General features: G+C 47.3%; 53 protein-coding genes and 1 riboswitch (2 of these 54 cut by a window edge). Of the genes, 42 read left to right on the top strand and 11 right to left on the bottom strand.

The features are described 5' to 3' along the window. The 10 genes from D0C16_RS05330 to D0C16_RS05285 form a co-directional block, all read left to right on the top strand. Positions 1-786: the final stretch of a TonB-dependent receptor gene (locus tag D0C16_RS05330; RefSeq protein ID WP_225318914.1), read on the top strand. Its footprint begins 1599 nt before the window's first position; only the last 786 of its 2385 coding nucleotides appear in the window; the start codon falls outside the window, past its left edge; the stop codon is at positions 784-786. Between the two features lie 332 nt (positions 787-1118). Continuing rightward, complete coding sequence (gene sbnB / locus D0C16_RS05325; RefSeq protein WP_151031351.1) at positions 1119-2171, top strand: 2,3-diaminopropionate biosynthesis protein SbnB; 1053 nt, start codon at positions 1119-1121, stop codon at positions 2169-2171. Positions 2172-2183: 12 nt separating this feature from the next. Then, complete coding sequence (locus D0C16_RS05320; protein ID WP_151031350.1) at positions 2184-3437, top strand: MFS transporter; 1254 nt, start codon at positions 2184-2186, stop codon at positions 3435-3437. 171 nt (positions 3438-3608) lie between these two features. Continuing rightward, positions 3609-4643, top strand: coding sequence for a 2,3-diaminopropionate biosynthesis protein SbnA (gene sbnA, locus D0C16_RS05315; RefSeq protein ID WP_225318913.1), 1035 nt, complete (start codon positions 3609-3611; stop codon positions 4641-4643). Positions 4644-4674: 31 nt separating this feature from the next. Continuing rightward, positions 4675-6543: an IucA/IucC family protein gene (locus D0C16_RS05310; RefSeq protein ID WP_191968650.1), complete on the top strand. Its 1869-nt coding sequence runs from the start codon at positions 4675-4677 to the stop codon at positions 6541-6543. Continuing rightward, a complete protein-coding gene (locus D0C16_RS05305; protein ID WP_151031348.1) occupies positions 6544-8418 on the top strand; it encodes an IucA/IucC family siderophore biosynthesis protein in 1875 nt (624 codons plus the stop codon). It begins immediately after the preceding gene. Next, positions 8415-10214: an IucA/IucC family siderophore biosynthesis protein gene (locus tag D0C16_RS05300; protein ID WP_151031347.1), complete on the top strand. Its 1800-nt coding sequence runs from the start codon at positions 8415-8417 to the stop codon at positions 10212-10214. Before D0C16_RS05305 ends, D0C16_RS05300 begins: the two co-directional genes overlap by 4 nt. Continuing rightward, on the top strand, positions 10207-10992 hold the full coding sequence (locus D0C16_RS05295) for an HpcH/HpaI aldolase/citrate lyase family protein (protein WP_151031346.1): 786 nt from the start codon (positions 10207-10209) through the stop codon (positions 10990-10992). The genes D0C16_RS05300 and D0C16_RS05295 overlap by 8 nt, the downstream gene beginning before the upstream one ends. A 98-nt stretch (positions 10993-11090) precedes the next feature. Then, positions 11091-11990, top strand: coding sequence for an AEC family transporter (locus D0C16_RS05290; protein ID WP_151031345.1), 900 nt, complete (start codon positions 11091-11093; stop codon positions 11988-11990). 92 nt (positions 11991-12082) lie between these two features. Beyond that, the gene (locus tag D0C16_RS05285) at positions 12083-13453 is read left to right on the top strand and encodes an HD-GYP domain-containing protein (RefSeq protein WP_151031344.1); all 1371 of its coding nucleotides are present in this window, start codon (positions 12083-12085) and stop codon (positions 13451-13453) included. 22 nt (positions 13454-13475) lie between these two features. Here D0C16_RS05285 and D0C16_RS05280 read toward each other — a convergent pair whose 3' ends face one another. The 4 genes from D0C16_RS05280 to xseA all read right to left on the bottom strand — a co-directional run bounded on the left by D0C16_RS05280 (position 13476) and on the right by xseA (position 17276). Further along, positions 13476-14282 (bottom strand): thiazole synthase, encoded by an 807-nt coding sequence (locus tag D0C16_RS05280; RefSeq protein WP_151031343.1) that lies wholly within the window; start codon positions 14280-14282, stop codon positions 13476-13478. A 4-nt stretch (positions 14283-14286) separates the two neighbouring features. Beyond that, positions 14287-14490, bottom strand: a complete 204-nt coding sequence (gene thiS, locus D0C16_RS05275; protein WP_151031342.1) for a sulfur carrier protein ThiS — start codon at positions 14488-14490, stop codon at positions 14287-14289. 24 nt (positions 14491-14514) lie between these two features. Continuing rightward, positions 14515-15681 (bottom strand): FAD-dependent oxidoreductase, encoded by a 1167-nt coding sequence (locus tag D0C16_RS05270; RefSeq protein ID WP_225318912.1) that lies wholly within the window; start codon positions 15679-15681, stop codon positions 14515-14517. Positions 15682-15722: 41 nt separating this feature from the next. Next, positions 15723-15853: riboswitch (TPP riboswitch) on the bottom strand. Positions 15854-15911: 58 nt separating this feature from the next. Beyond that, positions 15912-17276 carry an exodeoxyribonuclease VII large subunit gene (xseA, locus tag D0C16_RS05265; protein WP_151034816.1) on the bottom strand — a complete coding sequence of 455 codons (1365 nt, stop codon included), beginning with the start codon at positions 17274-17276 and terminating at the stop codon, positions 15912-15914. 205 nt (positions 17277-17481) lie between these two features. On the opposite strand from xseA, the gene guaB reads away from it, so the two are divergent. The 3 genes from guaB to D0C16_RS05250 all read left to right on the top strand — a co-directional run bounded on the left by guaB (position 17482) and on the right by D0C16_RS05250 (position 22388). Next, positions 17482-18957, top strand: a complete 1476-nt coding sequence (gene guaB / locus D0C16_RS05260) for an IMP dehydrogenase (protein ID WP_151031340.1) — start codon at positions 17482-17484, stop codon at positions 18955-18957. A gap of 125 nt (positions 18958-19082) precedes the next feature. Continuing rightward, the gene (gene guaA / locus D0C16_RS05255; RefSeq protein WP_151031339.1) at positions 19083-20660 is read left to right on the top strand and encodes a glutamine-hydrolyzing GMP synthase; all 1578 of its coding nucleotides are present in this window, start codon (positions 19083-19085) and stop codon (positions 20658-20660) included. Positions 20661-20744: 84 nt separating this feature from the next. Then, positions 20745-22388: a succinylglutamate desuccinylase/aspartoacylase family protein gene (locus D0C16_RS05250; protein WP_151031338.1), complete on the top strand. Its 1644-nt coding sequence runs from the start codon at positions 20745-20747 to the stop codon at positions 22386-22388. A 235-nt stretch (positions 22389-22623) separates the two neighbouring features. On the opposite strand, the gene D0C16_RS05245 is transcribed toward D0C16_RS05250, so the two are convergent. Both D0C16_RS05245 and D0C16_RS05240 read right to left on the bottom strand, forming a co-directional pair. After that, entirely contained in the window at positions 22624-23094 is a 471-nt protein-coding gene (locus D0C16_RS05245; RefSeq protein WP_151031337.1) for an EVE domain-containing protein, read from the bottom strand. Between the two features lie 39 nt (positions 23095-23133). Next, the gene (locus D0C16_RS05240; protein ID WP_151031336.1) at positions 23134-25128 is read right to left on the bottom strand and encodes a VacB/RNase II family 3'-5' exoribonuclease; all 1995 of its coding nucleotides are present in this window, start codon (positions 25126-25128) and stop codon (positions 23134-23136) included. A 209-nt stretch (positions 25129-25337) separates the two neighbouring features. Between D0C16_RS05240 and D0C16_RS05235 the strand changes: the two genes are divergently transcribed. From D0C16_RS05235 to D0C16_RS05225, 3 genes are all read left to right on the top strand, one after another. Then, positions 25338-27065, top strand: coding sequence for a potassium/proton antiporter (locus D0C16_RS05235; RefSeq protein WP_151031335.1), 1728 nt, complete (start codon positions 25338-25340; stop codon positions 27063-27065). A gap of 23 nt (positions 27066-27088) precedes the next feature. Then, the gene (locus tag D0C16_RS05230; RefSeq protein WP_151031334.1) at positions 27089-28573 is read left to right on the top strand and encodes an NAD-dependent succinate-semialdehyde dehydrogenase; all 1485 of its coding nucleotides are present in this window, start codon (positions 27089-27091) and stop codon (positions 28571-28573) included. A 148-nt stretch (positions 28574-28721) separates the two neighbouring features. Further along, positions 28722-30362, top strand: a complete 1641-nt coding sequence (locus D0C16_RS05225) for a methyl-accepting chemotaxis protein (protein WP_151031333.1) — start codon at positions 28722-28724, stop codon at positions 30360-30362. A 77-nt stretch (positions 30363-30439) separates the two neighbouring features. Here D0C16_RS05225 and D0C16_RS05220 read toward each other — a convergent pair whose 3' ends face one another. Continuing rightward, positions 30440-31243 (bottom strand): inositol monophosphatase family protein, encoded by an 804-nt coding sequence (locus D0C16_RS05220; RefSeq protein WP_151031332.1) that lies wholly within the window; start codon positions 31241-31243, stop codon positions 30440-30442. Between the two features lie 267 nt (positions 31244-31510). Here D0C16_RS05220 and trmJ point away from each other — a divergent pair, with 267 nt between their 5' ends. The 22 genes from trmJ (at position 31511) to D0C16_RS05115 (ending at position 51942) form a co-directional block, all read left to right on the top strand. After that, positions 31511-32338 carry a tRNA (cytosine(32)/uridine(32)-2'-O)-methyltransferase TrmJ gene (gene trmJ / locus D0C16_RS05215; protein ID WP_151031331.1) on the top strand — a complete coding sequence of 276 codons (828 nt, stop codon included), beginning with the start codon at positions 31511-31513 and terminating at the stop codon, positions 32336-32338. Positions 32339-32503: 165 nt separating this feature from the next. Continuing rightward, positions 32504-32995, top strand: coding sequence for a Fe-S cluster assembly transcriptional regulator IscR (gene iscR, locus D0C16_RS05210; protein ID WP_151031330.1), 492 nt, complete (start codon positions 32504-32506; stop codon positions 32993-32995). Between the two features lie 27 nt (positions 32996-33022). Then, the gene (locus tag D0C16_RS05205) at positions 33023-34183 is read left to right on the top strand and encodes an IscS subfamily cysteine desulfurase (protein WP_151031329.1); all 1161 of its coding nucleotides are present in this window, start codon (positions 33023-33025) and stop codon (positions 34181-34183) included. Between the two features lie 33 nt (positions 34184-34216). Then, positions 34217-35653, top strand: a complete 1437-nt coding sequence (gene sufB / locus D0C16_RS05200; protein WP_151031328.1) for a Fe-S cluster assembly protein SufB — start codon at positions 34217-34219, stop codon at positions 35651-35653. A 65-nt stretch (positions 35654-35718) separates the two neighbouring features. After that, positions 35719-36468, top strand: coding sequence for a Fe-S cluster assembly ATPase SufC (gene sufC / locus D0C16_RS05195; protein ID WP_151031327.1), 750 nt, complete (start codon positions 35719-35721; stop codon positions 36466-36468). A 2-nt stretch (positions 36469-36470) separates the two neighbouring features. Continuing rightward, complete coding sequence (locus tag D0C16_RS24380; protein ID WP_225318910.1) at positions 36471-36701, top strand: hypothetical protein; 231 nt, start codon at positions 36471-36473, stop codon at positions 36699-36701. Beyond that, entirely contained in the window at positions 36674-37792 is a 1119-nt protein-coding gene (gene sufD, locus D0C16_RS05190; protein ID WP_370458215.1) for a Fe-S cluster assembly protein SufD, read from the top strand. The genes D0C16_RS24380 and sufD overlap by 28 nt, the downstream gene beginning before the upstream one ends. Continuing rightward, entirely contained in the window at positions 37785-39014 is a 1230-nt protein-coding gene (locus tag D0C16_RS05185; protein WP_151031326.1) for a cysteine desulfurase, read from the top strand. The genes sufD and D0C16_RS05185 overlap by 8 nt, the downstream gene beginning before the upstream one ends. 29 nt (positions 39015-39043) lie before the next feature. After that, positions 39044-39400, top strand: a complete 357-nt coding sequence (locus tag D0C16_RS05180; RefSeq protein ID WP_151031325.1) for an iron-sulfur cluster assembly accessory protein — start codon at positions 39044-39046, stop codon at positions 39398-39400. A gap of 127 nt (positions 39401-39527) precedes the next feature. Then, complete coding sequence (gene sufT / locus D0C16_RS05175) at positions 39528-40064, top strand: putative Fe-S cluster assembly protein SufT (RefSeq protein WP_191968649.1); 537 nt, start codon at positions 39528-39530, stop codon at positions 40062-40064. A gap of 18 nt (positions 40065-40082) precedes the next feature. Continuing rightward, positions 40083-40505 carry a SufE family protein gene (locus tag D0C16_RS05170; protein ID WP_151031324.1) on the top strand — a complete coding sequence of 141 codons (423 nt, stop codon included), beginning with the start codon at positions 40083-40085 and terminating at the stop codon, positions 40503-40505. Between the two features lie 171 nt (positions 40506-40676). After that, the gene (gene ndk, locus D0C16_RS05165) at positions 40677-41102 is read left to right on the top strand and encodes a nucleoside-diphosphate kinase (RefSeq protein ID WP_151031323.1); all 426 of its coding nucleotides are present in this window, start codon (positions 40677-40679) and stop codon (positions 41100-41102) included. 36 nt (positions 41103-41138) lie between these two features. Next, complete coding sequence (gene rlmN, locus D0C16_RS05160) at positions 41139-42317, top strand: 23S rRNA (adenine(2503)-C(2))-methyltransferase RlmN (protein WP_151031322.1); 1179 nt, start codon at positions 41139-41141, stop codon at positions 42315-42317. A gap of 23 nt (positions 42318-42340) precedes the next feature. Beyond that, entirely contained in the window at positions 42341-43120 is a 780-nt protein-coding gene (gene pilW / locus D0C16_RS05155) for a type IV pilus biogenesis/stability protein PilW (RefSeq protein ID WP_191968648.1), read from the top strand. A gap of 29 nt (positions 43121-43149) precedes the next feature. Then, positions 43150-44106, top strand: a complete 957-nt coding sequence (locus tag D0C16_RS05150; RefSeq protein ID WP_151031320.1) for a RodZ domain-containing protein — start codon at positions 43150-43152, stop codon at positions 44104-44106. Positions 44107-44131: 25 nt separating this feature from the next. After that, a complete protein-coding gene (ispG, locus tag D0C16_RS05145; RefSeq protein ID WP_151031319.1) occupies positions 44132-45256 on the top strand; it encodes a flavodoxin-dependent (E)-4-hydroxy-3-methylbut-2-enyl-diphosphate synthase in 1125 nt (374 codons plus the stop codon). A gap of 28 nt (positions 45257-45284) precedes the next feature. Further along, on the top strand, positions 45285-46556 hold the full coding sequence (gene hisS, locus D0C16_RS05140; RefSeq protein ID WP_151031318.1) for a histidine--tRNA ligase: 1272 nt from the start codon (positions 45285-45287) through the stop codon (positions 46554-46556). Between the two features lie 91 nt (positions 46557-46647). Beyond that, on the top strand, positions 46648-47349 hold the full coding sequence (locus D0C16_RS05135) for a tetratricopeptide repeat protein (protein WP_151031317.1): 702 nt from the start codon (positions 46648-46650) through the stop codon (positions 47347-47349). Beyond that, positions 47346-48572 carry an outer membrane protein assembly factor BamB gene (bamB, locus tag D0C16_RS05130; RefSeq protein ID WP_370458205.1) on the top strand — a complete coding sequence of 409 codons (1227 nt, stop codon included), beginning with the start codon at positions 47346-47348 and terminating at the stop codon, positions 48570-48572. The genes D0C16_RS05135 and bamB overlap by 4 nt, the downstream gene beginning before the upstream one ends. A 150-nt stretch (positions 48573-48722) precedes the next feature. Further along, positions 48723-50126, top strand: a complete 1404-nt coding sequence (der, locus tag D0C16_RS05125; protein WP_151034813.1) for a ribosome biogenesis GTPase Der — start codon at positions 48723-48725, stop codon at positions 50124-50126. An 80-nt stretch (positions 50127-50206) separates the two neighbouring features. Further along, the gene (locus tag D0C16_RS05120) at positions 50207-51460 is read left to right on the top strand and encodes a fused response regulator/phosphatase (protein ID WP_225318909.1); all 1254 of its coding nucleotides are present in this window, start codon (positions 50207-50209) and stop codon (positions 51458-51460) included. Next, positions 51460-51942 (top strand): STAS domain-containing protein, encoded by a 483-nt coding sequence (locus tag D0C16_RS05115; RefSeq protein WP_151031316.1) that lies wholly within the window; start codon positions 51460-51462, stop codon positions 51940-51942. Before D0C16_RS05120 ends, D0C16_RS05115 begins: the two co-directional genes overlap by 1 nt. 29 nt (positions 51943-51971) lie before the next feature. Here D0C16_RS05115 and D0C16_RS05110 read toward each other — a convergent pair whose 3' ends face one another. The 3 genes from D0C16_RS05110 to dusA form a co-directional block, all read right to left on the bottom strand. Next, a complete protein-coding gene (locus D0C16_RS05110; RefSeq protein WP_151031315.1) occupies positions 51972-52439 on the bottom strand; it encodes a TerB family tellurite resistance protein in 468 nt (155 codons plus the stop codon). An 8-nt stretch (positions 52440-52447) separates the two neighbouring features. Next, entirely contained in the window at positions 52448-53401 is a 954-nt protein-coding gene (tal, locus tag D0C16_RS05105) for a transaldolase (RefSeq protein WP_151031314.1), read from the bottom strand. A gap of 136 nt (positions 53402-53537) precedes the next feature. Beyond that, a complete protein-coding gene (gene dusA / locus D0C16_RS05100) occupies positions 53538-54548 on the bottom strand; it encodes a tRNA dihydrouridine(20/20a) synthase DusA (protein WP_151031313.1) in 1011 nt (336 codons plus the stop codon). A 122-nt stretch (positions 54549-54670) separates the two neighbouring features. On the opposite strand from dusA, the gene moaC reads away from it, so the two are divergent. From moaC to moaE, 3 genes are read left to right on the top strand one after another with little or no spacing between them, the layout of a single operon-like run. After that, entirely contained in the window at positions 54671-55150 is a 480-nt protein-coding gene (gene moaC, locus D0C16_RS05095; RefSeq protein WP_151031312.1) for a cyclic pyranopterin monophosphate synthase MoaC, read from the top strand. A 2-nt stretch (positions 55151-55152) separates the two neighbouring features. Further along, a complete protein-coding gene (locus tag D0C16_RS05090; protein WP_151031311.1) occupies positions 55153-55401 on the top strand; it encodes a MoaD/ThiS family protein in 249 nt (82 codons plus the stop codon). Between the two features lies 1 nt (position 55402). Next, entirely contained in the window at positions 55403-55885 is a 483-nt protein-coding gene (gene moaE, locus D0C16_RS05085) for a molybdopterin synthase catalytic subunit MoaE (protein ID WP_151031310.1), read from the top strand. Positions 55886-55919: 34 nt separating this feature from the next. Here the strand turns inward: moaE and D0C16_RS05080 are convergent, their stop codons facing one another. Further along, positions 55920-57266 (bottom strand): MFS transporter, encoded by a 1347-nt coding sequence (locus tag D0C16_RS05080; RefSeq protein WP_151031309.1) that lies wholly within the window; start codon positions 57264-57266, stop codon positions 55920-55922. 257 nt (positions 57267-57523) lie between these two features. Here D0C16_RS05080 and D0C16_RS05075 point away from each other — a divergent pair, with 257 nt between their 5' ends. Next, positions 57524-57671: the beginning of a LacI family DNA-binding transcriptional regulator gene (locus D0C16_RS05075; protein ID WP_151031308.1), read on the top strand. 884 nt of this gene lie beyond the right edge of the window; 148 of the gene's 1032 nt are visible here — the first part of the coding sequence; its start codon is at positions 57524-57526; its stop codon lies off the right edge, out of view.

The raw sequence follows: 57671 nt of genomic DNA, 5'->3' as shown, positions 1-57671 counted from the left end.
ACAGGTGGCACGGTTGATTACGACGAGTGGACCTACAATGCCGGCAGCGTTTTTGCGCTGACAAAAAAACACGAAATTTATGCTTCCTACAGCCAGGGTTTTCAATTGCCCGATATAGGTTTGCAAGTTCGCAATGCGACTCCTGCCTTTAACATCAATAACTCAAATCTCCAGGCCCTGAAAATAGATACTGTCGAGCTTGGCTGGCGTGGTCGCTGGGAAAATGCGCTCGCCAATTTTAGCCTGTATGAATCCAAATCAGATTTGGGTGCTGTACAAAGTTTTAATAACGGGCTTCGTCTTGCGCGCACCAAAGAACGAATCTACGGTGCGGAAGGCGGAGTCGATTATTTTACCGATGATGATCACTGGAGTCTCGGCGCTACCATTACCTGGATGAAAGGCGAAGAGCTTCCGCAAAATTCCACTCAATATCAACATATGCCGGGCAATCGTATTCCGCCGCTAAAATTTACTGCCTATGTAGAATATCGCCCCTCTGAAAGCTGGAGTCACAGGTTACAAACCACGGCATTTAAAGGTAAGGATTACCGCCTGAATGGTGTGGCAAGTTTTAGTCGCAGGGATACCGAAGGCTATGCAACGGTTGATTTAATCTCGCAATGGAAAATTAGCGAGGAAAGTAGTGCGAGTATTGGTGTGGAAAACCTTTTTAATAAATATTACTACCCACTCTACAGTCAATTGTTGCGCAGCGATACCAATACCAGCCATTTACCGGCCAGCGGCACCCTACTCAAAATAGGGTTTACGCATAACTGGTAATTATTTTTAACAGTAATCTTGGAAAAAATAACACTGCTTTAGTTGGTGGTGTTATTTTCTTACTTTACTTTTTGGTGGTTATGTAAGATTTTTCTAGTGGTTTTTAAATGCGGACTTAGTTATTAGCTGGTTAACTGTTTGAGTTAACGTTTTAAAAAATAATTATTTTTCTCTGCAAATAAAATTTAAAAATAATCCCGCGTGTCATTGAGTGACATTTTTGCTGTAAATCTAAAAATTCAATTGATATAAATTCTCATTGGCGATAGATTCGCAAATGAAATGGTTTTTTCAAATTTTAATCAATTGATTAATTAAAGGATCACAGCACTATGTCTGCGCAAAACGCCTTGTTACGTTTTCTCAACCCCTCCACGTTGTCAGTTCCGCTTTTATATTTGAGCCAATCCGATTTGGTGCAGCTTGGTGCAGCTTCAAGCCAGCATTACATCACCGCAGTAACTCAGGGATTGGCGCAGCACGCAGCGGGAAGTGTAGTGCAGCCGATAAAACCGTATTTACGTTGGCCTGAAGCAAATCATATTGCAGACAGAATTATTGCTATGCCTTGCTATTTGGGTGGTGAAACACCAGCGGCAGGCATTAAATGGGTAGGAAGTCGTGAAGCCAACGGCCGTAAGTTTGGTTTACCTCGCGCGAGCGCAGTCATTATTCTCAATGATGTTGATACCAATTTTCCTATCGCCGTTTTGGAGGGTAGTTTGATCAGTGGTATGCGCACGGCGGCTGTAACTGCCATCGCGGCAAAATATTTAGCTAATCCCGGTTTTACATCAGTTGCCTGTATCGGTTGCGGGCCGATTGCCAAAATGCAGATAGTCACTCTTATCGAACAATTTCCTGCCATCGAAAATATCTATTTATTTGATCTTAATCCTCATGCATCCGAGCAATTTTCTCGTCACTTTAGCGAGAGTTACCCGCAGATAAACTTTCTCCCCGCAGCTAGTGCAAGGCAGGCAGTCGCGCAAGGTGATTTGGTGGTGACCTGTACGGTGACCGATTCACCCTATATTGAATTTGATTGGATTAAACCGGGTGCCTTTGTGAGCAACGTTTCTATCATGGACCTTCACAAGGAAGTATTTGAGCAAGCCAATAAAATCGTTGTTGATGATTGGGATCAGTGCAATCGCGAAAAGAAAATTATTAATCAGTTGGTATTGGAAGGGCGTTTTTCCCGGGATCAGTTGCACGCAGAGTTGGGTGAATTGGTTGTCGGCAAAAAAACAGGCAGAGAAAATCAGGACGAAATTATTGTGTTAAATGCAATGGGTATGGCGGTTGACGATATTGCTTGTGCACGCCATTTCTATGATTTGGCAAAGAGTGAATCAGTTGGCACTTCGCTGTCCTTATTTTAAGGGAATTAAATCATGCGTTTTTTGTCGGCCTATCATCGCAATTTTCTTTTCATTTGCTCTTGCCAATGCATTGCAACACTGGGGCTTATGGCCATGGTGCCGATTATGCCCTTGTATCTGGAAACAATTGGCAAGGGCTATGCGCCCTATTGGGCCAGTGTTGCGCTCGCGGCTCCGGCAGTATCAGGAATTATTTTCGCAAAAAGAATGGGAGCTGCCTGCGATAGATACGGGTATCGATTTATGGTGATGATTACTCTGGCCGTTTTTTCAGTCAGTATGTGTTTGATGGCGCTGAGTGATTCTATGGCAGGTTTTTTGGTAGGGCGATTATTGTTGGGCGCCGCGAGTTTGAATCTTACCTTAACCGCATTTTCGGTTGCAGCGAGTTTGGATGCGCAACGAGGGCAATCACTCGGGATCTTGCAAAGTGCTGCTGCATTCGGTTCGCTAACTGGCCCAGCTCTGGGGGGCGTTATGATGGATTTTTGGTCGCTGCCCGTATTGCTAATGGCAACAGCAATTTTTGCTTGCATGGCCGCAATAGCTGCGCATTGGTTGCTGGAAGAGCCTGCTAAATTAAATTTAACACATGACGTTGCTACGTCGAATCAAACGGAAACAATTGATAACGCGTGCGGATCACATGCACAAATGGAAAATCCGGCAATGAAATATTGGGCAATCTCTGCCTGTTTATCACAGGCTGCCGCATTTGCCCTGGTGAATGTGTTTGTGCTGTTTCTTGATGGAAGAGTACAAGGGCTGCCGTTGGCCACTACTGCCGGTGTGATTCATGCGGGCGCCTGGGCTGCGACCTTGCTGTTTAGTCCCTGGTGGGGAAGGGCAAACGATCGCTATTCACCAAAGCGCAATTTCTTTCTGGCTGCGTGCGGTTGCGCAATTTCAACGGGATCGCTGACACTTGTTGATAGTCTTTGGTTAATTATTTTGTTGCGCTTTTTGCAGGGCGCTTGTTTTTCAGCGTTGGCGCAAACCATCTTCTACGCCTCGACTCAAGAGAAAAGCGCTGAGCTATCGGGCGCAGCTGTTGGGCTTGCAAAACAATATCTGTTAGCCGGGCAAATTCTGGGGCCGCTATTGGTCGCTGCGTTAATTATCTGGGTACCTGCGGTAGATATTTTATATTGGATTGCCGGCCTGTTTTTACTCTCTGCGCTAGTAGTGCTCTGTATTAACGAAAAGCGCGGGCAGAATCTGCGAGATATTGAGGAGCCTGTATTGGCTCTGCAAGAAAAAACCTGATCAGTTAACACTACTTTCTTAATTATATAAAAAGAAATCCATCAGGGTTTCCAGGGATGCTTTTTTCAAAATTCGGCATTTGCGCAAAAAAAAGCCGCAAATGATCGCGGTGGGACCCAGCGTTTGCTCTTCATAGCAAATAACCATTAACCCCTTCACCAGGGAGATTAGATGATGAATGCATTCTCTATTGCCAGTTGTATCGGAAATACCCCCATTGTCCGCTTGAATCGCATTTTCCGTGGGCAGGATATTCGTGTTTACGCAAAGCTTGAGTTATTGAATCCAGGTGGCAGCGTAAAAGACAGACCTGCGAAATATATTATTGAGCAAGGTTTGCGTGATGGCACTATTCCGAAAAACGCACATATGATTGAAAGTACATCGGGCAACCTGGGTGTTGCCTTGGCCATGATGTCGCGTGTGCACAATTTGCAGCTGACGTGCGTTGTCGATCCCAATATCTCAAAAACCAATTTGGAAATTATGAAGCTCTATGGTGCGCATATTGAAATGGTTTTAGAGAAAGATAAAAACGGTGGTTACTTGGAAACTCGCATCGCACGGGTTAAGTCCCTGTTGCAGGAAAAAGAAAACAGTGTGTGGATTAATCAATATGCGAATGTGCGTAACTGGCAAAGTCATTATCACGGTGAAGGTGAGGAACTGATAAAGCAATTACCTGAGCGCCCGGATTATTTAGTAATGGGTGTGAGTACCTCCGGCACCATCTTGGGAATTGCGCGGCGGTTGCGCGAAGCCTATCCAGATCTCAAAGTTATCGGCGTGGATGCATTGGGTTCTATGTTGTTTGGTAATAAGCCCGGGAAACGCTTTTTGCCGGGCATAGGTGCCAGTCGTGTACCGGAGTTACTCGCGCGCGAGGAAATTGATGATGTGATTTATGCGAGTGATTTGGAATCCTGTGAAAGTTGTCTTGATCTTGTAAAAGACGAAGGGATTTTTGCTGGTGGATCCTCTGGTTCAGTAGTTGCAGCGATCAAGAAATTAATTCCCCATATTCCCAAGGGCAGTTGTATTGCTACGTTGTTTCCAGATCGGGGAGATCGCTATATGGATCTGGTATACAACTCTGCATGGCGGGCCAGCTTGCAACCTGCGGATGCGCAATTTATACCGAGGTTTTCTCGCAATAATCCCATCGTAGTTTGCACTCCTGAATACGATATTTCCTTGGTTGGCTAAATGAAGAGGGATCAATTAAATGGGAATACTAATGAATAATCACGAGGAAAGCCCGCTTGCCAGCCAGAAGCATTTCGTTGCAGAAAGGCAGCTTAAGGAGCTCTTTGATGGATTACTAATGGAGAATCTTTTTGAGTTGCAGCAACGCGCCCAGTTAAGTCGGACGCTTAATATTCCAATTGTTGTTGATAATTTTTTGCTAGATAACAATGAGCATTATTATTTTTATCCGCTACAGAAGAGTTCATTCATTGTTGGGCGAGTCACCACTGAGATAGATGTTCAATCTTGCCGATTGAAGCGCGGCCCGCTCCTGCTATGCCAGCCAGAACATAACTCGGTATTAGCGATTGATGATGCACTGAGCATGATGAATTGCCTGGTGCAATATGCAGAGAAAGATACCTTGCCCGATCTTGGTGGGTTGGATGATTTTATGCAGAACCTGGCATTGGCCCAAGCGCAATCGACCTGGGCCGCTGAATACACCGCTACTATTGTTGCCAGCTGTGAATCGGGGGATGTTGGGTTACGTCAATGGGAACAATTATCCGCATTGCGCGATCGTCCATTTCATCCCTTGGCAAAATCCAAAAAAGGTTGGAGTGCAGGAAATTTCAGGCGCTATTCTGCGGAGACCAGTGAAGGCTTTGGATTGACCTGGCTTGCAGTGAACAATAATTTTTTGGTGGGCAATCAGCAGTTAAAAGGATGGCAAATTGCCGACCGATTATTGACTGACGCGGAACAAAAAATTCTCCGCGACGTCGCTAAAACCTGCGGTGTGGATAGTGACCAATACACATTCATGCCTGTACATCCCTGGCATTTTGCAAACTGTTTGCAGGAGAAGTTTCAGCAGCAACTTGCCCAGCGAGAGATAGTGTTTGTTGTGGGATCGCTTGGGCGCTGTTATCCAACTGCGTCCGGGCGTTCGCTGATTCCGGTGCATCAATCATCCGTGCATGCCAAGGTGCCATTGGCATTAATGTGTCTGGGAGCATTGCGCATTTTGCCTTCCCGTTATTTGTTTAATGGTTATCAGGCCCAACAGATGTTGGCTGCAGTTATCGCGCGAATGGCAGAGCCTGAAAGAATCAATCTATGCGATGAAAGTCTGTGGCTGGCTTTTTTACCTGAGACTGAATCGTCACTGTCCAATCGCTCTGGCTATTTATCCTGCTTATTACGGACATATCCTGAAGTAGCAAATGCAACGCTAATTCCTATCGCCGGGCTTTCTGTGGTCATAGATGGCAAATTGCCTGCTGTTGAGTGGCTATACCGGCAGCACGGAGGAGGGCAATCGGTCGCGGAATTCGCGCAGCAAGTATTTAATACTATCACCAGTTCACTGTGTGAGTTTGCGTTTCATTGTTTTGCTCACGGGTTAATGCCTGAGGTTCATGGGCAAAACCTTCTGGTGAATTTCAAATCCGCTTCCATGGTGCAATTGACGCTGCGGGATCATGACACGCTGCGTATTTTTCCTCCGTGGCTCCAGCAGCAACAAGTTCCGCTGTGTGATTATCAAATGGATTGGGCTACTCCTAACTCGCTAATTTGTTTATCGCCGCAACAACTGTTGGGTTATTTTTTAACACTAGGTGTTCAAGTTAATTTGCGGTCTATTGCTGATGCCTTGTCGCAAGCTTATGCCATTCCTATGGCCCATTGCTGGGGGGCTATAAAGTTCACAATTGAGCGTCTCCTGAATCAAATGAATATACCGGTGGTCGCTAAAGCCATTTTGCGTAAAGAAATTATCGAGAATCCGATCTGGCCGGCACGTTATATTTTGGAGCCTTGTCTGATCAAGCGCACCAGGATGATGGGGATGCCGAGTGGAGTGGGAAGTGTGGTTAATCCCTTTCACTCTCTTGATGCGAGGAATAAATAAATGAACACTTTATTGCAAAAAACCAGCATTGTGCTCGATACCGAATTTTTATATTCAGAAGATTATGTTCGCGCTCGACGTCGCGTGTTCAAGCAGTTGATTCAGGCGCTGTTGTACGAAAACACCATTAATTTTCGCGAACATGCTTTGGCGGTAAAGCGCACGGAATTCACCATTCGGGGGCAATCGATCTCGGGTGGGCCGGTAACTTATCGTTGTACCGGGTACCGCAGGGCGAGTTTCGGACGTGTGGAACTTAGTGTTGATCCGGTAATGCGCATATGTAACGACGACATTACTGAGGCGCTGTCAATTCGTGAGTTTTTAACGGAAATTAGTTCGAGTTTTACTATAGTTGTGGAGTTTTTGGAGCGTTTTATTCAGGAGCTGGAGCATACCCTGGTTAATGATGCGCTAGCCTCTTTTTACGCGAGCCAGCAATATTTGCAGTCTACCGCTCATGGTTTTTCAAAATTAATGCGGCATATGGCCTATGACGATATTGAAAGCAATTTAATCAAGGCACACCCTTATCACCCTTGTTATAAATCTCGTATGGGTTTTGATGTAATTGATAATATTCACTTTGGTCCTGAGTTTTTACCTGAGTTCAAGTTAATTTGGTTGGCTGTCAGAAAATCAAATTGCCTGTCAGTCGCTTCGCCGTCGTTAATTGACGGCGAATTTTATCAGCAGCAGTTGGGTGCGCAATTAGCCCAATTTGTGGCGGTACTCACAACGCATCATGCTAATCCCGATGATTACCTGTTGATGCCAATTCATCCCTGGCAATGGTTGAATCAATTGCTGCCGCTCTATAGTGCGGATATCCATGCAAAAAATATCATTTTGCTCGGCGAGGGAAACAACGCCTATCGTCCACAGCAATCCATTCGTACGCTCACCAATCTCACTCAGCCAAAAAATCATTACGTAAAATTGGCTTTGAATATTGTAAATACCTCGACTGCCCGAGGTTTGGCAGAACATACAATTGCCAATGCGCCTGTTATCAGTGACTGGTTATATCAATTGGTGGCAGAGGATGCCTATTTGGTGGAAAACCTTAAAACTATTGTTTTGCGAGAAGTTAAGGCGATTAGTTTTTCCTCGGACGCAGAAGCAATTGCTTCGGGGAAAATTGCCTGTTTATGGCGTGAGAGCATTCATCCCTATTTGCGTGATGGTGAGCAGGCTATACCTTTCAGTGGTTTAACCGAAATCGATTGCGATAGACGCCCCATTATTGAAGATTGGGTTGTGCGCTATGGGGTTCGTGAATGGTTGGAGCAACTCCTGAAAGTTTGCACATTACCTCTAATTCGATTGCTTTATGCTCATGGCGTTGCGATGGAATCCCATGCCCAAAATATGATTTTGATTCATAAAGAGGGGTGGCCGATACGAGTCGCGTTGAAAGATTTTCATGACGGTGTGCGTTTTATCCCGGAGCAAGTAACTCATCGCGAGCGCTTGTCGGCCATTTGGACAACGCCTGAGCAACATCTTGCAACTAATAGCAGTTCCTATATTTGTGCGAGTGAACCGGAAGATGTAAAAAACTATTTATACAGTGCATTTTTCTCCATGAACCTGTCGGAGGTGGCGCTCTTTTTTGATTTGAATTTCAAGCTTCCAGAAGCTGTGTTCTGGGAGTTGCTGGTTAATTGCATCATAAGTTACCAGCGTGAGTTTCCTGAGCAGCAGCGGCAATTTGAATTATTTAATCTTCAATCCGAGCACGTAATTGTGGAGGCGCACACCAAACGACGGCTACAAAATGAATCCTCAGTACGCATTAATCGGCTAAAAAATCCGTTGTTTATCCGGTCGGTATCCCAATCTCCATCAGCCGTTAAGGAGGCTACATCATGAATAAACTTGTTGTTGAATCTATTGATGCGATGGCCTATCGCTATTCAGCGTTGGCGATACTGAACTGTTATGTCCGGGAAATTGCTATCCCTCATAAGTTACTGGATTTTCTGGCCGATAATTCCAGCGGGAGTGCAGCAGGTATTTTATTTATAGGGTTTCCATCGGTAGGAAGAAAGTTATCTGTCAGTGTGGCGAATCAGTCATTGGTCGGTAATTATATTTATACATCGGATGTATTGGCGAGTGGTTTGGGTGATGGGGCGGTATTTGAGCAGCTTGCCTGGACGTGTTTGCCCGCGCTTATTGTTGAAGAGCTTTGTCTGCGTTACCAAAATGATAACGTAAAAGCAGAAATGCTAATGCAAATTGAAAATAGCACTAACTTGATAAAACAAAGCGTTGCTTATGGTCGACGTCATGGACAAGAACAAGGGCAGTGCGGTAGCTATATTGAATCTGAGTCAGCATTGATTTACGGCCACAGCTTTCACCCTGCACCTAAATGCAGGCAGGGTTTCAATGATGCAGAAAGTTTGCTGTATGGGCCGGAGTTTGGCAGCTCGTTTCAATTGCATTATTTTGCGCTATCGCCGGTAGTGCTATGGATGGCAACTAGTAATGAATTCCCTATGCGGTCATTGATTCAAGAAATGGGTCAGGTTGCATGCAGCGATATTCCTTCGGGCTGGAGCCTTTTGCCTTGCCATCCCTGGCAAGCAAAATATTTATTGCAACAGACGATGGTGCAAAAATCTATTGAAAATCAATCATTGAGGTATCTGGGGGAATCTGGAATATTTTTTCGTCCCACTGCATCGGTACGCACGTTGTACAATCCTGACTTTCCGTATTTTTTAAAGTGTTCGCTAAGTATGCGAATTACCAATAGTGTCAGAAAGAATGCTTACTATGAGCTGGATGCTTCAGTTAGGCTTACAAAGATTCTTTTGCCTGTTGTCGCGAAGCTGGAGCAACAGTTTCCGGGATTTGAGTTTGTGCTGGAACCTTGCGCATTGTCGGCCAATATTCCTGATGCGGATGAAGAGCAGCAAAGCGATTTGCGTAGCCATTTCGGCGTTATCTTTCGTGATGCGACGCCATTTCAGCGCTCCGGTACAACTCAACAGGTGCTGAGTGCAACCTTGTTTGGAGATAGCCATCAAGGCGAGCCTTGGTTGGTGCAATGTATTAGCGTCCTGTCAGCGAGAACCAATAAATCGCAACGTCATGGTGTTGCGCTGGATTGGTTCGCGTTATATATAAAACACTTGGTTCCCCCGTTATTGGCTGCCTATTTTGATCAGGGTGTTGCCTGTGAGCCACATTTACAGAATGTGGTGGTGAAGCTTGAGAATGGGTGGCCCTGCGGTGTTATTTTGCGGGATCTGGAAGGAACAAAATTAATTAGAGGTATGTGGCAAGTGCCGATGCTTGAAGGATTGGCCGGAAAGGCATTGGCGAGTGTGCTTCACGACGAAAGCAAAACCTGGCAGCGCGTTAGTTATTGTCTTTTTGTGAATCATATTGCCCAAGCTATTTATCAGCTGTGTCGAATTGGAGAGCGCGAGCAACAATTGTGGGGCATGGTGCGGGAATCGCTAACTGGATTTGTCGCGAAACACAATTCGGAACTGGTGAGGCAGCGCATCGGTGGGTTGTTGGAGGGGGACCCGTTAATAGCGAAAGCCAATTTAATTACCCGTTTCTTCCAACACGCTGACAGCAATGCCAGTTATGTCTTGTTACCTAACCCATTAGCGGTTCCAGTGTGGGAGTATGTAGAACATGCATAGTGGCTTACGGGCGCGCGTTCATAACCGTGAACAGTTGCTGGGTATTTTTTGTTTTACCCCGTCGCCACTGCTGGTGGAATTTATTGCAGTGTCCAATTATGACTTTGTCATTATCGACCTCGAACATAGTTTGACAGATATGCAGACGCTGGATCATATGATCTTGGCCGCTCGTAGCCAGGGCCTGGCGGCATTGGTGAGAGTTCCATTGGAACGTTCACACCTGGTGTTGCCTATATTGGACGCAGGTGCAAGCGGGATTGTTTTTCCTCGCGTCCAATCAGTGGAGCAAGCAAGGAGGGCAGTGCAGTTGTGTCGCTATAATCCGGAGGGGGATCGTGGGCTTAGTGTGCACCGGCATTTGAATTTTAAATCCGATGAGTTGGCGCAGCGAAATCAGCATATTAACGACAGCGTTTGTGTTGTGTTGATGATTGAGGATAGTGAGGGGGCAGAGAACGCCAGGAAGCTGGCCGGCGTGGAGGGGGTAGATGTAATACTCGAAGGGGCAGCTGATTTATCGGCATCTCTTGGCGTGCCCTGGCAAACACAGCATCCAAGGGTTAAGGCGGAGTTAAAAAGCATCGCGTTCAATGTTGCATCCAGCCAGGCACAATTTTGCGCGATACCGCGAACTGTGGAGGACTATCAAGTCTGGCAGCGGCAAGGTATTTCCATGTTTGTGTTGGGGACCGATCGCGGGGTAATCAGGCAGGCGCTGCAAGCGAATGTTCTCAAGTTCGTTAAGTCCAAGGACGTTATTGGCGAAGTGGGATAGGTGATAATGTAAGTTGGCTTTTTGGCATTACGAGATGCCTGCTCTATAATCAGAGGGCTTATTTGACCCCCGTCTTACTTGATTGTTGATTCCCCTCCATGTCCAATATTGCCGTTGTAATTATTTGTTTGCTGGTAGGTTTGTTATTCCAGCGTAGTAAACATTTGCCGGAAAATGCGGCAGCTTCGCTGAACGGTTATGTTATTTACGTCGCTTTACCCGCGTTGATTTTGGCTGAAATTCCCAAGCTCACCCTAAACCATGAAGCGCTGATTCCGGTGGTGGTTGCGTGGGCGGTAATGTTTTTTAGTGCGGCGATTACTTTTTTTACCGCGCGCTGGTTGCGTTGGTCGCGCGAAATTACCGGTGCTTTAATGTTGTTAGTGCCGCTTGGCAATACAGGTTTTGTGGGTATTCCGTTAATTGAGGCGCATCTTGGGGCTCAAGGGATTCCTTACGCAATTTTGTACGATCAGCTGGGGACATTTATCGCGCTTAATACCTTTGGTATTGCGCTTGCTGCTTACTATGCTCGTGGGGCTACATCGGCCACGAAAATCCTGCGCAATATCCTGGTGTTTCCCTCATTCATTGCTTTGATTCTTGCCTTCCCGCTGCGTTTTTTCAGCTATCCAGATTGGCTGGCCGAGGCGCTTGCGCGAATTTCATCTACACTTGTGCCAGTAGTGATGGTCGCAGTGGGGTTGCAGTGGCGTTTCAGGCTGGAATCGTCCCATCTGCCCCCATTGCTCTTTGGCTGTTTTTATATTTTGGTTGTGTCTCCTGCGTTTGCCTGGCTGGGTTTGTGGTTATTTGATATCCGGGGGCTTGCGGCTCAGGTGGTGGTATTGGAAGCGGCAATGCCGGCTATGATTTCTGCCGGGGTGTTGGCGGTGAGCCATAATTTGGCTCCGCGTTTTGCGGCATCCATGGTTGGTTATAGCTTGTTGGTGGGTTTGGTAAGCGTCTGGTTGTGGCGAATTCTATTGGTGCATTAATCACCGCCCGCTAACGGAACAGTTAACTAACAATAATGTAAATCCAAGGCTTAACGTTTAAGTTATCGCATGGGTTCTGCACGGATGGTTTTATGTCGTACGATCAACCGTCAATGATTAAAAATACTTCGTCCGCGTGGGACCCCTTGCGGTTGGATGCTTATGATTTTTATCTGGCACACTTATGTTCCACCAATCCCGTCATCGCTATAAAAGACATTTACTCAGGTGCAGGTGAGTTGCTTCTCGCCAGTGGCGAGTTGATAACCTACAAAACACTTCTTCCCTTCGAGTCAACATCTCTGGCTCTGCCCTTAACCCACTGTATTCAGATCCAACGGTTGATGAGCAATGCGGATTTTCTGCAGCACATGATAAATACCATTCGCGAGACGGAATTTTTCCAGTCGCTGGAAGAGCGCAAGTATCCGCTGGATTCTTTGCGTCCGGTGAGTGAAATGCTGGAGCAATTTCCACTGGTACAGCAGCGTCTCACGGTCATGGAGGCGCAAATGAATAGTTTGTTTCAGCGCACCCTGAGCGTAGGTTTGTGGTCGATTTTTATCGCACAGGAAATGCGTTTACCGCTTGAAGAAACCCAGTTGGTATTTTGGGCGGCCATTACCCATGACTTCGGTATGATGCATATTCCTCCTTATATTCTTGCCAAAGAAGAGGAGTTAACCGGTGAAGAATGGCAAACATTGCAGGGGCATGTGGCTATTTCCTGCCAGGTATTGCGCGAAATTCCTGATGTTCCGTTGGAGTTAATTACAGCTGTTGGTGAGCATCACGAACGCTGTGATGGTACGGGTTATCCATTGGGAAAAGTGGAAAGTGAAATATCCTTGCATGGGCAAATTCTTGGGTTGTCCGATAGTATTGTGGGGATTTATTACAATCGTTTTAAGCCCTATGGCCGCCGTTGGCGCGAAGTGATTGCGGTATTGGAATTGAATCGTGCCGCCTATTTGTATCGCGGCTGTGAAATTGTCAGCACCATGATTTTTCGCAGCGAAATTCCGCTGGATGATGTGGTGGAGGGGAGTGAAGTTCCGGAATTTGCTGAGCGTATGTTGCAACAGAATGCCCATTTGCAACAATGGTTCGCCGAGTTGAGTTCCGTGTTAACGGGATTGGGCTACACCCATGGTGATCGTAAGTTGCATAGCTTGCAAAACGTAGTGTTGCATATTGCATCTACGTTTAAAGGTAGTTTGTTATTTAAAGAAGATTTGCGAGAATCGTTGCAGTCGATAGCAAAGCAGCAGGGCATCAGCATTAACAAGGTAGTTGAGGACGCGCTGTTGCGTCAGCAGGAAATGAATTTCCATTTACATCGCTTAACCCACATGTTGCAGGTTTATGTGAATTCGGGCGATTGCAAACAATCAAAAATCACCGAGAAGTTGGCTTTCGGGCTAAAAAAAATTGGCGGGTTTATAGCACCGCCAATCTCGTAGGTTTTGATGTTTCCGTCAATGCTTACTGCTGGTGCCAGAAGGGTTGGCCAACGGTGGGCGTGCTTGGGCTAGCGGTTTGGCGTTTTTGCATGAGCCCTGCTTTAAAAGCTTTGCGACCTGCATCGATTGCATCGGCAAAGGCTTCTGCCATCAACGGTGGGTTGTGTGCTTTTGCTACAGCGGTGTTCAGTAAGATCCCATCGAATCCCATCTCCATTGCTTCTGCGGCTTGTGAGGGCGCGCCGAGACCGGCATCAATAATCATGGGTACATCTTTTATGCGTTCGCGCAGACTGCGTAAGTTATAACGATTTAATAGCCCCTGGCCGGTGCCAATGGGGGCGCCCCAAGGCATTAATACTTCGCAGCCCACATCCAACAAACGCTTGCACAAAATTAAATCGTCAGTGCAATAGGGTAAAACTTTAAAACCTTTTTTAATTAAAATTTCTGACGCTTCTACCAGACCAAATGGGTCTGGTTGTAGATTGTAGTCATCGCCAACCACTTCCAGTTTGATCCAGTCAGTATTAAAAATTTCGCGCGACATTTCGGCAAGGGTTACCGCCTCCTTCGCGGATTTACAGCCAGCCGTATTCGGCAATAAACGGCAACCGCTTTCCTGAATATATTGCCAAATTGCATCGCCATCGCGATTTGCCGGGTTTTGGCGGCGCAAACCGAGCGTCACAATTTCACAGCGCGATTGGGTAATGGAGTCGCGCATTAATTGAGGAGATGCATAGAGCGCAGTACCTAATAAGAAGCGACTGGAAAATGTTTCACCGTAAAGCGTGAAATCGCGTGCAGGTGATGTTGCGTTGCTCATTGCATTAACCTCCGCCCACCGGGCGAACTATGTCGATTTGATCATTGTTGCTCAAAGAGCGCTCTGCGTAGGTAGAGCGCGGTACGAATTCCTGGTTGATGGCTACCGCAATTTTACTGTCAGCGTAGCCCCAATCCTGCAGTGCATCGCTCAACAAGGTTGCAACTGCTACGGATTTAATTTCATTGTTAACACTCACTTGAATCATCGTTTATTAACCTGAAACAGAAATCTAAAGTAAAGAAGTTTGAAGTAAGTCGGGAAATAAAATGGTTTGGTCTTGCTTCACCTGGGTAAGTACTTGTTCAACGACAGCCGGCGCCAGTAAATACCCATGGCGGAATAAACCGTTGGCCACGATAAGCCCAGGGTTGCAGAAAATCTTGGGCAGGTTATCCATAAATGCCGGGCGTAAATTGGTATCCATTTCGATAATACGTGCTTCAGCAAACGCGGGCGATAAAGTATAAAGTGCGCTACCTAACTCAAGCGATGACTGTAAGGTGACGGCTGAGCGGTCTTCGCTTTCAATTTGTGTTGCACCAATAATAAAGCGATTGTTCGGCTTGGGTACAACGTAGAGCTGGTAGCGCGGGTGCATTAAGCGCACTGGTCGCTGCAAATGAATCTCGTTGGTTTCTACATGCAGTGTTTCACCGCGCACGCCGCGCAATTCTTTCAGCTGTGTTTTCGCGCCCAGTCCGCGACAATCAATTACCAGATCGAATTTTTCGCTGCCGCTATGAGTGCGAATAGTGTGTGGTTCTGTTTCTACCGATGTGTTTTCGCGAATGCTAATATTCAAGCGAATTAATTCATCGCCGAGTTGCTGTAAAAATTCGCGGTTGTGCAGGTGGCCTTCTTCTTGTAGCAGCAATCCGCGCATAAAGTGCGAGTGCAAATCCGGTTCCAGTGTCTGGATTTCATGGCCGGATAACCATTGGTAGTTGCGGCATTCAGGCACTACAAAATTCAATTCATTTTCAAATTGTTGCAATTCACTTTCATCTTGCGGATGTGCAACCAGCAGGCTGCCTTTGGCAAAAAACAATTCTGTATTGTTGTTGGGTAAATTGCTTTTAGGTGAAATGTTTTGCCGTAAGTTGTTTTTTGGTAGGTCGCGCTGTGGTAAATCCTTCAGCCATTGTGGCCAGCGTTGTAAAGCAAATTGGCCCATACGATAGACATTTGCATCAGATACGACAGCTTCGCTTAACGGCGCAATCATGCCTGCTGCGGTAAACGCCGCGGCGCGTACAGAGTTTGACTCTGGTTGTAATTTTCCGGATTCAAATAAGGTGATCTCGTGACCTAATAAACGCAAACGCCAAGCGAGCAAGCGACCTAACAGGCCGGCACCGGCAATAGCGATGTGTTGTTGGCTGGTTTGAGTTTTCACAGTGCCTCGGGGAAATGAGGCGGAGGGCAGGGGAAATAGCGTGCGCTATATGCCTTGTTCCCTCCGCAGGTTCTAGCCTGTTCAGGTTCTACGGGTTGGGCCGAGCCCATCTCAGCCTCCGTACCAAATGTGCAGTGTATGCAATTCAGCCAAGGCGCCCCGACAAGAAGTCCGGCCAATATACTAATGGCTGCTGTCCTTCGCAATCAAAACCTTTAGGCGGCTTTCGGTTAAGGGGATGTGTTGGTGTCCAGCGTTTCGACAGTACTATGAAATCCACCCTGGGCGACCCTGGTGTGAATGCGCTGGCCGGGCTTCAATTGTTGCTGGTTGCTGATCAGGTGGCCGGATTCAGCATCCGTTACCAGTGCAAACCCGCGCTCCAGTGTGTTGAGCGGGCTCAAGGTATTGAGCATTCGGGCCGCAGTGGCGAGGCGTAATTTCTGGCGATCAAGGTAGATAAATTGCGCTTTGTGCAATTGTGTTTCGGCGCTATTTAGACGCTCACGCAACTGTGCTAATCGCACCTGTGGATGATGGGCTTGCATGCGCAAGCGCAACTGTGAAATTTGGTGCTGGTGGTGACTTAATAGATTTTTGATCTGGTTTTTCAGACGTATTTCGAGGTTATCCAACCGCTGTGATTGCTGCTCCAAACGCTCGCGTGGATGACGCAAACGCTGACGCAGATGTTGTAAATGTTTTTGCAGTTGCGCAAGTTTGCGCAGCATGGCTTCTTCAAGTAACACTTCAAAGCCGATAAATTTATCCAGCCATTCTTCGCTATCTGGGACCAGTATTTCAGCGGCGGCAGAAGGGGTTGGTGCGCGTAGGTCGGCAACAAAATCGGCAATCGTGAAATCCACCTCATGACCCACAGCGCTCACAATTGGCAATTGGCTGTTAAACATTGCACGTGCGACTATTTCCTCGTTAAATGACCAGAGATCCTCCATGGAGCCGCCGCCGCGGGTCAGCAATATCGCATCAAACAATCCGGCGCGGTTGGCCAGATCAATCGCTTTCACAATTTGCGGCGCGGACTCTTTGCCTTGTACCGCGACTGGAATCACGGTAACTGGAATGCCGGCAAAGCGGCGTTCGAGCACGCTGAGTACATCGCGAATAGCAGCACCGGTGGGTGAGGTAATCACAGCGATATGTTTTGGGATTTTTGGTAGAGGCTTTTTGTGGGCTTCGTTGAACAGGCCTTCTGTGGACAGGCGATGCTTTAGTTCGTCAAAGGCACGTTGCAGGGCGCCGCTGCCAGCTTCTTCCATGTGCTCAGCGATGATCTGGTAGTCGCCCCGGCCTTCATACAGGCTAACGCGTGCGCGGATCAGCACATGCTGCCCTTGTTGGGGTTTGAATCTGACGGTCATGTTTCGGTTGCGGAACATGCAGCAGCGCACCTGAGCTTGCTCATCCTTCAGTGTGAAGTACCAGTGCCCGGAGGAGGGGATCGAGACATTGGATAGTTCTCCCTCCACCCATAGCAGAGGTAAATGGGTCTCCAACAACTGGCGTGCCTGGCGGTTAAGCTGGCTGACACTGAGGATTTCCCGCTCCGGAGTTTTACTAAACAAATCATTCATGGCTGGTAGATTCAAAGGCAGTTGGCTGGGCATTCTAGGCCAAGCCTCGGTATGCGGGTAGCCTTAAAGCAGGTAGAAATCGGGCAGCAGCCACAAGATATTGTGGTTTTAGTTGGCTGGTGTTCGTTGTTTTGGTTTACCGGGGGAGATCGAGCCGCTATAATTCCGCGTTTATTTTTCCCGCTTTATTTTGAGGTTGGTAGCTATGTTGCGAATTGCTGAAGAAGCCCTCACGTTTGATGATGTGCTCCTTGTGCCAGGTTTTTCGGATGTCACGCCGAAAGATGTATCCCTGAAAACTCAGTTGACTCGCAAGATCCAGCTAAATATTCCTCTGATTTCTGCAGCGATGGATACTGTTACCGAATCCCGCCTGGCGATTGCGATTGCACAGGACGGCGGCATCGGCATTATTCACAAGAGCATGAGTATCGAGCAACAAGCCGCCGAAGTGCGCGCTGTTAAGAAGTTCGAAGCCGGCGTAGTAAAAGACCCCATTACCATCGAATCCAGTGCAACTATTCGTGAGCTGATTGCGCTTACCCGCAAGAACAGTATTTCCGGCGTACCTGTGATGGACAACGGCAATCTGGTTGGAATTGTGACTGGTCGTGACGTGCGCTTCGAGACCAATCTGGATGCAAGGGTTTCCAGTATTATGACTCCCAAGGCGCAGTTGGTTACGGTTAAAGAAGGCGTATCGGCCGAAGAAGTACGCAACCTGTTACACAAACACCGCATCGAAAAAGTGTTGGTTGTTAACGACAACTTTGAGTTGCGCGGCCTGATCACCGTAAAAGATATCAACAAAGCCGAAAAATACCCCAACGCTTGTAAAGACCCTGAAGGTCGCCTGCGTGTAGGTGCCAGTGTGGGCACCAGTCGCGATACTGATGCCCGCGTAGATGCACTGGTTGAAGCCGGTGTTGATGTGTTGGTGGTGGATACCGCTCACGGTCACAGTAAAAACGTGCTGGATCGCGTGCGTGCGATCAAGGCCAAATACCCTGAGGTACAGGTAATCGGCGGCAATATTGCTACCGGTGCTGCGGCTCTGGCATTGGTAGAGGCCGGTGCAGATGCTGTTAAGGTGGGTATTGGCCCTGGTTCTATTTGTACAACCCGTATCGTAAGTGGTGTGGGTGTTCCACAAATTTCTGCTATTGCCAACGTGGTGGCTGCACTGAAAGGTACTGGCGTCCCCGCGATTGCTGACGGTGGTATCCGTTACTCTGGTGATATTGCCAAAGCGATTGTTGCTGGCGCTCATGCGGTAATGATGGGCTCCATGTTTGCCGGTACTGAAGAAGCGCCTGGCGAAGTGGAGTTGTATCAAGGTCGTACCTACAAGGCTTACCGTGGTATGGGTTCTTTGGGGGCCATGGCGCAAACCCAGGGTTCATCAGATCGTTATTTCCAGGATGCCAGTGCGGGTGCCGAGAAGCTGGTGCCAGAGGGCATTGAAGGTCGCGTTCCTTATAAAGGTGCATTGACTGCCATCATCCATCAAATGATGGGTGGTGTTCGTTCAGCGATGGGATACACCGGTTGTGCGGATTTGGAGGCTATGCGTACCAAGCCTGAGTTTGTGCGCGTGACCACTGCCGGCATGGGCGAGAGCCACGTTCATGATGTGCAGATTACTAAGGAAGCGCCTAATTATCCAATTGGTGGCCGTTAATCAGTGTTCGCAAAAAGTGCGGTCACGATAAGAAAAACTCGGGTTAAGCCCGAGTTTTTCGTTTCAGCAGAATTCATTTTTTAAGTTTTATTTTTTTGATTTTTCCATTTCGAGCAGGGCACAACATGTCTCACGATATTCATGCACAGCGAATTCTTATTCTGGATTTCGGTTCCCAATACACTCAATTGATTGCGCGTCGAGTACGCGAGATTGGCGTTTTCTCCGAGATTCGGGCCTGGGATATGAGCGATGAAGAAATTCGCGCATACAATCCAAAAGGAATTATTTTGGCGGGCAGTCCCGAGTCCACAACCGAAGCGGGCTCACCACGCGCGCCGGAGGCTGTATTCAACCTGGGTGTTCCGGTATTTGGTATTTGTTACGGTATGCAAACCATGGCCATGCAAATGGGTGGCTTGGTAGAAGGATCAAATGTTCGCGAGTTTGGCTACGCACAAATTAAAGCGCACGGCGACTCATCCCTGTTTAAAGACATCAAAGATCACGTAGATGCCGATGGTAGCGCGTTGCTGGATGTGTGGATGAGCCACGGCGACAAAGTGACTAAAATGCCGGAAGGCTTCAGCTTGATGGCCTCAACACCATCTTGCCCGATTGCCGGTATGTACGACGAAGCTAAAAAATTCTACGGCGTGCAATTCCATCCTGAAGTTACCCATACACTGCAAGGCAAGCGCATGTTTGAACACTTTGTGTTGCAAACCTGCGGTTGTGAACCATTGTGGACGCCCGCTAATATTGTTGAAGATGCAATCAAAAAAGTGAAAGAGCAAGTCGGCGGCGATAAGGTGTTGCTTGGTCTTTCCGGTGGCGTTGACTCATCGGTAGTGGCGGCGCTGTTACACAAAGCGATTGGTGATCAACTCACCTGTGTTTTTGTCGATAACGGGTTGTTGCGTAAAAACGAAGGCGACCAGGTAATGGATATGTTCGCCAAAAATATGGGCGTGCGTGTTATCCGCGCCGATGCGGAAGAGCAATTCCTTGGCAAGCTTACTGGCGTAAATGACCCCGAGAAAAAGCGCAAAATTATTGGCGGTACTTTTATTGATGTGTTTGATGCTGAAGCCACAAAGTTGAAAGATGTTAAATGGCTGGCGCAAGGGACTATTTACCCGGATGTAATTGAATCTGCTGCAGCAAAGACCGGTAAGGCACACGTTATTAAATCGCACCACAATGTAGGTGGTTTGCCAGAAGATATGGCCTTCAAACTGGTTGAACCACTGCGTGAATTATTTAAAGACGAAGTGCGTGCAATTGGTTTGGAATTAGGTTTGCCCTACGACATGGTTTACCGTCATCCATTTCCTGGTCCAGGCTTGGGTGTGCGTATCCTCGGCGAAGTTAAAAAGGAGTACGCAGATATTCTGCGTGAAGCTGATGCCATCTTTTTGGAAGAGTTGCACGCATCTGGCTGGTATCACAAAACCTCGCAAGCCTTTGCGGTTTTCCTGCCTGTGAGGTCTGTTGGCGTTGTAGGTGATGGCCGCCGATACGAGTGGGTAATTTCATTGCGTGCAGTAGAAACCGTAGATTTTATGACGGCACGTTGGGCACATTTGCCTTATGAGTTGCTGGAAAAAGTATCTGGTCGCATTATCAATGAAATCTCTGGTGTGTCTCGCGTTTGCTACGATGTATCGAGCAAGCCGCCCGCAACGATTGAGTGGGAATAATTCCCTGATAAATTGCTGTTAAGGATTAATCACATGGATGTGTGCTGTACAGTAATATTCCTATATTAATGAGATACTGAACTTATGCAGCGACAGTTCCACATATCAACCGCCGTGAAATTATTTTTTTGCTCTTTTCTCGCTATTGGTTTTTTTTCTTCCAGTGTTGTTATTGCACAAACCAATTTTTCATCGTCCAGTCAAACTGCACCATCACTGTTAACGGCAAATTTTGCTGCTAGTAGTCAGGCTAGATTAATAACTAAATCCGGTACATCCGTTTCCGGCCAAGAAGCTAATGTCAGTGCAGAACCAAGTGTCTCTGAAGCGATAAGCTCCAGTGTAGTCTCTTCGATCATGACTGATTCTATTGAATCTGTTTCGGTTTGGTCGGCTGTATCTTCATCGAGTGCTGCGTCATCGAGTGCGGAGTCATCGGTTGCTGCGTTATCGGTTGTAAGTACGGTGGTTGATGTTCGCAGCTCTGCATCAAATGGTGATTTAACTGGTGCTGTATCCAGTGGTTCAGAAGCTAGTGCCGGTGCACAAGCATCCAGTCAAGGTGCGCAAATTTCCAGCGAAAGTGCTCAAGCGACCAGTAATGTTGCGCCTGCAGATTCGCTGACATTGTCCAAATTTATTCTGGATACGGAAGTAAAGCCCAATTCATCGGTGCGTCTTACCTGGAATTCAGATGCGGCGGTCGGCGCCTTTAGCGAAGCGACACCCGTGTTAGTGGTGAATGGTGCGAACCCAGGAAAAACACTCTGTTTGACTGCCGCCGTGCACGGTGACGAATTAAATGGAATTGAAATGATTCGCCGGGTGATATTTGAAATCGATCCTGCCAAATTGAACGGTACGATTATTGGTGTGCCGGTGGCAAATATTATGGGGTTTCGTCGGAACTCACGGTACTTGCCAGATCGCCGCGATTGGAACCGTTATTTCCCTGGCAATACACACGGCAGTTCTGCTTCGCGCTTGGCCCATTCATTTTTTTCTAAAATTATTATGCAGTGTGACGCATTGGTAGATTTGCACACAGGTTCATTTCATCGTACCAATTTGCCGCAATTACGTGCCGACCTTGGCGATGAAAATGTAGCGCGCCTCGCACAAAGTTTTGGTGTGATTGCCGTGTTAAATTCGCGCGGCAACCCTAACTCCCTACGTGCTGCTGCTGTGCGCGCTGGAATACCCGCTGTGACACTGGAAGCGGGTGAACCAATGGCCATGCAAAGTGAAGTGGTGGAGGAGGGCGTTACTGCCATTAATACATTGCTCGCAAAGACGGGTATGTACGGCAAACAAAAACGCTGGAATCGAATTGCACCTGTGTATTACCGCTCCACTTGGGTGCGCGCAAACCAAAGCGGAATTTTATTTAGTAAAGCAACGCTGGGTCAGCGTGTTAAAGAGGGTGATTTATTGGGCACGGTCACAGACCCAATCACCAACGCCCGTACTACCATCAAATCCCCTTATCAAGGCCGCGTTATCGGCATGGCGCTGGATCAAGTGGTGCTCCCGGGCTTCGCTGCCTACCACATTGGGATTCAAACTCCGGAAGCTATCTTAATTGAGCAAAGCCAAATGAATGGCGAAACCCTGGAGCCTGAAGAAGATGAAGAAGATGGCGATGACTCAGGTGTTGACCCTGCGGACGAAATGGATGAGCCAGAAACTGGTATGAGTAAGGCGCAGGATCGGATGGCGGATGAGTGATCTACATAGATCTTGGTTTGAAAATAAAAAACCAATAGTGGCTGTTTTTTTATTTGGGATAGAAATTTAGGGTTCACTAAATTAACTTCTGCGATTGGTGATGGATCATGCAGATTTAGTTCGTATACCACGGTTTTGTATTCTGTAGGGGAGCAATTTATTGCGCCCTTTGCATTTTCCGCCATTTGTTTTTCTTTATTTTGCGGCTTTTTATTTGCTGCGTTTTGTTGGGGGATTATTTCTTCGCAGTTAGCAAATTAATAAACTCCCACTCATCCCTCGTCACCGGTTGCGTAGACAATCGGCTCTGTTTCACTAACACCATATTTTCCAATTCGGGTTGCGCTTTGATTTCTGTGAGGGGAATTAAGCGCGGAAACACTTTGGTGAGTTGAATGTCCACCGACACCCAGCGCGGATTTTCTGGCGTTGATTTCGGATCGTAGTAATCGCTTTCTGGATTAAATTGGGTGGGGTCGGGGTAGGCGGTTTTTACGACTTTGGCGGTGCCGACTATGCCGACATTTTTGCAGCTGCTGTGGTAGATAAAAACTTCATCGCCGAGTTTTACCTGATCGCGCAAAAAGTTTCTTGCCTGATAATTGCGAATGCCATCCCAGCGGCCGGTTTTGTTGGGCGCAGCAGCAAGATGATCTATGCCATAAATATGGGGTTCAGCTTTGAACAACCAATATTGTTTTGCCATAGATCATCTCCTTTACTGATAGTGAAAGACGTTAGTGGATTAAAGCCATGCACTTAAACGCTGGGCGGTTTCCTCGCTTACAATTTCCAAACCGATTTTGCGTTTTTCAATATCAACATCCTTTACTAATACATAAACCTTATCATCCAGGGACCAGGTTTTTCCTTCGATGGTAAGGCTTAAACGGCGTGAATCAAATTGCGCTTTTACTTCGCTCTCTTTAGGTGCGAGTAATGCGTAACCATCCAGACCCCAATCATCCAGTTTGATACCCAAGCCAAACGAGTTAACCAATGCAACGCTGCCCTGATGCAAACTGCCAAGGTGTTGTGCGGCGTATTGGCAACCCAGCCAGCTTTCTGTAAAGCGGCATGCCTGACGGCCGGTGTTTAATTGGTTTTGCAAGGCATCCGAAAATTGCTTTTTATCGTCGATGTCAATCGGCGGCTCGCCGCGCAAGATACGTTTAATAGCGAGATGATTAAATAAATCGTTGTAGCGACGAATTGGCGAGGTCACCATCGCATAGGCTTTAAATCCCAAACCGAAATGCGGGATAGGGTCGAAGGTTAATGAGCCTGCTTGTAGCATACGTTGCAATAACGAATGCAATGGGCCACTGTTTGAATTGTTGGTTGGATTAGTGCGCAGTTCGCGGAAGAGGGCAGTGAAATTTTCAAGTTGCGTTATATCGCCGGGGGCTAAATCCGGGCGATCTTCTTGTATCAGGGCTTGCGCATCGGCCACTCGCTCGGCACGAAACCCGATATGGCTGGAGAAAATACCGTAGCCAGGATGTTGTAAAAATAATTCCCCCGCACAAATATTGGTAACCAGCATTGCCTCTTCGATCATGCGGTGGGCGATATTGCGCTCGCGCTTTTCAATGTGGTCAATTTTTTTCTGGTCGTTTAATACAAATGCGTAATCAGCGCGCTCTTCCATAACTAACGCATTGGCTTGGCGATAAGCGGCGCGCACTTGTGCGAAGGTTTGCAGTTCTACCAGCATATCGTGTACATGGCTTGGCGCGGCGAGGGTGGAGATCTCACTGATTAGCGCATCGTAAACGCCTTGATAACTGAGTTTGCATTGCGAGCGAATGAGCGCTTCAGCAAATTCATAATGAGTAATGGTGCCATCGCGCGCGATTTGCATGCGGCAAATCACCGCGGGGCGTTTTTGTTCGGGTACCAACGAATAAGTATCGTGCGATAAATCGACCGGCAACATGGTGACGGTTTGGCCGAGGATGTAATGTGTGCTGGCGCGTTCGCGCGCAGCAAGTTCGAGTGGGCTGCCGAAATCAATATGTTTACTGGGGTCGGCAATGGCGGTAATTAATTCCCAGCCTTGCTCGTTAGTGGCGATGTAAATCGCGTCATCCATATCGCGGGTGTTTTCGGAGTCGATAGTTACGAACGGCAGGTGAGTTAAATCCTGTTCGCCGTTATCAAAGGTAAGTGGCGACCAATTAATGCTGCTCGCCTGGTTTTGCGCTGGTGCTTGCCATTCAAATGGCATTTGAAATTTAGCAATGCTATAGCGGCTTTCTACCCCGGTGTCATCCGGCTTGCCCAGTTTGTTGATGATATGAACCTGGGTTTTGCCTTCACTGGTAAATGGGTGACGAGCAATTTCACAGTGGATTAAATCGCCCACTTCAAAACCTTTGCGTTCCTGCTGGGGAATAAATAACCAGCGATTAAAATTGGCGACATCCGGCTCGACGAAATCGGTGGTGCCTTTATTCACGTAGCGCCCAACAAATTCTTTCAGGCCAGGTTTAATCAATGTGATTAATTTGGCTTCATATTGACCTTTGCTGTTGGTATTGATTTCCGCTTCTACCCGGTCATCTGGCAGCACACGCATCATCTGGTCAGGGTCGATAAATGCCTCGCGACCATCGTCCAAAATCAGGAAGCCAAAACGCTTGGTGGTGGTACGTACTGTGCCTTGGGCTATGTCTTTGGCAGCAGCAATGGAAGTTTTGAGTTGGGATAGTTGTTGCAGAGCATCTTTATTGAGCATGGAGTACGACTTTTAAAAGGAGAATGGGGCGAATTATAGCCGGAAAACAACAATGATTTGCGCTAAATAAGGGCAACTATTTTTTTCTCGATAATGAGCTTTACTGATGGTTATGAGGATTGGTTTTTTTGACAGCAACGGGTTGCTACGGGCACAATTCCATCTCATTAGTATTTGTTTTTATTGATATTTTATAAAAGGACGGCCGTTTGGACGCTACTACGATCAACAATATCTTACTGGTTGGGGCAATTTTGGTTGCCGCCAGTATCTTGCTAAGTTCGATTTCAACTCGCGTCGGTATTCCCATTCTGGTTATTTTTCTCGCGGTAGGCATGATCGCTGGTGTTGACGGCCCCGGCGGAATTGTGTTTAACGATTACTCCACGGCCTATCTGGTCAGTAACCTGGCGCTGGCAATTATCTTATTGGATGGCGGGATGCGCACTCGCACCGCGACCTTCCGGGTGGCGCTCTGGCCCGCATTATCCTTGGCGACAGTAGGTGTGGTGATTACATCGGGGTTGACCGGTATTGCTGCTGCCTGGTTGTTTGATTTGTCCTTAATCGAAGGGTTGTTGATTGGTGCCATCGTAGGCTCAACCGATGCGGCTGTGGTGTTTAATTTGTTGAATGGAAAAGGGCTGAACGAGCGGGTCGGTTCAACTCTGGAAATTGAATCAGGTAGTAACGACCCTATGGCGGTCTTCCTTACAGTTACGCTGATTGCCATGATTGCCGCGGGGCAAACCGGGTTCACTTGGGGTGTGCTGGGTAGTTTCGTTCAACAGTTTGGAATTGGTATTGCGCTGGGGTTAGGGGGCGGTTGGTTGTTATTGCAACTGATTAATCGCCTTACGATTGCGGATGGTTTGTATCCATTACTGGCGGTCAGTGGGGGCATTATGCTCTTCGCTCTTTCGGGCTTTCTCGGAGGGAGTGGTATTTTGACCGTGTATGTTTGCGGACTATTGTTGGGCAATCGCCCGATTCGTAATCGCCACGGTATTTTGCACATGTTTGATGGCTTGGCCTGGTTGAGTCAGATAGGGATGTTCCTGGTGTTGGGGTTGTTGTTAACACCCAGCCAATTATTACCGATTGCGATACCGGCGTTGTTGTTGTCGCTGTGGATGATTTTGTTTGCGCGCCCCCTCTCCATTTTTATTGGTCTTTTGCCGTTCCGCAGTTTTAATTTTAAAGAGCGCACTTTTATTTCCTGGGTGGGGTTGCGTGGCGCGGTACCAGTTATTTTGGCGGTTTTTCCGCTGATGGCAGGCCTGGAAAATGCCCAGCTGTTTTTTAACGTAGCCTTTTTTATTGTGTTGGTATCGCTGGTGGTGCAGGGGACTACCCTCGGTTGGACTGCCAAGAAAGCAGGTGTCGTTGTTCCTGAAACACCTTCACCCATATCGCGCGCTGGTTTGGAGATTCATGTCACCAGTCAATGGGAGATGTTTATCTACAAACTGGGTGCAGAAAAGTGGTGTATTGGTGCTGCATTGCGCGAGTTAAAAATGCCGGGTAATACCCGTATTGCCGCCTTATTTCGGGATAAAGAACTTCTCCATCCGTCAGGCAGCACCACCTTGATGGCGGGCGATATTTTGTGCGTCATAGGTCACGATTATGACCTTCCTTCGCTGGGTAAATTGTTCAGCGAGGCGCCCAAGCGCACCTTGGATGTCAGTTTCTTTGGTGACTTTATTATTCAGGGCGATGCCGAGCTGCGTGATCTCGCCATGCTCTATCGTCTCGATATGAAGGGCTACGAGTCCCATGTCACATTGGGTGAGCTAATTACCGAGATGGTGGGGGGCAAGCCGGTCGTGGGCGATAAATCTGAATGGAGCGGTATGTTGTGGACTATCGCGGAAGTTGACGGCAATAGTGTGCGCAAAGTGGGTGTTAAACCCATTGCGAAAAAACCTGCCTAAATTTTTTTGGAAATTTATTTGCGATGATTGTTGCTTACTCATCATTCATTAAAAATCAGCTGTTAATTGATGGCGAATGGTGTTTGTCTGCCGATGAAAAAACCTTCGCTGTGGTTAATCCGGCGACGGGTGAACCAATCGCGCAGGTTGCCAATGCAACACCCGCAGATGCGACGCGCGCGATTGATGCAGCAGTGCGCGCACAAATTACTTGGGCAGAAAAAGCGGCAAATGAGCGCAGCCGCCTATTGCGTTGTTGGTTTGATCTAGTCATGCAGAATCAAGAGGCTCTGGCGCAGTTGCTCACGCTGGAGCAAGGCAAGCCGCTTGCGGAAGCGCGAGCCGAAATTGCCTATGGGGCAAGTTACATCGAGTGGTTTGCGGAGGAGGCCAAACGTATTTATGGCGATGTAATTCCGCCGTTAGCGAATAACCAGCGCATTCACGTTATCAAACAGCCGGTGGGTGTGGTTGCTGCGATTACGCCCTGGAATTTTCCCTGCGCGATGCTCGCGCGCAAGCTTGCGCCGGCGTTAGCGGCGGGTTGTGCGGTAGTTGCCAAGCCAGCGGCAGAAACTCCCTTGTCGGCGTTAGCATTAGCCCAGCTTGCACTCGAGGCTGGTATTCCTGCTGGTGTAATCAACATATTACCTTCAGCTCACGCGCAGGCAATTGGAGTGGAATTCACAACCAACACCCACGTGCGTAAATTGTCTTTTACCGGATCAACCGCGGTAGGTAAAACGCTAATTGCCCAATGTGCGCCGGGTGTAAAACGCATAACGCTAGAGCTTGGAGGAAATGCGCCTTTTATTGTTTTTGATGATGCGGATCTGGATGCGGCCGTGGCCGGAGCAATTGCTGCAAAATTTCGTAATGCCGGGCAGACTTGTGTCTGCGCTAATCGTTTTTATATTCATCAATCTGTCTATGATCTATTCTGCCAAAAACTCACGGCGGGTATGCAGGCACTCAAGCTGGGCAATGGTTTTGACGATGAGGTAACTGTCGGGCCATTAATTTCTTTGCGCGCAAAAGAAAAGGTGCAGGGGTTTGTGGATGATGCAGTTCGGCGTGGAGCGCGGATAGCTTTTCAAACGCCTATTCAAAACTCTTTCCAAGCCCATCCAGCAGGGCATGGTGCTCAAGATAATTTCTTTGCACCAACGGTATTGGTTGATGTTACACAAGATGCGCGCCTCGCGTGCGAAGAAATTTTTGGGCCAGTGATAGGTTTGATTCCTTTTGCCACCGAAGTGCAGGCAATTCAATTGGCCAACGCCTCGGATTATGGCTTGGCCGCGTATTTTTATACGCGCGATACGAATCGTATCAAGCGACTTTGTGACCAATTACAAACCGGAATGGTGGGTGTGAATACCGGTTTGATTTCCAATGCGGCGGCCCCCTTTGGTGGTATTAAACAATCTGGTTGGGGGCGTGAAGGTTCTCGCTATGGATTGGATGATTACCTTGATATTAAATATCTATGTGAAACTTTTTCTTAATGGTTGTTCGGCTCAATTCCGGTATTTACCTGAGTATAAATACCTGAGCTGTGCCTTATTTAAGGGCAATTTCCTGGTTTACGACTAGACTTTTAATGCCAGCACAGTTTGCTGGAACTAAATTCGTTGAAAGTAAATGAGGTATGCCATGTTGTCCTGGTACGAGGGATTAAGTTTGCGCTGGAAGCTAAGACTTCCGTTGTTGTTGTTAGTAACACTGGTTTTGTACATGGGTGTCCATGCGATAGGTACCAGCCGCCTTCTGGGGGGAAATGCGGAGGCAATTGCCAAAGTAAACCTACCCGAAATTCAATTATTAATTCAAGCCGACCGCGATTTGTATCAAGCATTAACTGCTGAGCGCGCCTTGCTACAAGTTGATGCCAGTCAATACAGTTCGCTCATCACTGAGCAAGCAGATAACGCCAAACAAGCACAGGATCGGGTTTATCAATCGCTTGAGCTTTCCAATACTTCTACGTCTGCGGAACGTGAAGAGTTCACGCGGCGCTATACCGCCTGGAAAACGCTGGCCGATGATGTAATCAATAACGCTCGCCTGAGCAACGAAACGAGTAAGGCCGCTGCGTTACAAAAATCCTATGGCGCTGCGGCAGATGCCTTCCAGAATTTGCGAGACTATATTGACGAATTGCAGGAAGGGCGCTTGGTATATGTAGATGAATACACGCAAGAGATTGATCACAACCTGAAGAATAGTTCGAGCCAACTACTAATAATTGTTGTTGTCGCAACAGCAGTGAGTTTGTTGGCGGCCTTCTTCCTACCCTTAATAGTTGCCAATCAAGTGCGTGGAATCAGCGATCGTATTCAGAATATTGCTGAAGGTGATGGCGACCTTACGATTCGTGTGCCGGTAACGACGAACGATGAGCTGGGTGAATTGTCCAAGCATGTGAATGTGTTTATGGAAAAGCTCCAGCGCATTATTGCCAGCGTACTGCAAAACACCAATGAAGTTTCCAAAGCGGCAGAATCTTTGCTGAGTGTATCCAGTAGTAGCCAAAAAGCTGCCGATGAACAATGCCACGCAATTACCATGGTAGTGACGGCAGTAAACGAATTGACAATGGCGATTCAAGAGGTCGCTCGTAACACCAGCAGTACCGCGCAAAACACCAAGGATGCCACCGAAATTACCGAGGCAGGGCAAGAGCGAATTCGCGTTGCGGTTGAGCACGTGCAGGGTCTTGCCACTCGCATTCATGAAACTGCTGAATTTATGGCGAAGCTGGAGGGTGAGGCGAAAAACGTGACATCGGTGATTGATGTAATTCGGGGGGTTGCCGAGCAAACCAACTTGCTGGCTCTGAACGCGGCAATTGAAGCGGCACGCGCTGGTGAGCAGGGCAGGGGATTTGCGGTGGTGGCAGATGAAGTCCGGACTCTCGCAAGCAGAACCCAGCAGTCCACGGGCGATATTCAGGGTATGTTGGGTAAATTACAGGCGGGCGTTCAGCATGCCGTTGGTGCAATGGGTAATAGCGAAGTACATATGCAAGATGCAATGGCCTCCGCGAATGATGCGGGAAATTCGTTATCCAGTATTAGTTCAGCGGTAAGAGAAATTGCTGATATGGCGACGCAAATCGCAACCGCGGCGGAAGAGCAAAGTTCCGTTACGTCTGAAATTGATCGAAATCTTGTTCAGATCAATACATTAGCAATGAATGCTGCTGAAGGTGCATCCAAAACTGCTATGGAAAGTCAGCGCCTGAATCAATTGTCGACTCAATTGCGACAGCTCGTAGGGCAATTCAAAGTTTAATTATTTTGTTTGATGCCAAAATAAAAAACCGGAGATTTGAGCTCCGGTTTTATTTATTTCAGTGATTTGCGCAAAAATTATTTCAAATGGCCGAGATTTTTTTGCACGATTTGGAGAATCGGTTTGAACACTTTGGGTGAGCCGCACACAATGTGGCCGGTTTCCAGGTAATCAGCGCCACCGTTGAAATCGCTGACCAGGCCACCCGCTTCTTTCACCAACAGAATCCCGCCAGCAATATCCCACTCATTCAAATTCATTTCCCAGAAAGCATCAAAGCGACCAGCAGCTACATATGCGAGATCCAGAGCGGCAGAACCACAGCGGCGAATACCGGACGTTTGGCCGGCAATTTCTTGTACGCAGGCGAGGTAGGGGCCAATATGCTCAAGTGCATAACCGCTGAAAGGAATGCCGGTGCCGATCAGGGCGCCTTCAAGTCCACGGCGACTGGAAACGCGTAAGCGACGGCCATTTAAGGTCGCACCGCGGCCACGGCTCGCGGTAAATTCTTCGCGCTTGATTGGGTCGATAATAACCGCATGCTCGAGCTGGCCCTTGTATTTGCAGGCAATGGAGATAGAAAAGTGCGGAACACCGTGAATAAAATTCGTGGTGCCATCGAGTGGATCGATGATCCATTCATAATCGGAGTTTTTGCCGGGTTGGGAGCCGCCTTCTTCGCCACGGAAGCTGTGGTCAGGGTAGGCTTTACGGAGGTTGTAGATAATTTCTTTTTCGGCCGCTTTATCAACTTCGGTGACGAAGTCGTTGCGACTTTTGGTCTCGATGGTGAGCAGGTCAACGCGCTCAAATGCACGTTCAATCAATTCTGCAGCTTTGCGGCCAGCACGCAGAGCGATGTTAATCATGGGTTCCATAAAGCACCGGAAATAAGGGTTTACTGAATAACCAGAATGCGATGAGTTGACCTTGCGGTACTCATTCGAGATCGGGGGTTGTAAAAGAGCGGGGGTCGCAGGCGGCTTAAGCGCCTCACACCAAGGGGGCGCATTATAGCGGCAAGCGAGCGTGTCTGCTAGCGATAACTGGAGGCAAATCTCAGGTGTCTGTATACTGCGCGCCGCTTCGCGTGACCTCAATTCATGCGACTTCTATATACATTCGGCATTCTGCGAGAGAAACCTATGTCTGCTCAGCCATTTTCTAACATTCGTATTGTACTGGTTAATACCAGTCATCCCGGCAACATCGGCGGTACTGCGCGGGCGATGAAAAATATGGGCTTATCGCGGCTGTATCTGGTTGCTCCGCAAGATTATCCATCGGATAAGGCCGTTTGGCGTTCAGCTGGCGCCACTGATGTGTTGGATAACGCGGTGGTCGTAGATACCCTCGATGAGGCTATTGCCGGTTGCGGTCTGGTAGTGGGTACCAGTGCGCGTGAGCGCCGTATTCCCTGGCCGCTTTTAGACCCGCGCAAGTGCGGCGAAAGCGTATGGTCCGAGGCGGCGAACCACGAGGTGGCCGTGGTGTTTGGGCGCGAAGATCGCGGCCTGACCAATGAAGAATTGTATAAATGTAATTACCATGTTCATATCCCTGCCAACCCTGAATACAGCTCTTTAAACCTTGCAACTGCCGTACAGGTAATCTGTTACGAGATACGTATGGCCTATTTGTTGGCTGCTGAAGGTAATACCCTTCCGCAATATCAGTGGGATATGCCGCCCGCTGAACCCAAAGCGATGGAGATGTACTACGACCATCTGGAGCAAACTCTGGCTGAGTTGGACTTCCTGGATCGCGACAACCCCAAACAGACTATGACCCGTCTGCGTCGCCTCTATAACCGCATTCGTATGGACCAGATGGAGTTGAATATCCTGCGCGGTGTCCTAACCGCTATGCAGAACTATGTGCATTACAGCAGTAAAGTCATGACCAAGCTCGGCCTAAATCCGGGCTTGGAATCCATGCGCGAATTGGTAAAAGACGAGAAAAAACCGGATTAATTGGCCTCCATTCATAGATGTGGCCCGGCTTGAATCGGATTTGGCGTTGGAAAAGACAGAATACTTGAGTAAAATACTCGGAATTAGAGCCGTGGCAGGATCATGGTTCGCTATTTACCACGATTAACGATTGCTCCCGGGATATTTTTCGAGGCGTTTCTGCTTATGAGACTCACCACCAAAGGCCGCTATGCTGTAACTGCGATGCTGGATTTGGCGCTGCACTGTGATCAGGGCCCGGTTAGCCTGGCCGATATTTCTGCCCGTCAGGGGATTTCTCTGTCTTACCTGGAGCAGCTATTTGCGCGTTTGCGCCACTTCAAGCTAGTTAAGAGTGTGCGCGGTCCCGGCGGTGGGTATCGGTTGGAGGGTAGTACAAAGGAGATATCTATCGCCCAGGTGGTGGATGCTGTTAGTGAATCCCTGGATGCGACGCGTTGTGAAGGGAAAGGCAATTGCCATGAGGGTGAAGTGTGTTTGACCCATCATCTCTGGGAAGATCTGAGTGCCCAAATTCATCGTTTCCTGAGTGAAATTACCCTCGCAGATCTGGTGGCGCGTAACGATATTCAAGCGGTGCGTCAGCGGCAAGATATACGTGTTGCTAGCGGCCATCACCATGATGAGTCGCATATTGCTGTCAGTGAAATTCTTTAATCGATTTAGTTCAAGGTATTCACGGTTTTGCGCAAGCCTGTTTATTTAGATTACGCCGCAACTACACCAGTCGCCCCGCAGGTAGCGGCCCGCATGGTGCAGTGCCTGACACTGGAAGGTACTTTTGCCAATCCGGCATCGCGCTCCCACCTTTATGGTTGGCAAGCGGAAGAGCAAGTAGAAGAAGCTCGCGCTCAGGTAGCGGCACTCATTAATGCAGATCCGCGCGAGATTGTTTGGACCAGCGGTGCGACCGAAGCCAATAACCTGGCGTTAAAGGGAGTCGCTGAAACGTATCGCACCCAACACCAATCGGGTGGGCACATTGTTGTGTCTGCCATCGAGCACAAGGCGGTGCTGGACCCTGCTTCCTGGTTGGAATCGCAGGGTTTTCGGGTAACTCGACTTGCACCGAATGCGAGTGGAATTATTACCCCGGAATTGTTAATCGCGGCGCTACAAGCAGATACCTTTTTGGTCAGTATCATGCAGGTCAATAATGAGTTGGGCTGCATTAATGATGTCAAACAGTTAAGTGAATTATGTAAAGCGCGCGGCATTATTTTTCATACGGATGCAGCGCAAAGCGCCGGAAAAATAGCGCTCGATGTAAAAGCGTTGAATGTTGATTTGATGTCAATTTCTGCACATAAATTTTATGGACCTAAAGGTGTAGGTGCACTCTATGTGCGTCGTGCCGCCGAAGTAAAAGTGGCGGCGCAAATACACGGAGGCGGTCATGAGCGCGCTATGCGTTCCGGTACTTTGGCTACACATCAATTAGTGGGTATGGGTGAAGCGGCGCGAATTGCCGTGGAGGAATTAAAAGCGGATTCGTCGCACATTACCCAATTGCGCGATCGTTTATGGCAAGGATTATTGGATTTGCCCGGTATTCAGCGCAATGGTTCCGCGGTTGATTGTGTCGGTGGAATTTTAAATGTCGCGTTTGGCAATATCGATGGCGAAATGCTGTTGTTGTCTTTGCGTGATCTGGCGGTATCCAGTGGGTCTGCCTGTAACTCGGCGAGCATGTCACCCAGTTACGTGTTAAAGGCCATTGGTTTAAGTGATGAAGCGGCGCAGGCGTCGTTGCGTTTTAGCATTGGCCGCTTTACCACTGCGGAAGAAATCGAATTTGCGATTGAACACATTCGCAGTGTCATCGCCAAGCTGCAAAAAGCCTGATGCTTTACGCGTGCAGCATAGAAGGTAACTATCATGTCTGAACAAGTCGAACACCTTATCAAAAAAGAATACGCGGCGGGTTTTCATACCAACATCGCCTCTGAAACTCTGCCTCCCGGCTTAAATGAAGAGGTTATTCGTTTTATTTCCGCAAAAAAAAATGAGCCTGAGTGGTTGCTGGAATGGCGTTTGAAAGCCTATCAAGCCTGGTTGGAAATGAGCGAGCCGACCTGGGCACATGTGAAATACGATGATATCGATTTTCAGGCTGTTTCCTATTACTCCGCGCCTAAATCCATGGACGAAAAACCCAAGAGTCTGGATGAAGTGGACCCCGAGTTGTTGCGTACCTACGAAAAGTTGGGTATTCCACTGCATGAGCAGGCTGCATTGGCTGGTGTTGCGATGGATGTGGTGTTTGATTCGGTTTCAGTGGTGACCACCTTCCGTGAAAAATTATTGGAAGCTGGTGTTATTTTCTGTTCAATCAGTGAAGCTGTGCAAAAATACCCTGAGCTAATTAAAAAATACCTCGGTTCTGTAGTGCCCCAAAAAGACAACTTCTATGCCGCATTAAATTCAGCGGTGTTTTCGGACGGCTCCTTTGTGTATATCCCCAAGGGTGTGCGTTGCCCGATGGAATTGTCCACTTATTTCCGCATCAATGAACAAAATACGGGTCAGTTTGAGCGCACCTTGATTGTTGCTGACGAGGGCTCACACGTGAGCTATCTGGAGGGTTGCACAGCGCCCATGCGCGACGAGAACCAATTGCATGCGGCAGTCGTAGAATTAATTGCATTGGATAACGCTGAAATTAAATACTCCACCGTGCAAAACTGGTACCCCGGCAACGAAGAGGGCAAGGGCGGTATTTACAACTTCGTAACCAAGCGTGGTGTATGCCATACCAATGCCAAAATTTCCTGGACGCAAGTGGAAACTGGCTCTGCGGTTACCTGGAAATACCCGAGTTGTGTATTGCGCGGCGATAACAGTGTTGGCGAATTTTATTCGGTAGCGCTGACCAATAATTATCAGCAAGCCGATACCGGCACTAAGATGATTCATATCGGCAAAAACACCCGCTCCACCATTATCTCAAAAGGTATTTCTGCGGGTAAAAGCTCGAATGCTTATCGCGGCTTGGTGCGTATTAATCCCGGTGCCGAGGGCGCGCGCAATTACACGCAGTGTGATTCCCTGTTGATTGGCGACAAGTGCGGCGCTCATACGTTTCCATACATCGAAAGTAAAAATCCGACTGCTGTAATCGAACATGAGGCAACTACCTCCAAGGTGAGTGAAGACCAAATGTTTTTGTGCCAACAGCGGGGATTGGATGCGGAAAAAGCAGTATCCATGATTGTGAATGGTTTCTGTCGGGAAGTATTTAAGGAGCTGCCGATGGAGTTTGCCGTAGAGGCGGGCAAGTTGTTGGAAGTTAGCCTGGAAGGCTCTGTAGGCTGAGTAACGTTTTTGATTACTAAAATATTTAAATTTACCGTGTTGAAAATCTGCCGGATCTGAAATTTATGTTGCGCATTACTGATTTGTTCGCCCGTGTTGAAGAGAAAGAAATTCTTAAAGGTTTAAATTTGACGGTAAAGCCGGGCGAAGTGCACGCCATTATGGGGCCCAATGGTGCGGGCAAAAGTACACTGGGAAATGTCTTGTCAGGCCGTGAAGGTTATGAAGTGACTGGGGGTAAGGTCGAGTTCCATGGCAAAGATTTGTTTGAATTGGAAATTGAAGAGCGCGCCCGCGAAGGACTGTTTCTTGCGTTCCAATATCCGGTAGAAATTCCCGGTGTAAGCAACATGGAATTTTTGAAAGCGGCAGTGGATGCGAAGCGAAAGTACAAAGGCGATGCTGAATTGTCGGCAGTAGAATTTATGAAAATGGCACGCGAGGCCAGTAAGCGCGTAAGCCTTGATCAGGCATTCTTGAAGCGCGGAGTGAACGAAGGTTTCTCCGGGGGCGAAAAAAAGCGCAATGAAATTATGCAGATGATGCTGTTGGAGCCAAGCCTGTGCATTCTGGATGAAACTGACTCAGGTCTGGATATCGATGCACTGCAAGTGGTGGCTAATGGTGTTAACGCGATGCGTTCGCCAGAGCGCAGCTTTGTAGTGGTGACACACTATCAACGTTTGTTGGATTACATAGTGCCAGACTACGTGCACGTATTGGCGAATGGACGCATTGTGAAGACGGGTGATAAAAACCTGGCGTTGGAGCTGGAAGAAAAAGGCTATGCCTGGTTGGAAGGTGAGGCAGTATAAGCATGACTGATTTTCAACATCAAGCAATTCGCTTGACTGCATTGCAGCGTCCGCTGACATGGCTGGAAAGTTTGCGCACCAAAGCGACCGATGAGTGGTTGGCGCAAGCCTGGCCGACGCGCAAAACCGAACACTGGAAATATACTCCATTACAAGCATTGCAAAAAACAGTATTGCACGCCTGGGGGCGTGAAGAGGTCCCCCCCTGGATGCACCGATCAAAGATGAGCTGATTCCACTTGATGCTTATCGCGTCGTACTCATTGATGGTGTTTTTGACGCTGCTAATTCGAGTTCGCTGCCGGAATCTGTTGTTCGCTTTTCGACTGCTTCTGTGGCCCAACAAGAATTGATTCAACAGTATTTGGGTAAAATTGTTGAAGGCGAGCGTCATTTGTTTGCTACCTTAAACAATGCCTGGGTGGATGATGGGCTTCTGATTCACGTACCACGTAATCAGGTATTGGATAAGCCAATTTATATCGTCAATATTTCGTCTGCCCCTGCAGTGAGTGTTAATCAGCGCGTACTGATTGTTCTGGAAGAAAATTCTCGTGCCGATATCGTCGAGCACTATTTTTCTGTATCGTCTGAATCCCACGGTTTTGTTAATTCGTTGACTGAAGTGCACGTCGCCGACAACGCCAGTCTTTTTCATTACCGCTTGAATATGGAACAGGAGCAAGCGCAGCACATTGGTGCTGTGCATGTGGATCTGCAGCGCCATGCACGTTTACGTGGTTTTGCAATTGCCTTAGGCGCTAGTTTGATGCGTATTGATTACCAGTTGAATCATCGTGGTCAAGGCGCTGAGTTGGATTTGCAGGGCGTATATGTTCCGCGCAATAACCAGTTGGTGGATTATCACACCAATATTTGCCATTGGGTTCCGCACTGTACTTCCAATGAAGTATTTCGCGGAATAGTGGGCGATTCTGCTCAGGCTATTTTTAATGGTCGAATTTATATTCACCCTCAAGCACAAAAAACTCTGGCGGAATTAAGCAATAAAAATTTGTTGACCTCCAATAAAGCGGAGGTTAATACCAAGCCGGAACTGGAAATCTATGCGGACGACGTGAAGTGTGCCCATGGAGCTACGGTCAGCCAGTTGAATACTAATGCCCGTTATTATTTGCAAAGCCGTGGTTTGTCGCGTAGTGAAGCCGAAGTGATGTTGAGCTTTGGTTTTATTAATGAATTGCTGGAGCAAATTGTCCAGCCGGGCGTCCATGATTATTTGCAGCCGCGTTTGGCGAAGCTGTTTGGGCGCGATTACAGTTTGTCTCAAGCCGCTCAGCTACTGGGTGACGGTAATGAGTGATTCTGTATTCAATGTAGAAAAAATTCGCGCTGACTTTCCGATTCTTCATCAGGAAGTCAATGGGCAGCCATTGGTATACCTCGACAATGCCGCAACTACCCAAAAGCCAAATGCAGTAATCGAGGCAATCGGCAATTATTATCGCACTGATAACAGCAATGTTCATCGCGGTGCTCATGCTCTCGCCGATCGTGCCACGGTAAAGTTTGAAGCCGTGCGCGAAAAAGTCGCGCAATTTTTAAATGCAGCGTCTGCACGGCAAATAATTTGGACGCGTGGCACTACAGAGAGCATTAACCTGGTTGCAGCTAGCTGGGGAAAAACATTTTTGCAAGCCGGTGATCGTATTTTGGTCTCGGCGATGGAGCATCACTCCAATATAGTGCCTTGGCAATTGGTTGCTGCCGCAACCGGCGCAAAAGTAGAGGCTATTCCGGTCGATGGCAACGGCAATATCAATATGCTTGCGTTTGATAGTATGTTGGACGCCCACGTAAAAATGGTTGCAGTAGGGCATGTCTCAAATGCAATGGGAACTATTAATCCCGTCGAGAAAATTATTACTCTGGCTCACGCTGTTGGTGCGCGAGTGTTAATTGATGGTGCTCAGGCGGTGAGTCATTGGGCTGTGGATGTGCAGGCGCTCAATTGCGATTTTTATGTTTTTTCCGCGCACAAACTGTTTGGGCCGACTGGTTTGGGCGTGCTCTATGGCAAAGAGGATTTGCTCAACTCCATGCCGCCCTATCAAGGTGGCGGTGAGATGATCGAAACCGTTAGTTTTGCAGGCACTACTTTCAATCAGCTACCTTATAAATTTGAAGCAGGTACTCCGGATATTGCTGGTGCTATAGGTATGGGTGCGGCTATTGATTACCTCAATGGCATTGATCGCAAGGCTGCTGCTGCTCATGAACAAGCTTTGTTGAATTATGCAGAGGAAAAAGCGCGCTCAACAGCGGGCTTGAAATTGGTGGGGGTTGCCGCACATAAAGCCTCGGTAATGAGTTTTTTACTTGAAGGCGCACATCCGGCGGATGTAGGTGTCCTATTGGATAAGCAGGGTATTGCGGTACGCACCGGCAATCACTGTGCGCAACCGATTATGGATCAATTTGGTATACCTGGTACCGTGCGTGCCAGCTTTAGTTTTTATAACACCTTTGACGAAGTTGATCGCTTGTTTGCGGCGATTGAAAAAGCAAAAACGTTTTTGCTTTGATTTTTTTGCGAGTATACGAGGAGTTGATCATGAGTATCGCTTCATTTGATCCACAACAACAAGCAGTACTGGTGACGCCAGCTGCAGTTGCGCATTTCAAACGTCAGTTGGATAAAAGCCAAAACAAAGCAGTGCGCCTGAGTGTTAAACAAAGCGGGTGCACGGGCTGGATGTATGTTGTGGATTTGGTAGATGAACCCAATGCCAATGATTTGCATATGCCTCTGGCTGAAGGTGTTGAGTTATTGGTCGACTCAGAAAGCCTGTCAGTTGTTGGCGGTACCGAAATTGATTATGTGATTGAGGGTGTAAATCGTCAGTTGAAGTTCAATAACCCGCGCGTAAAAGATTATTGTGGTTGTGGTGAAAGCTTTAGCGTTAATTAATTGACCGTTACTTAAATTACTCAGAGTCCCTTAATTTGTTGGCAGGTACTTGGAGTATTAACAGTTGTTTCAATTACTGGTTGTTTCAATTGCTGGTGGTTACTTAACGCATTAGGAAATGAAATTTATGTCTGAAAGACGTATGGTGGTGGCACAAGCTGATTGCCCCGCGCGGAGGGTTCCGGACGGTACACCTCTGACTATACCGGAAGGAACTTTCGTGACTATTACTCAAGCCCTTGGTGGTAACTACACCTTGACATACCACGGGCAAATGGTGCGGGTAGACGGTACAGATGCCCATTTTCTTGGCTTGGAATCTGAACAGCTGGAATTTCCGGCGCCTATAGATGAGCGTATTCATGAAGATCAAGTATGGCAGGCGCTCGGCACTGTGTTTGACCCGGAAATTCCTGTCGATTTAGTGAATCTCGGGCTAATTTACAACGTGAATGTGAATCAGGCGTTGCAGCAGGTGGATATCCAGATGACGCTGACAGCGCCAGCGTGCGGCATGGGCCCAGTTCTGGTGGGGGACGTGGAATACCGCGTGCGTAAAGTGCCCAATGTTAAAACCGTTAAGGTTGAGTTGGTATTTGATCCCCCTTGGCAGCGTCATATGATGAGTGAAGAAGCCCAGTTACAAACTGGCATGTTCTATTGAGTTTGTAGTGAGAGTGTTATGACCCAGTTTGGCATTGAAGTAACCACTGATGACATCATTGATAGTCTTGGCTTTTTTGATAATTGGGAAGAGCGTTACAAGTACATTATCGATTTGGGTAAGGAATTACCACCGATGCCAGAAAGCTTTAGGTCTGAAGAGTTCTTGGTGCGTGGCTGCCAAAGTCAGGTGTGGTTGGTTGATGAACATCACGATGGGAAGTTATTTTTTCAGGCAGATAGCGATGCTTTCATAGTAAAAGGCTTATTGGGTGTTGTTTTAGCCGCTTTTAACGGCAAGACTCCGGGGGAAATTCTCGGGTTTGATGTGGATGCTTACTTTGGTCAGCTGGATTTGCTCCAGCACTTAAGCTCAACCCGCGGAAATGGCCTTAAGGCAATGGTAAACCGTATTAGGGACAAGGCTGCCGCTGTTCGCTGAGGGTGATTTGGTGCCAGTTTGATAGCCGATTTTGTTTATTAATCAAATAGCTAGGATATAAAAATCACGTAAACCCGCGTATAATTCGCGGGTTTTGTATTTTATAGGGTTGAAAACTGCCATTTTTGGCAGAAAAAACCCTCTCAACCAAGAATCGGTGCGGAGTTCCCAATGGCTGTTGAACAAACTTTATCCATTATCAAACCAGATGCAGTAAGCAAAAATCATATTGGTGAAATTGTTGCCCGTTTTGAACAGGCAGGTTTGAAAATTGTTGCCCAACGTATGATGCTGTTGAGTCGTGCCCAGGCAGAAGGTTTTTATGCAGAGCACAAAGGTCGTCCATTTTTTGATGGCTTGGTAAATTTTATGACCTCCGGCCCGGTGGTTGTACAGGTGTTGTCGGGTGAAAACGCGATCGCACTGAATCGCGAATTGATGGGTGCTACTGATCCAGCCAAAGCTGCACCAGGAACCATTCGTGCTGATTTTGCCCAGGCGATCGACGCCAATGCTGTTCACGGTTCCGATTCACCCATGTCTGCTGCGCGCGAAGTTGCATACTTCTTTGCCAGCAGTGAAGTTGTTATTCGTTAATCCAGCCAAACCCGAAAGTTTCATAGGTGCAGAGCCATGACTGAAGTAACTAGTTCCACTTCTTCCGCGAATGCGGTCATTGCAGAGGGCTCTGCAAAAATGAATTTACTCGGCTTGCCTGAAGCAAAGCTGATTGCGTTTTTTGACTCTATTGGCGAGAAGAAATTTCGCGCAATTCAGGTGATGAAATGGATTCATCAATTTGGCGCCGAAAATTTTGATGATATGACTAACGTCAGTAAAGATCTGCGCGCGAAACTTAAAAATATTGCAGAAATTCGTCCGCCAGAAGTTGTTCAACAATTCGACTCTACTGATGGGACGCGCAAGTTTTTAATTCGTGTTGCCGGCGGCAATGTAATTGAAACTGTATTTATTCCCGATGGGGATCGCGGCACGCTCTGCGTGTCCTCGCAAGTTGGTTGCTCATTGGATTGCAGCTTTTGCGCAACAGGAAAGCAAGGTTTTAATCGCGATCTGACCGCCGCAGAAATTATTGGCCAAGTGTGGATTGCAGCCAAATCCTTTGGTCAATTACAGCCCAACGGGCCACGCATGGTTACCAATGTAGTGATGATGGGGATGGGGGAGCCGCTGCTGAATTTCGATAACGTTGTCGATTCTATGAATTTAATGATGCATGACAACGCATACGGTATTTCCAAGCGACGCGTAACTCTTAGTACCTCGGGCGTTGTGCCGCAGCTGGATCGTTTAAGTCAGTTTACTGATGCGTGCCTTGCGATTTCCTTGCATGCGCCTAACGATGAGTTGCGGAATGAGTTGGTCCCGATAAATCGAAAATATCCCATTGCTATGCTTCTGGATTCGGCCAAGCGCTACATCGAGGCGATGCCAGATACACATCGTAAAATCACCATTGAATATACTTTAATTGATCAGGTAAATGATCGGCCTCATCATGCGCATGAATTGGCGGAGCTCTTGCGCGATGTGCCGGTCAAGATCAATTTGATTCCGTTTAATCCATTTAATTTGTCCAACTATAAACGTGTCAGCAATAACGCGCTGCGTAAGTTTCAGGATATTTTAATGGAGGCAGGATATATAACAACGGTGCGTACTACGCGCGGTGATGATATTGACGCAGCTTGTGGGCAGTTGGCTGGGCAAGTGAATGATATTACTCGTCGCAGCGAACGCTACCGTGCTCAGTTTGATGATGTACAACCAGTGAAAATTGTAGGCCAGTAACTCTAATAACGATGAGGTTGGTAATGCAAACAAATAATCTGTTGAGATTCACGCGGTGTGTTTTGTTGGTTGTAGTTGCGGCATTATTTGTAACTGGATGTGTATCTGACGGAGGCAAACCAAAGCGTCCTGTCGATAAGGTGAAGTCACTGGATTTGCACATCCAGTTGGCGCGGGGATATATCGACAGGGGGAATCGTGAGTCAGCTCGTCATCATTTGCGTAAGGCGGCCGACATTGATAAAAACTCACCTGAGGCTACAGAGACGATGGCCCGCCTTTATCAATTGGAAGGTGAGTCAAAATTAGCGGAAGAAACCTTTAAAAAAGCAATTAAAGCAAAGAAAAATTTTACGCTTGCACGCAATGATTTTGGTGTTTTCCTTTTCGGCGCAAAGCGTTATGAAGAGGCGTTGGCACAGTTTGAATTAGCTGCATCTGATCTCGATTATGATGGCCGCGCTGGAGCTTTGGTTAATGTTGGGCGGACTGCTTTATTGTTGGGTAAAAGCGATCGGGCAAAAGCTGCATTTGAACACGCATCAGTATTGGATCGTAGTTCGGCAGATGCTCATATAGAGCTTGCCGATATTAATTTTCAAACGAAGGACTACGCAAAAGCGAAGGATCATCTGGATCGCTTTCAGGCAACTGGTCAGCAATCACCGAGAGCATTATTATTAGGTATTCGTCTTGAACGGGTTTTTGGCAACAAAGATAAGGAAGCAAGTTATTTGTTAGTACTTAAGAATCGATTTCCCTATTCAAAGGAATATCTGGAATACAAACAGACAATGATGTAAATAATTTAGCGTTTTTTTTTGGGCGTTCAATGGTTTCCGATGACGATAAAAAGACGACTGAAGACAGTCGTTTTCGCGAATTATCTCCCGGCAAATTGCTGGTGTGGGGGCGTGAGCGCGCAGGCTTATCTCAGGAGCAGATTGCAAAAGAACTGTATATGACTCTGACTAAAGTGCGCGCGCTTGAGTTGGATGACTACCGTCATATGGGCGCAGATACTTTTACCCGTGGTTATCTTGGTTCTTATGCCAATCTCGTGAAACTTGATGTGGTGCAAGTGTTAGCCGCTTATGATCGTCATGCACAAAAATACGGTCTGAACGAGCAAGTTTTGCCTAAAAAGCAGGAGTCGGCCACTAAGCCACTGTGGCAGTTTGTTGCATTAATTGTGGTTGTGTTATTGGTGCTTTGGTTAATTTCTGTCTGGTTTTTTGATAATCGGAAAGAGCCTGAGTACGATTTGCCCGTAGCGATTGTTCCAGCAGTTGAGGTTTTTTCAAGTTCGAGTGTTGCTGAATCATCAATGGCGACTGAGTCTTCTGCGTCTGGCGGTTTATCGCCAACAACTTTAGATGAGGTTTCAATACCTGCTACCGATATGGCTAACCAGTTCAGTTCATCGTCAAGCTCAATTGTTGGTTTAGTTGCAGAGAGTTCAGTGGGCATGTCGAACGAGAATACAGATTCCAGGTCTTCTTCATCGATCTCAACTGGCAGTTCTCGTGTTGGAGTGTTGGATGAAATTGAGTTTACATTTACCGAAGAATGTTGGTTGGAAGTAAGTGACTCTAGCGGAGATGTGTTGGTTGCGGATCTGCAGGCTGCGGGTGTGCATTTAGTTTTGCAGGGCAGGGCTCCGTTCGATATAAAGCTCGGTAATGCACCAGCCGTGCAGATTGAATTAAATAACGAACAAATCACATTGGTTCCGGCAATAGGTACTAATGTGCTTAGCGTAAAGGTCGGCAAGACACCTAACAATTAGGTGATACTCCGAATTAGGAAATTTTATGCATTGCGAATCCCCGATTAAGCGCCGTAGATCCCGTCAAATTATGGTGGGAAATGTTCCTGTAGGTGGTGATGCCCCTATTTCTGTACAAAGTATGACGAATACTGAAACTACGGATGTTGTTGCGACTGTTGAACAAATAAAACGTATTCAATTGGCGGGCGCAGATATCATTCGTGTATCTGTTCCCACTATGGAAGCAGCGGAAGCGTTTGGTGAGATTCGTAAGCAAGTCACTATTCCTTTGGTTGCCGATATTCACTTTGACTATCGTATTGCGCTGCGTGTTGCTGATTTAGGTGTAGATTGCTTGCGGATTAACCCAGGTAATATCGGGCGTGAAAAGCGAATTAAAGCAGTAGTTGATAAAGCGCGTGATTTGAACATTCCTATCCGAATTGGCGTTAATGCGGGTTCACTCGAAAAGGACTTGCAAAAAAAATATGGTGAGCCCACTCCTGATGCATTGGTTGAGTCGGCGTTACGTCACGTGGAAATTTTGGATGGATTGAATTTTTACAATTTCAAGGTGAGTGTTAAAGCATCTGATGTATTTATGGCTGTGGCCGCTTACCGGAAGCTCGCCACTTTGATTGATCAGCCATTGCATTTAGGCATTACCGAAGCGGGCGGTTTACGTTCGGGTACGGTTAAATCTTCTATCGGCTTGGGTGCATTATTGATGGATGGTATCGGTGATACTATTCGTGTATCCCTGGCGGCCGACCCTGTTGAAGAAATTAAAGTGGGCTGGGATATGTTGCGCAGCCTGAAGATACGCAGCAAAGGTGTGAACTTTATTGCCTGCCCAAGTTGCTCGCGTCAGAACTTTGATGTGATTAAAACCATGAACGATTTGGAACAGCGAGTTGAAGATATTACTGTTCCGTTGGATGTCGCTGTCATAGGTTGTGTTGTTAACGGACCGGGTGAAGCCAAAGAAGCAGACTTGGGGTTGGCGGGTGGTACGCCTAGTAATTTGATTTATATTGATGGCGAACCTAACCAGAAGTTAACCAATGAGAATCTGGTAGATAACCTTGAGCGCCTGATTCGAACCAAAGCTGCACAGAAACAGGCTCAGCTTGATGCTGATGCAAAGAATATTATTGCAAGGGCCTGATGCTCAGTATTTTGATTAAGGGTTTCAATTGAAAAAAATTCAAGCAATTCGTGGCATGAATGATTTATTGCCTGCTGACTCCCCTCTTTGGCAATACGTTGAAGGGGTGGTCACTGATATTCTGGCCCGCTACGGCTACCAGGAAATTCGCTTTCCAATTGTAGAGGCGACCGAACTTTTCAAGCGCTCTATCGGTGAAGTTACCGATATTGTCGAAAAAGAAATGTATACCTTTAATGATCGCAACGGCGATAGCTTGACCTTGCGCCCTGAAGGTACGGCTTGCTGTGTGCGAGCTTGCGAAGAAAATGGTTTGCTTTACAACCAGACGCAACGACTTTGGTACATGGGTCCAATGTTTCGCCATGAGCGTCCGCAAAAAGGCCGCTATCGTCAATTCCATCAAATTGGTGTTGAAACGTTTGGAATGCAAGGACCTGATATCGACGCAGAAGTATTACTACTGAGCGCGCGGATTCTCCGCGAACTTGGCGTTGCTCCTCATGTTCAATTGCAGATTAATTCTTTGGGGAGCACTGAAGCGAGAGCAAACTACAAAGAGGCGCTAGTTGCTTACTTAAATAATGTGCAGGATCAATTGGACGAAGATAGCAAGCGTCGTTTAGGTACAAATCCTTTGCGTATTCTTGACTCCAAGGATCCCACAACTCAGGCGCTGCTCAATAATGCACCAGTTTTGCTTGATTATTTGGATGAAGAATCACGTGCGCATTTTGACGGTTTAAAACAGTTACTGGATGCTGCCGGAATTGTTTATCAGGTTAATCCGCGTCTAGTGCGCGGCCTTGATTATTATGGTAAAACGGCGTTCGAGTGGGTAACTGACAAATTAGGTGCACAAAGTACTGTGTGCGCCGGTGGCCGCTACGATGGTCTGGTTGAACAGTTAGGGGGAAAGTCGACACCTGCGGTAGGATTCGGGATAGGCTTGGAGCGACTGGTTTTGCTGGTACAGGCGGCGGAGGCTGTTCCTGAAAAATTAGATCAACAGGCGGACGTTTTTCTGGTGGCAGTTGGCGATGTCCAGTCCGTGGCTATGCGGTTGGCGGAGCGCATTCGCGATGAGTTACCGTTTATTCGCCTGATGGTGAATTGTGGTGGTGGTAATTTTAAAAACCAGTTCAAAAAAGCGGATAAGTCAGGTGCTGATATCGCGCTGGTATTGGGTGAAGACGAGGCCAGAGCCGGCAAATTGGCTGTTAAGTTTTTGCGTGTAGAAGCCGAGCAACAAACCTTGTCATTTGATGAGGCCATTGTTTGGTTGAAGACACTGGAATAACGTTGGTTAAGTTATATCTGAGTAAAAAAATAACGTTTTAAATCATTCATTTTTTTTTGGGGCATTTCGCCAAGGTTTACAGGAGCCAATTGTGAGCGTACATCTTTCAGAAGAAGAACAACTAGAATCCCTTAAGCGCTGGTGGAAAGATTACGGTAAATCCGTTATTACCGCAGTGGTAATTGCGTTGGTTGCCTATTTTGGTTACACCGCTTGGCAAGACCAAAAGCGTCAAAAAGCAGAAAAAGCGTCAGAGGTTTACGAGCAGTTGTTAAAGCTGGTGAATGTTGAACCGGGCAAAACACTAAGTGATTCTGATAAAGCTACTGCAGCCCATTTGGCATCCGAATTGAAAGATGCCAACGCCAAAAGTATGTACGCCTATAGTGCTGCATTCTTCCTGGCAAAAATTGCGGTAGAAGAGAACAAGCTTGATGCAGCAGTTACTGAACTTAAATGGGTTTTGTCTGCCAAACCGGATACCGCAACTGAGCAGCTTGCCCGTTTGCGTTTGGCTCGTGTATTGACCGCACAAAAAGCGTATGTTGATGCATTAGCACAATTATCGCCCGATCCTGCCGCAGCATTTACAGCTGAATATGCTGAGGCGCGTGGTGATGTTCTTAAATTACAAGGCGATTTAGATGCTGCGCGTACTGCTTATGAGAAGGCGCTGGCGGCAACTGATCCGCAACAACAAGAGCGTTTTATGTTATTGCAAATGAAAGTTGATGATTTGAAAGTAGATTCAGCAACACCTGCAGCACCGGTGGCTGAGGAGAAAGCTCAATGATGCAAGCCCCGGTAAGACGTCTATGCTGGCTGGTATTGCTGTGCGCATTCACCTTGTCGGGTTGTTCCTGGTTTAGCAAAAAGACTGGTAATGAACCCTTGGAGTTGGTTGATTTTGACGAGACCATCGATCTGGATAAAGTTTGGAGTCGTGGAATCGGAGAAGGACAAAATCAAGGCTTCAGTCGTCTTACCCCTGCCTTGGATGGCGATGCAATTTACGCTGTAGATTACGAAGGTTTGTTGGTTGCGACCGATGCTACGTCCGGCAAGAAGCTGTGGGCGAAGAAAATAAATCAACCAGACCTAGGGTTATGGGGATGGTTGAAGAGTTTTGCAGTTGATGGGGACCCCAATTATCAAATTGTTGGTGGTATTGCCGCTGAAAATGGTTTGTTGTTGGTAGCAACTTATGCGGGCGAAGTAATGGCTCTCTCAAAAGAAAATGGAAGTGAGCTTTGGAAGACTCGAGTGCCTGGTGAGATTGTTTCTGCTCCGCGGACAAATGGTTCGGTTGTTGCTGCACAAACTGTAAATGGAAAGTTGTTTGCATTTGATGCTAAGACTGGAGCTCAACTCTGGTTTTACGATAATCCGCCACCGGTTTTGACTTTGCGCGGAACTCCATCCCCGATAGTGACAGATACCGCTATTTATACCGGGTTTTCTAATGGGCGGATGATGGCTTTCAACCCTAATAACGGGTTGATTTTATGGGAGCAACGTATAGCCCTCCCTAAAGGTCGTTCGGAACTGGAGCGGATGGTAGATATTCATTCTGATCCGTTGGTGAAAGACGGAGTTATATACGTCGGAACCTATCAAGGCCGTATTAGTGCATTGTCTCGCGGTACTGGCAGTGCTCTTTGGGGGAAAGATGGTTCGACCAGCGAAAACCTGGCGCTCTCGGGTGACAAAATATTCGTGAGTCATGCCGATGGAAAGGTCGTTGCTTATAACGCAGCTAACGGCGAACAGCTTTGGAGTAATGAAAAAATGCTGCGCCGGGGCTTGAACGGACCACAAGTGTTTGGAGATTATTTGGCAGTCGTTGACTTTAAAGGTTATATGCACGTGCTGAATCAGGCCGATGGTGAATTTGCGGCCCGTGTAAGAGTTGATCGTAAAGGGGCTCGCGCTCCTATGCTGACAAATGGAGAAACTCTTTACGTGTTTACTAATAGAGGTAAACTCATGGCTTATCAGGTTAAAAAAGCCAAATAATTTTACCCTTCACGACTGAACCAGCCGTCTGAATTTGCTCTGGTATTAGAGTAAAATTCCAGTCGGCTGGTTTTGTTTTTTTGTTATATCTTGATTTTAACTTGCGATTTAAAATCGCTTTTCATCAATAGCGTAATCGATACTTCTATGATAATCCCTGTAATCGCACTAGTTGGTCGCCCGAATGTGGGTAAATCAACGCTATTTAACCGCCTTACGCAGTCGCGCGACGCATTAGTGGCTGACTATCCTGGCTTAACTCGTGATCGCAAATACGGTGAAGGTATTTTAGAAAATCGTCGATTTATCGTTATTGATACCGGGGGTATTAGCGGGGAAGAGGAAGGCATTGATAGCATGATGGCCGGACAATCGCTGTTGGCGATTCAGGAAGCCGACATCGTGTTGTTTATTGTTGATAGCCGCGCGGGTTTAAATCCCGCTGATGAAATGATTGCAAAGCACCTACGCGTAAATAACAAAAAGACCTATTTAGTTGCTAATAAGATTGACGGAATGGACCCGGATATTGCACTGGCTCCGTTTTATGAATTGGGCTTGGGCGAGGTCCACCCCACTACTGCGAGCCATGGTCGCGGAGTGAGATCGCTGATGGAGGAAGTGCTTTCTGGCGTGCCAGAGCTTCCAGAGGATTATCAATCCGAAGTAGCAACCGGGATTAAGATCGCCATAGTCGGTCGCCCTAATGTTGGTAAATCCACTTTAGTAAATCGTTTATTGGGTGAGGATAGGGTGGTTGTTTATGACCAACCCGGAACCACTCGTGACTCGATTTACATTAACTACACACGTTTTGATAAACCCTACACAATCATTGATACGGCAGGTGTTCGGCGGCGAAAAAATATCGATTTAATGGTCGAAAAATTCTCCATTGTAAAAACCATGCAGGCAATTTCTGATGCTAATGTGGTTGTATTGGTGATGGACGCCAGCGAAGGGGTGGTCGAACAGGATTTGCACCTAATGGGAACTACCATCGAGGCTGGTAGAGCCTTGGTAATCGCTCTTAATAAGTGGGACGGGTTGGATGACGCCCACAAGCAATATGTTAAAAATGAAATCGAACGCCGTTTAAGGTTTGTGGATTTTGCCACTATCCACTTTATTTCAGCGTTGCACGGTACTGGGGTTGGCAACCTGTACAAATCCATTGAGTTGGCTTATCAATCGGCAACGGATAAGTTCAGTACTAACTACCTAACGCGCATCCTGCAGGATGCAGTTCGCGAGCATCAACCGCCAATGATTCAGGGGCGTCGGATCAAACTCCGCTATGCACATCCTGGTGGGCACAATCCCCCAATCATCGTGATTCATGGCAATCAGACTAACGAAGTTCCTGCGTTTTACACCAAGTATTTGGAGAAAACGTATCGCCGCGTTTTGGATCTTCATGGTACACCCATCAAAATCGAATACCGCAACAACGATAACCCTTACAGTGAGCGCAAAAAGAAAATGACTCAGCGTCAATTAATTGAAATGCGCCGTAAAAACGAACGTGACAACAAAAATCCCAAAAAGAAATGACGTTTAAGTTGTAAAAAGCGCGTAAACTATTTTTTCTCGCCGAAGTCGCTAAGTCTTGCGGTCGCCAGAATGAAAGAGTAGTGTTACGCGCCTTAGTGGTTTTACATAAAAAACTCTATCAATTGACCGAGCTTAAGATGACATCTGCAAGCCGAAAGCTGCTTATCATCGATGACGATGCCCTTGTTCGCCAGAGTATTGTGACTTACCTGACGGACAGCGGCTTTAATGTCTCTGCCGCTGCTGATGCCCCTTCTGCGCTTGATATTCTCTCCTCTGTTGAAGTTCCTCCTGATCTAATTCTGACTGACCTTCGTATGCCTAACGGAGATGGCTTGCAGTTGTTGCAAACATTACAAGACCGTTATGACGCCATTCCGGTAATTGTTATTTCTGGGGCAGGGGTGATGAATGATGTGGTAAGTGCGTTGCGTCTGGGGGCACGTGATTACCTTATAAAGCCAGTCGTAGATCTCGAAGTACTGGTTCATTCGATTAATAAAGTGCTGGATCGTGAGGAGCTCGAAGCCGAAAACCGTCGCTACCGAGAGCAATTGGAAGAGGCTAACCGGGAGTTGCGTGAAAACTTGCGGGTTTTAGAGCGTGACCAGATTGCAGGCCGCAGGGTTCAGCGGAGGCTAATGCCGTCGGGTGTTACGACCGACGGTGGCTATATTGCTGCTCACACTATAATTCCGTCGTTGTTCCTCAGCGGCGACTTTGTCGATTATGCCCATATCAGAAAGCGTTATTTAGCGTTCTATCTCGCAGATGTTTCGGGGCACGGTGCTTCATCCGCATTTGTCACAATATGGTTAAAACATCTGGTTAGCCGGATGGTGCGGGAAGAGGGGTTGTTTGGCGATGAAAATTCATTTGCCCAAGGGGCAAATCTCATGCTGCGCCAGATAAATCGGGAGTTACATGAAACCCGCTTAAGTCATCATCTAACACTGTTTGTTGGCGTTATAGACACTCATACCAATCAAATGCACTACGTTGTCGCCGGGCATTTACCTATGCCAATTTTGGTAACGCCTGAGGGAGCAAGTTATCTAAACGGGCGCGGTAAACCAGTTGGCATATTCAAAGATGTCGAATGGGAGGTCTATGAATGCACTTTGCCGGAAAAATTTGGTTTGGTCTGCTTCTCAGATGGCGTTCTTGAGATAATGCCGGACCAAGAACTGCAACAAAAGGAAGCTAGTCTTTTAAAACTAATTTCCTCTAGTAGTGGCGGTTTGGATTCCGTCTGCAATACTTTAGTTATAAAGGAGATTCGCGATAACCCTGACGACATCGCAGTCTTGTCTATATCCCGAGGTGTTAGTTAATGAAACCCGGCCAGATTCTCGTCGCCGACCACAATGGTGTCTACGTTATCAAAATGCTTGGTGACGTGCGCCTGACGTTATGTATTTCTTTTGATCAATTTATTGACTCCATGTTCAAAAGCGCCGATTTTACGTCGGTGCTTTTTGACCTTTCCGAGGCCGAGGCGATTGATAGTACGACACTAGGGCTGATGGCGAAAATATCTATCCTTGGTCAAGAACGGCGAGGAATTATGCCTGTGATCCTTGCTAGTAATCCAAGTATTCAACGCATACTGCAGACCATGGGATTTGCTGATATTTTTACAATTGTGGATAAGCTGGATGCGCCGGTGTTAGCCAGCCACCCACTTAATTGTATTAATTGTGACGAGCAAGAAGTAAAAGAGAAAGTTATCGAGGCTCACAAAATTTTGATGGGATTGAATGCCAGTAATGCAGATACGTTTCGCAATCTGGTTAATATGTTGGAGAATTGCTAGGTCACGCGAACAACACAATACGTCCAGTTTTATTTTATTTCGCTTAGACTCGCCTTTACCTGACTCTTGGCACGAATAAATTCTGAATGTGGTAGATAGACTAAATCTGCCACCTTACGAATTATATAATCTTCGTATTTATCCAAATTCCCATCAGCGTACGCGATTTCCCACATGGATTTAATCAGGTTAAATTTTTCATCGGTATTGCAGTGCTGATTCACTATTTGTGTGAATTGATGCAGAGATGTTGCATGATTTGATTCACTTTTCGCAAGCAAAATCAACTCTGAAATCTCTTCGTCGCTCAGTAAGTATTTATGTCCCAATGAGGCGCTAAGTGAACTGAGTTCCAGATCGGAAAACTGATGGTCTGCCATAGCCACTTCAACTAATAAAGCGGCAACAGCCAGCTGCTTTTGATGCGTAGTCAGAGTAGGCGTCGCGCCACCTGGTTGCAGGTGGCGCTCGATAAAACGTGAGAGTTTGGTAAGCACAGAAATGTTTACGCTCGTGACTTTAACAAGTTCTCAAGATTTATTTGGTCTTTTACGAAGCCGCGAATACCTTCGGCCAATTTCTCTGTGGCCATGGCGTCCTGATTCAAACCAAAGCGGAAACTGGTTTCAGTTTCAATACGTTTCGCAATTGCATCACCTGTATTTGAAGCGGAAAGCACACGTTTTAATTCGCCTTTATCTTGATCAAGTTCTTGCAGCAGCTGAGGGCTAATGGTCAGTCGGTCACAACCTGCCAATGCTTCAATTTCACCAATGTTGCGGAAGCTCGCACCCATCACAACCGTTTTATAATCGTTTTGTTTGTAGTAGTTGTAAATGTGACGTACAGATACCACCCCTGGGTCTTCTTCAGCGGTGTATTCTTTTTTATCAGTGTTAGCTTTGTACCAATCAAGGATACGACCAACGAAAGGGGAAATCAGAAATACGCCAGCATCAGCGCAGGCTGCGGCTTGATTGAAACCAAACAACAACGTCAGATTGCAATTGATGCCTTCTTTTTCCAGTACTTCAGCCGCGCGAATACCTTCCCACGTGGATGCGAGTTTGATCAGGACGCGGGATTTATCAACGCCGCCTTTCTCATAAAGGCTGATCAGTTGGTGTGCCTTGGCAATCGATGCCTTGGTGTCGAATGATAAGCGTGCATCAACTTCGGTTGAAATGCGTCCGGGAACAATTTTCAAAATCTCCAGACCAATTCCAACTGCCAGATGATCGCAAGCTGCGCTCAATTGTTCAGCGCTGTTCACTATACCTTTAGTGCTGCTAATTGCAGAGGTCAGCAGATCCTGATATTGCGGCATTTGGGCAGCTTTATAAACCAGGGACGGGTTAGTGGTGGCATCCAGCGGCTTGTACAGGCGGATGGCTTCGATATCACCGGTATCGGCGACCACATCGGTAAATTGCTTCAGTTGTTCAAGTTTGCTAGTCACAGTGGTAATCCTATCTCTAAATATTCACGTGGTTGATCGTCGTTTAATTGCCGTCGGATTAATTATAGTCCTTATGACTTTATGAATGAAACAGTCATTTTTTATAAAAGGTAAATTCGTTAGTTCAAGTTAGCTTTTACTGAGCTTGGTCGGCTGTACTCGCTAATGGTACCTCATTTAAGACATTCAATGCTTGTTGAAGAATCTCTATGCCAGCGCCTGGTTTATGCGCTTGCTCACTTAATATCCGACGAAATTGCCGTGCGCGCGGCAGGCCGTGATATAGGCCGAGAATATGTCGGGTCAGATGGTTTAAGCGCGTGCCTTTTGCCAGCTGTTCCTCACAATAGTTGAGAAATCCCATCATGACTTCGTTGCGACTGATAACAGGGTTCGATGTGCCATAAATCTGCTGATCGACCTCCGCTAGCAGGTATGGATTGGCATAGGCTTCTCGACCTAGCATGACGCCATCAACGTGATTTAACAGCTGTTGGCTTTGTTCCAAGGAGGTGATGCCCCCGTTGATAATGATTTCAAGGTGCGGGAAATCCCGCTTCAGTTGGTAAACCTTATCGTATTGCAGTGGTGGGACTTCGCGATTTTCTTTCGGACTCAGTCCTTTTAGCCAAGCTTTGCGTGCATGCACGATAAACGTATTGCAACCGGTTTTGGCGATGGTACTTACAAATTTTACCAAGCCTTCGTAGTCTTCCATATCGTCTATACCGATACGGTGTTTAACCGTAACCGGGATTTTAACGGCGTGTTGCATGGCCGCTATACACTCGGCGACGAGTTCGGGTTCAGCCATCAGGCAAGCTCCAATCATTCCATTTTGAACTCTATCGCTGGGGCAGCCACAGTTAAGGTTGACTTCATCATAACCCCAGTCTTCAGCGATTTTGCTGCATTCGGCCAAGTCTTTAGGGTTACTGCCTCCCAGTTGCAGTGCGAGAGGATGTTCGCAGGCGTTGTAGTCCAGAAAGCGTGCTTTATCCCCGTGGAGTAGAGCACCGGTGGTGACCATTTCGCTGTAGAGCACAGCGTTCTTAGTGAGAAGGCGCCAAAAGGTACGGCAGTCCGACGTGGACCACTCCATCATTGGGGCAAGGGTAAAGCGGCGATCAAGTACTGGTGAGGTCATGTAAGTCGGATAATTTTAAGCTGGCGAGGAAATAAAAATGCGGTCATCTTGATGAGTGCTTTATGATAACCCTATTTCCTGGCTGCTGCACGGCCAGTCTTGGTTAACTGGATGCATTTGTTATGACGCTTACCCATATAGATTCCCACGGCCATGCCAGCATGGTCGATGTTTCTGAAAAAACTCCCAGCGTGCGCGAGGCCAGGGCCTTTGCTCGCGTAGTTATGACGCCGGATACCTTGGAGCAAATAAAACATAATTCACTAAAAAAAGGTGATGTGTTGGCTGTTGCTCGGATAGCGGGAATACAAGCTGCCAAAAAATGTTCGGACTTAATTCCATTATGTCATCCTTTGGCTTTGAGCAAAGTTGCCGTGGACTTCGTGTTGGATGAAAGTAACAGTGCGGTTGAAATCACCAGCTATTGCAAATTGACCGGGCAAACCGGTGTGGAAATGGAAGCGCTCACTGCGGCCAGTGTTGCGGCCCTAACAATTTATGATATGTGCAAAGCAGTTGATATGGGGATGGTGATTGAGCGCGTTTGCTTACTGGAGAAATCCGGCGGCCGTCGCGGCCATTATCAACGCGAAGGGCTATAGTCATGATCCGGGTAATTTTTCTAGCGCAGTTGCGCGAGCAATTAGGTATCGCGGAGCTTGATGTTTCCAGTGCACACGTTAAGTCGCTGGATGAATTAAAGCAGCAGCTCGTGTTGCAAAATCCTTCATGGGAATCAACGCTACTCAAGAGCAAAGTTCTGACCGCGGTCAATCATGCATATACAAAAGGAAATCAGACATTGGTTGATGGTGATGAGGTGGCTTTTTTTCCGCCAGTAACAGGAGGTTGATATGACCTTTTCGATCTGTGTTCAACAAAATGATTTTGATGTAGGGCAAGAGTACTCAGCGTTAATTGCAGGCAATGCTGCCGCAGGCGCAGTGGTATTTTTTGTAGGGCGCGTGCGGGATTTTAACGATGGACGTTTGGTGGCCGGTCTTTCATTGGAGCATTATCCCGGTATGACGGAAAAAATATTGGAGCAAATTCTCGCGGAGGCAAAACTGCGCTGGGATTTGGTTTCCGCTCGCATCATCCATCGTGTAGGTGAATTGCGTCTGGGTGATCAAATTGTTTTTGTTGGAGTTACCAGTGCTCATCGAGAGCACGCATTTCAGGCCGCAGAATTTCTAATGGATTTTTTAAAGACCCGTGCACCTTTTTGGAAAAAGGAAATTACTCAGGAGGGGAAAAATGTGTGGGTAGAGGCGAAAAATAAGGACGGAGAAGCGGCGGAACGTTGGGATTCAGATCGTAATTCTGCAAGCAGTTAATCTGCTTGCAGAATTCAGATGGCCACTCAGTAAATTAGTGGCTGGTTGCAACTTCGGCAACGTCGTTAGTTGCTTTGGTTTTAGCGGCGCTGAGCGCGAAGACACACAAAATTATGTAGCAAACTGCAGGAACAATAAACGCGGTTACATAACTGCTGTGACCTGAAACCAATCCCGCCAGTAAAGGCACAAACGCGCCGCCGATAATTGCCGTACAGAGGAAACCAGAGGTTGCTTCTGAACTCGCGGTAGAGCGTTCCAGAGTCAGAGTGAAAATAACCGGGAACATAATAGAGTTAAATAACCCAATTGCCAGTGCAATAAAACCGGCGCCTACTCCGCCTACAGAGAATACATAGAAACACATAGCGGCGGCTGCGCCAGTGAACACAACGAGCAACATGGCGGCATTTACTTTGGCGAGCAGAGCAGAACCGATCAAGCGACCTACCATAGCCCCACCCCAATAGAGTGCAGTTAACGCAGCGGCTTCTTGCAACGAAACGCCAAGAACTCCATCGGAACTGGCAATTTTGTCAATGAACGGGAACGCGAAAATCGCATCGGACTGGCCCCAAATAGAGTCTGAATTCAAAAAGAATGCCATTTGAGTGCCTATGGCAACCTCGGCACCTACGTACAAAAAGATCGCCATGCCGCCGAGCATTGCCCATTTAGATTGGAAAGCATCCGACAGCATTTCGCCAATGCCCTTTGGCTTGGCTGCCGAAGAGTCTGGAGCAGCTTGTCCAACAATTTTGCGGCTGACAAAAAAGAAGGCAAGTAGTGCTGCAATCATACCTGCCAACCAGAAGTAAGCAGCGTCGATACCGGCAAGAGCTTGGGTGCGAACTTCATCGGTAATAGTTTCGCCGTGCTTAACTTCTACGCCTTCCAGGAAAAGGCTTGCACCAATGATTGGTCCGATAAAAGTTCCAAGGCTGTTAAAGGTTTGGCTGAAGGTTAAGCGGAAGTGGCTACCTTCGGGCGAACCAAGCGCGGCGGCCAAAGGGTTTGCGGCGACTTGCAATGCGGTGATACCACTGGCAAGCACAAAAAGGCCGCCAAGTACCAGTGCGTAAACTTCAATATTGGCTGCAACCAACATGATCAGGCATCCACCAATCATCATGCCCAATGCAATCAAAATAGTTGATACGGATTTAAAGCGAGATAGCAGAGTCGCTGCCGGGAAGCTCATGATTCCATAGGCGATAAAGAACGCGAAGGCACTGAGTTGAGCTTCTACGTCGCTCAGACTGAAAATTCCTTTTACCGCTGCGACCAATGGATCGATGAGGGAAGTAATAAACCCCCACGCGAAGAATAGTGTTGTTACTGCCGCATAAGCGGGCAGATATTTGTTGGATGATGATTGCATGAGAGTGATTGCCTCGTTGTTATAAAATGATTTGTCGTTGTAATGGTCTTAAAACAGCGCCAGAGTTGGGACTTGGGGTAACTAATAATCTGGCGAAAATCGCGGCGGTACTATAATCCAAGGCTATAAAGCTGTCACATTGTTTGTTTCGCGATTACAATTCCTGCGTCAAAAAAGCAAGCTTCTTTCTTATTGTCAATGTGACATATATTTGACTCTGGGATTGAGCAACAATAAATCAACCAGAGGTTAAGTCAGTGGCAAAGGCAACGATTGATGATGTAGCTGCTCTCGCAGGGGTGTCCATCAAAACGGTTTCTCGAGTTGTAAATAATGAGCCCAATGTGAGGCCGGCAACGCGTGAGAAGGTAGACTCGGCCATTGCGGCGTTGAATTATCGGCCCA

This window comes from Cellvibrio sp. KY-GH-1, assembly GCF_008806975.1.
Taxonomy (GTDB): domain Bacteria; phylum Pseudomonadota; class Gammaproteobacteria; order Pseudomonadales; family Cellvibrionaceae; genus Cellvibrio.
The sequence above is the reverse complement of the archived record's forward strand: the minus strand, read 5'-3'. Positions and strand labels throughout refer to the sequence as shown.

Bases quoted from the DNA above. Each gene is read 5' to 3' on its own strand.
- rlmN (WP_151031322.1), top strand. From the start codon at position 41,139: ATGACTGAAGTAACTAGTTCCACTTCTTCCGCGAATGCGGTCATTGCA.
- moaC (WP_151031312.1), top strand. From the start codon at position 54,671: ATGACGCTTACCCATATAGATTCCCACGGCCATGCCAGCATGGTCGAT.
- sufB (WP_151031328.1), top strand. From the start codon at position 34,217: ATGTCTGAACAAGTCGAACACCTTATCAAAAAAGAATACGCGGCGGGT.
- D0C16_RS05295 (WP_151031346.1), top strand. From the start codon at position 10,207: ATGCATAGTGGCTTACGGGCGCGCGTTCATAACCGTGAACAGTTGCTG.
- D0C16_RS05290 (WP_151031345.1), top strand. From the start codon at position 11,091: ATGTCCAATATTGCCGTTGTAATTATTTGTTTGCTGGTAGGTTTGTTA.
- D0C16_RS05310 (WP_191968650.1), top strand. From the start codon at position 4,675: ATGAATAATCACGAGGAAAGCCCGCTTGCCAGCCAGAAGCATTTCGTT.
- xseA (WP_151034816.1), bottom strand. From the start codon at position 17,276: ATGAATGATTTGTTTAGTAAAACTCCGGAGCGGGAAATCCTCAGTGTC.
- D0C16_RS05280 (WP_151031343.1), bottom strand. From the start codon at position 14,282: ATGAGCAACGCAACATCACCTGCACGCGATTTCACGCTTTACGGTGAA.
- D0C16_RS05185 (WP_151031326.1), top strand. From the start codon at position 37,785: ATGAGTGATTCTGTATTCAATGTAGAAAAAATTCGCGCTGACTTTCCG.
- D0C16_RS05090 (WP_151031311.1), top strand. From the start codon at position 55,153: ATGATCCGGGTAATTTTTCTAGCGCAGTTGCGCGAGCAATTAGGTATC.
- bamB (WP_370458205.1), top strand. From the start codon at position 47,346: ATGATGCAAGCCCCGGTAAGACGTCTATGCTGGCTGGTATTGCTGTGC.
- D0C16_RS05250 (WP_151031338.1), top strand. From the start codon at position 20,745: ATGCAGCGACAGTTCCACATATCAACCGCCGTGAAATTATTTTTTTGC.
- D0C16_RS05115 (WP_151031316.1), top strand. From the start codon at position 51,460: ATGAAACCCGGCCAGATTCTCGTCGCCGACCACAATGGTGTCTACGTT.
- trmJ (WP_151031331.1), top strand. From the start codon at position 31,511: ATGTCTGCTCAGCCATTTTCTAACATTCGTATTGTACTGGTTAATACC.
- sufC (WP_151031327.1), top strand. From the start codon at position 35,719: ATGTTGCGCATTACTGATTTGTTCGCCCGTGTTGAAGAGAAAGAAATT.
- D0C16_RS05225 (WP_151031333.1), top strand. From the start codon at position 28,722: ATGTTGTCCTGGTACGAGGGATTAAGTTTGCGCTGGAAGCTAAGACTT.
- guaB (WP_151031340.1), top strand. From the start codon at position 17,482: ATGTTGCGAATTGCTGAAGAAGCCCTCACGTTTGATGATGTGCTCCTT.
- sufT (WP_191968649.1), top strand. From the start codon at position 39,528: ATGTCTGAAAGACGTATGGTGGTGGCACAAGCTGATTGCCCCGCGCGG.
- thiS (WP_151031342.1), bottom strand. From the start codon at position 14,490: ATGATTCAAGTGAGTGTTAACAATGAAATTAAATCCGTAGCAGTTGCA.
- D0C16_RS05080 (WP_151031309.1), bottom strand. From the start codon at position 57,266: ATGCAATCATCATCCAACAAATATCTGCCCGCTTATGCGGCAGTAACA.
- sbnA (WP_225318913.1), top strand. From the start codon at position 3,609: ATGATGAATGCATTCTCTATTGCCAGTTGTATCGGAAATACCCCCATT.
- guaA (WP_151031339.1), top strand. From the start codon at position 19,083: ATGTCTCACGATATTCATGCACAGCGAATTCTTATTCTGGATTTCGGT.
- D0C16_RS05150 (WP_151031320.1), top strand. From the start codon at position 43,150: ATGGTTTCCGATGACGATAAAAAGACGACTGAAGACAGTCGTTTTCGC.
- ispG (WP_151031319.1), top strand. From the start codon at position 44,132: ATGCATTGCGAATCCCCGATTAAGCGCCGTAGATCCCGTCAAATTATG.
- D0C16_RS05240 (WP_151031336.1), bottom strand. From the start codon at position 25,128: ATGCTCAATAAAGATGCTCTGCAACAACTATCCCAACTCAAAACTTCC.
- D0C16_RS05170 (WP_151031324.1), top strand. From the start codon at position 40,083: ATGACCCAGTTTGGCATTGAAGTAACCACTGATGACATCATTGATAGT.
- D0C16_RS05305 (WP_151031348.1), top strand. From the start codon at position 6,544: ATGAACACTTTATTGCAAAAAACCAGCATTGTGCTCGATACCGAATTT.
- D0C16_RS05245 (WP_151031337.1), bottom strand. From the start codon at position 23,094: ATGGCAAAACAATATTGGTTGTTCAAAGCTGAACCCCATATTTATGGC.
- D0C16_RS05230 (WP_151031334.1), top strand. From the start codon at position 27,089: ATGATTGTTGCTTACTCATCATTCATTAAAAATCAGCTGTTAATTGAT.
- pilW (WP_191968648.1), top strand. From the start codon at position 42,341: ATGCAAACAAATAATCTGTTGAGATTCACGCGGTGTGTTTTGTTGGTT.
- D0C16_RS24380 (WP_225318910.1), top strand. From the start codon at position 36,471: ATGACTGATTTTCAACATCAAGCAATTCGCTTGACTGCATTGCAGCGT.
- D0C16_RS05320 (WP_151031350.1), top strand. From the start codon at position 2,184: ATGCGTTTTTTGTCGGCCTATCATCGCAATTTTCTTTTCATTTGCTCT.
- sbnB (WP_151031351.1), top strand. From the start codon at position 1,119: ATGTCTGCGCAAAACGCCTTGTTACGTTTTCTCAACCCCTCCACGTTG.
- moaE (WP_151031310.1), top strand. From the start codon at position 55,403: ATGACCTTTTCGATCTGTGTTCAACAAAATGATTTTGATGTAGGGCAA.
- iscR (WP_151031330.1), top strand. From the start codon at position 32,504: ATGAGACTCACCACCAAAGGCCGCTATGCTGTAACTGCGATGCTGGAT.
- D0C16_RS05220 (WP_151031332.1), bottom strand. From the start codon at position 31,243: ATGGAACCCATGATTAACATCGCTCTGCGTGCTGGCCGCAAAGCTGCA.
- dusA (WP_151031313.1), bottom strand. From the start codon at position 54,548: ATGACCTCACCAGTACTTGATCGCCGCTTTACCCTTGCCCCAATGATG.
- D0C16_RS05300 (WP_151031347.1), top strand. From the start codon at position 8,415: ATGAATAAACTTGTTGTTGAATCTATTGATGCGATGGCCTATCGCTAT.
- D0C16_RS05285 (WP_151031344.1), top strand. From the start codon at position 12,083: ATGTCGTACGATCAACCGTCAATGATTAAAAATACTTCGTCCGCGTGG.
- ndk (WP_151031323.1), top strand. From the start codon at position 40,677: ATGGCTGTTGAACAAACTTTATCCATTATCAAACCAGATGCAGTAAGC.
- D0C16_RS05180 (WP_151031325.1), top strand. From the start codon at position 39,044: ATGAGTATCGCTTCATTTGATCCACAACAACAAGCAGTACTGGTGACG.